Here is a 54,406-nt window from a genome sequence, read left to right as displayed (position 1 = left end):
GGCCCCGGTCCCCCTCCCAGGGGGGCCGGGGCCCGCGGCGTTCGGGGGCGTTCCCCGGGCTGGGGCAGGTGGCTACGGACCGGTAACCTCAGGCCATGAGCAAGCCGCCGCGCCTTACCCTGCCGTCCGACGCCCGTGCGTACCGCCTCCCGACCGCCCGCGGCGAGTTCGCCGTGCACGAGGCGGGCGAGCCGGTGCGCGGGACGGCCCTGCTGGTCCCCGGTTTCACCGGCAGCAAGGAGGACTTCATCGGCCTCCTGGAGCCGCTGGCCTCCCACGGCTACCGGGTCGTGGCGGTCGACGGGCGCGGCCAGCACGAGACCCCGGGGCCGCGCGAGGAGTCGGCGTACGCCCTGGACGAGCTGGCGCAGGACGTGCTGGCGCAGGCGGCCGCCCTCGACGGGGGTCCGGTCCACCTGGTCGGGCACTCGCTCGGCGGGCTGATCGCGCGCGCCGCCGTGCTGCGCGACGCGGCGCCCTTCGCCTCCCTCACCTTGATGAGCAGCGGGCCGGCCGCGATCGCCGAGGAGCAGCGGGAACGGACCGCGCTGCTGGTCTCCGCGCTGGAGGTGATGCGGGAGGACATGGCGGGCGTCTGGACGGCCATGCGTTCGTACGACCCGGTGGACGCGGTGCCGGACGCCCCGGAGCTGGCGGAGTTCCTGCGGGACCGGTGGCTGGCGACCGTACCGGAGCAGCTGATCGCCACGGGGCGGGTGCTGGTCTCCGAGCCGGACCGGGTGGCGGAGCTGAGGGCGGTCGCCCTGCCGAAGCTGGTCCTGTCCGGGGAAGTGGACTACGCCTGGCCGGTCCCGCTGATGGACGACATGACACAACGTCTGGGAGCCCGTCGCGTGGTGGTGCCGGGTGCGGAACACTCGCCGAACGCGGAGAACCCGCACGTCACGGCGGATGCACTGGCCGCGTTCTGGGATGCCGCCGACACCCAGTAGTTAGCTAAGGAAAAAATTTCCTTAGCGTAGGGAATTTTTGAGCATTACACTTCGTTGGTAACCGGTGCAAGGAGAACACTGACGAAGGGAGAAGCCGTGCGCTTCGAGATTCTGCGCCTGGACGACGTCGACGGGACCGCCGTGGACAGCACCGTCGTGGACGCGGCCTCCGTCAACCGGATCGTGCAGCAGGCGGCCGCCATCGGCCAGCGCATCCTGATCCGACCGGCCGAGAGTGCGTCCTCCTGACACTTCGGGGCACGACGCCGAACGCCCCCGCACCGTCCGGTGCGGGGGCGTTCGTCTGCGCGGCGCGGCGCCGGGTCGTGCCGGGCCCGCTCAGGCGCCCTGGACGACCTGCAGCACGCCGTTGATGATCTGCTGGACGGCGATGGCGGAGAGCATCATGCCCGCGAGGCGCGTCACGAGGACGACGCCGCCGTCCTTGATGACCCGGATGATCACCAGCGAGTAGCGCATGGTGAGCCACAGGACGACGTGCATGGCGACGATCGCGCACCAGACCGAGACCTGGGCGCCGACGCCGTCGGCCTTCTGGACGGCCAGGATGACGGACACGATCGCACCGGGCCCGGCGAGCAGCGGCATGCCCAGCGGCACGAGGGCGACGTTCACGTCCTTGGTCTGCTTGGGCTCGTCGGTCTTGCCGGTGAGCAGGTCGAGCGCGATGAGCAGCAGCAGGAGACCACCGGCGATCATCAGCGCCGGGACGGAGACGTGCAGGTAGTCCAGGATCTGCTGGCCGCAGATGCCGAAGACGGCGATGACGCCGAAGGCGACGCAGACGGCCTGCCAGGCCATCCGACGCTGCACCTTGACGGGCCGGCCGGAGGTCAGGGCCAGGAAGATCGGCGTGATCCCCGGCGGGTCCATAATCACGAAAAGCGTGAGAAATAGGGATCCGAAGACGGCGAAGTCGAACACAGTGATGCCTTGCAGAGAGTGGGGTGTTTCGAGGGGAAGACGAAGGGGGTGGGGCAGCACGGAGCACCATCCGGCAGCGGGCCGGGAAGGGGCTCACGCGCCGGCGGCTCCACCGGTGCCCGGCACGGGGAAGGCCCCGGTCGCACGGCGCGTGATCTCGCCGTAGACCTCGGGGTCGGTCGTGTACTCGCCGAGGCGGCAGGTCTTGCGGCTGCCGTGGTAGTCGCTGGAGCCGGTCACCAGGAGGTCCAGCTCGCCGGCCAGCGCGCGCAGCCTGGCGCGGGTGTCGGCGTCGTGGTCCATGTGGTCGACCTCGATCCCGTCCAGACCGGCGGCCGCGAGGTCGGCTATCGCGGTCTCGGGGACGCAGCGGCCGCGCTTGACGGCGGCCGGGTGCGCGAAGACGGTGACGCCGCCGGCGGCCTTGACCAGGCGGACGGCCTCGAAGGGGTCGAGCTCGTGCTTCTCCGCGTAGGCGCGGCCCCCGTCGGCGAGCCAGTCCCGGGTGAACGCGTCCGACACGGTCGGGACGACGCCCAGCTCGACCAGGGCGGTCGCGATGTGCGGGCGGCCCACGGAGCCGCTTCCGGCGATCCGCGAGACCTGCTCCCAGGTGACGTCCACGCCGAGCGCCCGAAGCTTGCCGATCATGGCCTGGGCGCGGGGGGTGCGGTCGTCGCGGACGAGCTCCCGCTCGCGCGCGAGCTCGGGCTCCTCGGGATCGAAGAGGTACGCGAGGAGGTGCATCCCGATGCCGTCGAGGCGGCAGGAGAGCTCCATCCCGGTGACGACGGTGAGCCCGCGCGGGGCCGCGGCGATGGCCTCGGCGTATCCCCCCACCGTGTCGTGGTCGGTCAGCGCGACCACGTCGAGCCCGGCGGCGGCCGCACCCAGGACCAGCTCGGCGGGGGTGTCGGTCCCGTCGGAGGCCGTGGAGTGGGCGTGCAGGTCGATGCGCACGGCCATGGCTCCAGGGGTCGCGGGTACGGGGGGACACCCCAGGATAACGTCCGGCCGCCCGGGCGGCGCCGCCGCCCCCTCCGGCAGTGCGCGCCCCGGGGTGCCCGCGCGCTACGGGTCCAGGATGCGCGGGCTCACGGCGCCGCAGGGCAGGAGTTCGAGCTCGGCTCCCGCGTCCCGCAGGTCGGTCAGCACCAGCTCGTCGTACATGAGCAGGCCCGACTGCTCCGGCCAGGCGATCGCCCACAGCCACAGCCCACGCGCCTCGCCCGCGAAGACGGCCCGGTCGTCCGGGGCGCCCTTCACGTGCCACAGCGGCGTGGGGCGGCCCGCCGCGACGACCTTGGCGTGCGGCGCGGCCGACACGTCGAGGCACGTCCCCGGGTCGGGGCCGTCGATCCCGGCGAACCGTGAGCCCAGTCCGACGCCCAGTTCCTCGGCGATGAGGAGCAACTCCCCCATTCCGCCCAGCGGTCCGGGACCCGAGCAGGCCACGGCGGTCGCCCTGCCGCCGCTGCGGTCGTCACCGGCCGAGGCCACCCCGGTGAACAGCCACCCCACCGGCAGCGGCCACGGCATCCACACCGGCACCCGCGCCCGGTGCACCACCACGCCGAGGCCCTCGACGCTGGGCGGGATGACGGGCTGGAGCGGATGCACCGCGCCGTGCACCGCGCACTGCCAGGAGTCGGAGAAGAGTCCGGGCGCCCTGACCCGGCCACCGCACTTCGGGCAACTCGGTTCGCCCCTCATAAGATGCAACGCTCCTCCCCGCCCGGCGCGCCGTCAAGACGCGATCACCCGTCCGGATGTCTCAGTCCAGCGGCACGCCGGAGCGCAGGGGGTCGCGCAGGTCCGTGCCCTGCGCGAGCCAGCGCTCCTGGAGGGCGGCCGCGCCGTGCACCCGCTTCCACGCGGCCTCGTTGGGCGTCATCGGCAGCAGGGGGAGGAACTGCACCGGGTCCATCGGCTCGTCCAGTTCGAGGTCCTCCACCAGCCCGCCCGGCTCCGCGACGAGGACGGAAGTGAACGGCGCCCCCTCCCACAGCGGCTCCCCCACGTCTAGGGAGGCGCCGGGTGCCACCACCAGCCCCTCGACCTGGGGGGAGGCGGCCAGCACCGCGAGGGGTCGCAACAGCCCGTCGGTGGCCGCGCGGCCCTCCCGCACGGTCATCACCAGCTCGGCGCGGGGGCCGCGCAGCGGGTCGGTGACCATCGCGGTGGGGTCGGTCATCGGGTTCGCGGACATGCCGAGGGTCGCGTACCGGACGAGTCCGCCTCCGGTGAAGCGGAGCACCTCGATCCGGTCGGTGCCAAGGAAGGTGACGGCGGCGCGGGCGTCGGGTTCGCCGAGGGCGCTGCGCAGCCGGGCCTCGACGAGAGCCAGAATTTCTGCCATGGAGCGAGCATAGAACTCGTATCAGGCGGGTAAAGGGCGGGTCTTGACCATCCGTCGGCTGATAGTGTTGTCCGCTGGCCGATGCCGCATGCATGGGGATACCCGAGCGATAGCCGGGAATGCATCCGGGCATCAGGCGACAGGAAGTCCTCCACGGAGGACCGGCCGGAGGAGGTGGGGACTGCGATGAAGCGAAGTCGATCGTGCAGTACCAACCGCTCTTCCGCGTCCCGTACGGGCTCCTTTCGCCCGTTTTGATCATCTGATCAGCAGAAGAGCGACGGCAGAACGTTGTCCTCCCGTCCTGTTTGTTCCTTCCGGCCGCTCCGGCATGCCCGCCCGCCTACGGTGCCGTGCCGCCCGGAAGGGGCCTCCACACCCCGTGCGGCCGCCGCCGTGCGTGCGAAGGAGCCTGCCATGTCGATGCTGCCCTACCTGCGTGCCGCCGTCCGTCCGGCCCTGCGCCGGTCCACCCCCGTCCAGCCCGGCTACGACGCCACCCGCGACCCCTCGGCGAGCAGCGCCGTGGTCGACTGCGCCGTGTACCGCGACGGCCGGCGCGTCGCCGGACCGGCCTGCCTGACGCCGCGTGAGGCGATCCGGCGGGTCCGTGAGGACGGCGGGTTCGCCTGGATCGGACTGCACGAGCCCACCGAACAGGAGTTCGCGGGGATCGCCGCCGTCTTCGGCCTCCACCCGCTCGCCGTGGAGGACGCGGTCCACGCCCACCAGCGGCCGAAGCTGGAACGCTACGACGACACCCTCTTCACCGTCTTCAAGACCATCCACTACGTCGAGCACGCCGAACTCACCGCGACCAGCGAGGTCGTGGAAACCGGCGAGGTGATGTGCTTCACCGGCACCGACTTCGTCATCACGGTCCGGCACGGCGGTCAGGGCTCCCTGCGGGGGCTGCGCCACCGCCTCCAGGACGACCCCGAGCTGCTCGCCAAGGGCCCCTCGGCCGTCCTGCACTCCATCGCCGACCACGTCGTCGACGGGTACATCGCGGTCGCGGCGGCCGTGCAGGACGACATCGACGAGGTGGAGAGCGCCGTGTTCGCGGCGCCCGCCAAGGGCAGTGCGCGCGGCGGCGACGCGGGCCGCATCTACCAGCTCAAGCGCGAGGTGCTGGAGTTCAAGCGGGCCGTCGCCCCGCTGCTGCGGCCCATGGAGCTGCTCAGCGAGCGGCCGATGCGGCTGGTCGACCCGGACATCCAGAAGTACTTCCGCGACGTCGCCGACCACCTGGCGCGGGTGCACGAGCAGGTCGTCGGCTTCGACGAGCTGCTGAACTCGATCCTCCAGGCGAACCTGGCGCAGGCGACCGTCGCCCAGAACGAGGACATGCGCAAGATCACCTCCTGGGCGGCGATCATCGCCGTGCCCACGATGATCTGCGGGGTCTACGGGATGAACTTCGACCACATGCCCGAACTCCGGTGGGAGTACGGCTACCCGATGGTGATGACGGCCATCGTCGGCACCTGCTTCACCATCCACCGCGCACTGCGCCGCAACGGCTGGCTGTAGGGGCCCTCGGGCCGGCCCCGGTTCCGCCCGGCCCGACCCCCTACGCTGTGCGCATGACTCTCAGCGCGCTCGACCTGGCCCTCGTCGAGGAGGCCACCAAGAAGTCCGGCCTGATCTGGGTCCGCGGCGACGGGGCCGACCGGGCCCTGTGGCACGCCTGGGTGGACGGCGCTGCCCACGTGCTGGGCGACGGGCCCGGGGAGCAGCCGCTGCCGGGCCTCGCGGACGGGGCGGCCGCCGAGGTGACCGTACGCAGCAAGGACAAGGGCGGCCGGCTGGTGGCCTGGACGGCTGCCGTACGGGAACTGGAGCCAGGCAGCGAGCCGTGGGATTCCGCCGTGGCCGAGCTCAAGGGCAAGCGGCTGAACGCCCCCGACTCGGAACGGATGACCGCGCGCTGGGCCCGCGAGTGCCGGCTGCTGCGCCTGGAGCCCGTCGCGGTGAGCACCGACCTGCCGGACGGGTCGCTGGCCGCGGTCCCGCAGGGCTCGCCGGCGGTCACGCGCCGGCCCGTTCCGGCCGGGCTGCCGAAGCTGCTGCTCAAGCGGCGCAAGTCCGCCCGCTGAAGCCGGCCCCGGCTACCCCGGGTTCGAGCCCTGGCCCGCGCCCGTGCCCTTGCTGGCGCCGGGGGCCGGGGAGGACGTCCCGCCCGGCGCCTTGTCCTTCGTCGTGGGCAGCTGGGAGCCGTAGTCGAGGGTCTGGTCCTGCGGGGGCGCCTCCAGCGGCACGGGCTTGCCCCAGTCGGTGAGGTCGACCGCCCCGGCGCCGCCGGCCCGCTCCATGCGCAGCGGGTACGGGGTGCCCTCCAGGGAGACCGACAGCTTGCCGCCCTTGCCCTTGTCGGCGGTCACCTGGACCGCGCGGGTGGTGCCGACCTTGGTGTAGTCCTCGACCTTGGCGAGCTTGCCGTCGAGGCCGAGCAGGCCGTCGAGCAGCACGTGCATGTCGGTGAAGCCGCGGAACTGCTTGTAGGTGGGGTCGCTCTCGGGCACCTTCACGTACTTGTCGCCGAGCTTCCCGGCCGCCTCGGACGTCCCCCAGAAGGCCGCGCTCGCCTTCAGGTAGAGCTGCTCGCCGACGCGCAGCAGCTGGAAGGTGTCCTCCTTGGACTTCACCTCGCCGGAGCCGCCGTCCTTGCCCAGGCGCACGTCCAGCGTGAAGGTTTTTCCGCCGCTGACCAGGGTGCCGGACAGGTGCACGGAGGTGGCGGCGCCGGCCGCGGCCTTCGCCTTGCCCTCGATCTGGCCCGCGGAGAGCTTGCCGACGCCGTTCGTGCCCTCGTCGGGGTCCGCGCCGCAGCCCGTGCCGGCGACGGCGAGGCCCGCGCACAGGACACCGGCCAACGCGGCCCGGCGCAGGCGCGCGGCGGGGAAGTAGGCGGTCACGGGCAGGTGCCTCTCGTCGTACGTCTTCGGGCAGCAGGCAGCGTACCCGCCCGTACGACGGGCGCCTCGCCCGCGGGGTCTCCCCGGGCGGGCGGCCCCACCAGGACGTCTGCGCGCCCCACGGGCTAGCCTGAGGGGCGGCAGGACTGACGGCGGACACGAGGCAACGGGAGGCGCCGGTATGGCTGGAGGCGCCCCGCGGATCTTCGTGTCGCATCTGTCGGGTGTGCCCGTCTTCGATCCCAACGGCGACCAGGTCGGCCGCGTCCGCGACCTCGTCGCGATGCTGCGGGTCGGCGGGCGACCGCCGCGCCTGTTGGGCCTGGTGGTCGAGGTGGTCAGCCGGCGGCGGATCTTCCTGCCGATGACCCGGGTGACGGGCGTGGAGTCCGGGCAGGTGATCACCACCGGGGTGGTGAACATGCGGCGCTTCGAGCAGCGGCCCACCGAGCGGCTGGTCCTCGGCGAACTGCTCGACCGCCGGGTGAAGCTCACCGCGACCGGCGAGGAGGCCACCGTCCTCGACGTGGCCATCCAGCAGCTGCCGGCCCGCCGCGACTGGGAGATCGACAAGATCTTCGTCCGCAAGGGCAAGGGCGGGGCGCTGCGCCGCCGGGGCGAGACCCTGACCGTGGAATGGTCGGCGGTGACCGGCTTCTCCCTGGAGGAGGAGGGGCAGGGCGCCGAGAACCTGGTCGCCACCTTCGAGCAGATGCGCCCGGCCGACGTGGCGAACGTCCTGCACCACCTGACCCCGAAGCGGCGCGCCGAGGTGGCCAGCGCCCTCGACGACGACCGTCTCGCGGACGTCCTGGAGGAGCTGCCCGAGGACGAGCAGGTGGAGATCCTCGGCAAGCTGAAGGAGGAGCGCGCCGCCGACGTCCTGGAGGCGATGGACCCGGACGACGCGGCCGACCTGCTGTCCGAGCTGCCCGAGGACGACAAGGAACGGCTGCTGACGCTGATGCAGCCGGACGACGCGGCCGACATGCGCCGCCTGCTGTCCTACGAGGAGAACACCGCGGGCGGTCTGATGACCACCGAGCCGATCGTGCTGCGGCCGGACGCGACGGTCGCGGACGCGCTGGCCCGGGTTCGGCAGGCGGACCTGTCGCCGGCGTTGGCCGCGCAGGTGTACGTGTGCCGGCCGCCCGACGAGACGCCGACCGGCAAGTACCTGGGCACGGTGCACTTCCAGCGGCTGCTGCGGGACCCGCCGTTCACCCTGGTCAGCTCGATCGTGGACACGGACCTGCCACCGCTGCGGCCGGACGCCCCGCTGGCGGCGGTGACCAGCTTCCTGGCCGCGTACAACATGGTGGCCGTGCCGGTCGTCGACGAGGGCGGCGCGCTGCTGGGCGCGGTGACCGTGGACGACGTGCTGGACCACCTGCTCCCGGACGACTGGCGGGAGACGGACTTCCATGCGGAGGAGGCCCTGGGTGGCCAATGACCGGGGGCGGGACGGCGAACAGTCCCGCGAGCGGCGCCGGGAGCAGATCCGCGAGCGGCGCGAGCAGGCGCGGGCCCACGCGCGCGAGAGCGGGCTGCTCGACGGGTCCGAGCGGGCGGAGCAGCGGGCCTCCGAGCGGGCCGAGCGCGCCCGGGCCGGGCAGTCGACGGGGTCGAGCGCGCTGACCCGCTCGCGGGTGCGCCTGGACCAGCCCCGGGCGCCGCGCCGCTCGCTGCTGCCGGAGTACGACCCGGAGGCCTTCGGGCGGCTGTCGGAGCGGGTGGCCCGGTTCCTCGGCACGGGCCGGTTCATCGTCTGGATGACGCTGGTCATCATCATGTGGGTGCTGTGGAACGTGTTCGCCCCCGACGGCCTGCGGTTCGACGAGTACCCGTTCATCTTCCTGACGCTGATGCTGTCGCTGCAGGCCTCGTACGCGGCCCCCCTGATCCTGCTCGCGCAGAACCGGCAGGACGACCGCGACCGCGTCAACCTGGAGCAGGACCGCAAGCAGAACGAGCGGTCCATCGCCGACACGGAATACCTGACCCGGGAGATCGCGGCGCTGCGGATGGGCCTGGGCGAGGTGGCGACGCGCGACTGGATCCGGTCGGAGTTCCAGGACCTGATCAAGGAGATGGACGAGCGTCGTCTATTCCCGGCGGAGAGTGACGAAGGCGACCGCTAGCGGCCTTACCGGTGGCAGGCTACCGAGCCGTACCATCGGGGGCATGGCTACCGACACAAGCTCCGCCGCCGTGCCCGAGCAGGATGCGATCCTCGACGCACTGGCGACGGTGAACGACCCCGAGATCCACCGGCCGATCACCGAGCTCGGCATGGTCAAATCGGTGGAGGTCGGCGACGGCGGTGCGGTGGCCGTCACGGTCTACCTGACGGTGTCGGGCTGCCCCATGCGCGAGACGATCACGCAGAACGTCTCCGAGGCCGTCGCGAAGGTCCCCGGGGTCACCTCGGTCGCCGTGTCGCTGGACGTGATGAGCGACGCGCAGCGCAAGGAGCTGGCGGCCACCCTGCGCGGCGGCACCGCCGAGCGCGAGGTCCCCTTCGCCAAGCCCGGCTCGCTGACCCGCGTCTACGCGGTCGCCTCCGGCAAGGGCGGCGTCGGCAAGTCCTCGGTGACGGTGAACCTGGCCGCGGCGATGGCGGCGGACGGCCTGAAGGTCGGCGTCGTGGACGCGGACATCTACGGCCACAGCGTGCCGCGCATGCTCGGTGTGGACGGCCGGCCCACCCAGGTCGAGAACATGATCATGCCGCCGTCGGCCAACGGCGTGAAGGTCATCTCCATCGGCATGTTCACCCCGGGCAACGCCCCCGTCGTGTGGCGCGGGCCGATGCTGCACCGCGCCCTCCAGCAGTTCCTCGCGGACGTGTTCTGGGGCGACCTGGACGTGCTGCTGCTCGACCTGCCGCCGGGCACCGGCGACATCGCCATCTCCGTGGCCCAGCTGGTGCCGAACGCGGAGATCCTCGTCGTCACCACCCCGCAGCAGGCCGCGGCCGAGGTCGCCGAGCGGGCCGGCGCGATCGCCGTCCAGACCCACCAGAAGATCGTCGGCGTGGTCGAGAACATGTCCGGCCTGCCCTGCCCGCACTGCGACGAGATGGTCGACGTGTTCGGCACGGGCGGCGGCCAGAAGGTCGCCGACGGCCTCACCAAGACGGTCGGCGCGACCGTCCCGGTGCTCGGCTCCATCCCGATCGACGTCCGGCTGCGCGAGGGCGGCGACGAGGGCAAGCCGGTCGTCCTGGCCGACCCGGACTCCCCGGCCGGCGCGGCACTGCGCGCCATCGCGGGCAAGCTCGGCGGCCGCTCCCGGGGCCTGGCCGGCATGTCGCTGGGCATCACCCCGCGCAACAAGTTCTGACGCGCGGCCCGGCCCAGCGGGCCGCGTCAGTGGAGGGCACCGCCGCCGGCGGTGCCCTTTCGCGTACGCGATGCGGGCTACTGCTGGTACGCGGCGAGGTCGGCGATGACGGAGAAGCCGAGGCCGTAGGCGCTCATGCCCCGCCCGTACGCGCCCAGGTGGACGCCGGCCGCGGTGGAACCGGCCAGCACCCAGCCGAACTCGGACTCCCGGTAGTGGAAGGGCATCGGCTCCCCGTCCACGGGCAGCGAGAGCACCGACCAGTCGGGCCCGTCCAGGTCGTCGGCGAGCTCCCAGGCGGCCTCGGTCTGCTGTTCCAGCCAGTCGTCGCGCAGGCTGTGGTCCATCTGGCCGGGCCAGCTGTACGCCAGCAGCCCGGAGCCGGCCAGCCAGGCCGCGGAGGAGACCGAGGTGGCCTCCAGGACGCCGGTGCCGTCGCCGCTGCGGCGCAGCGGGTTGCTCGCGACGGTGACGACCACCGCGAAGCGCTCCTTCTCGCCGGTGACGATCTCCCCGCGGACGGAGGGCTCGTCGCCGTGGCCCGTGGAGCCGTGCTCGACGGTGCCGTCGGCGCCGGTGCCGACCTGCATCAGCCAGCGCGGGCCGGTGAAGGCCTCGTCCAGTCCGTACCAGGGGAAGTCGGCCCGCAGGAAGCCCTCGAACGTGCGCCGGGCCGCGGGCCTGGCGGCCTCCTGCGACGGCGCGGGGGCCGCGGCGGGTCCTGCCGGCGCCGCGGGCACGGCCGGCGCTGCGGGTGCTGCGGCGGGTTCGGCGGGTGCTGCGGCGGCGGGTAGGTCGGGTAGCTCGGGTGCTTCTGCGGGCCGTGTGCCGACCCGGCTGCTGCTCGTCGTCTCCATCGATGCGGCCTCTCGTTCCGTTGGGTCCGGAACGGCCCTCCCCCACAGGTCGTTGGGGGGACCCCCACCTCGGGCACCCTGGTCCGGACTCATGGAGGATAGCCACCGGACCCCGGATCGCCGGGCAGGACGAGGCTCAGGTGGCGTCGGCGTCGGACCAGGTCCGCTGCTCCACGGCCGGGGCGGCGGGCTTCTTCAGCAGGTCCGGGGCGGCCTCGGGCTCGCGGCTGTTGACGGCGTCGGTTACCTCGTTCAGCTCCTTGCGCAGGTCGAAGCTGCTGCGGATGTCCCGCAGGTCCTCGTTCTCGGAGAGCTGCTTGCGGATGAACGTCTTCGGGTTCAGGTCCTCGAACTCGAAGTCCTTGAACTCCGGGCCCAGTTCGGAGCGGATGTCCTGCTTGGCGCTGTCGGAGAAGGCGCGGATCTTCCGCACGAAGCCCATGACGTCCTGGACCACCTTCGGCAGCTTGTCCGGGCCGAAGATGAGGATGCCGAGAACCACGATGGTGACCAGCTCGAGTGCGCCTATGTCGTTGAACACCTTGCCGCTCCTCGGCTCTCTTCACGTCGGGCCACGACAACGGTACCCGGCTCGGCCGGTGGGCCCCTACATCGGTGCTACATCAGCCGTGCTTTCCCCCGATCGTCATGATCCGTTCGCCGAGCCGAGGACCAGGGCCAAGGTGTGCTCGCGGCCGTCGCGGAGCACGGTGAGGCTGAGCGGGTCGCCCGGCCGGTGGGCGCGGACCTTGATGATCAGCTCGTCGCCGCCGTGCACGCGCCGGCCGTCCACCTTCGTGATCACGTCGCCCGGCTTGACCCCGGCGCGGGCCGCGGGCCCGTCGGGGGTGACGGCGGGCTTGCCGCCCTCGCCACGGCTGCCCACACGCGCGCCGTCGCCGGTGTACTCCATGTCGAGGGTGACGCCGATCACCGGGTGGGTGGCCCGGCCGGTGCGGATGAGCTCCTCGGCGACCCGTTTGCCCTGGTTGACGGGGATGGCGAAGCCGAGGCCGATGCTGCCGCTCTGCCGCTCGGCGCCGGCCTTCTCGGCTCCGCGGATGGCGCTGTTGATGCCGATCACGCGGGCCCTGGCGTCCAGGAGCGGGCCGCCGGAGTTGCCGGGGTTGATGGGGGCGTCGGTCTGGAGGGCGTCGACGTAGCTGATGTCGCTGCCGTCGCCCTTGTCGCCGCCCGCGGTGATGGGCCGGCCGGTGGCGCTGATGATGCCGGCGGTGACGGTGTTGGAGAGGTCGAAGGGGGCGCCGATGGCCACCACCGGATCACCGACCTGCACGTCCTCGGAGTTGCCGAGGGTCAGCGGCCGCAGGCCGCGCACCCCGTCGACCCGGACCACCGCCAGGTCGTAGCCGCTGTCCTGGCCCACCAGCTCGGCGCCGACGCTCTCGCCGGTGCTGAAGGTGACCGTGACGTCCTTGGCGCCCGCGACGACGTGGTGGTTGGTGAGGATGTGGCCCTGCGGGTCGAGTACGAAGCCGGTGCCGGTGCCGCCGCCCGAGGCGCCGCGGACGTGCAGGGTGACGACGCCGGGCAGTGCGGTGGCGGCGATCCCGGCCACGCTGTCGGGGGCGCGGCCCTTGCCGTTGACGGCGGCCTGCGGGAGTTCGAGGCGGGTGCTGCTGCGGCGCTCGGCGAGTACCCCGAGCCAGGCACCGGTGCCGCCGGCGAGAAGGGCGACGCCGAGGCCGAGGGCCAGCACGTGACGCAGCCGCACCACGGGCCCGCCGGCTGCCGGTCTCCCCCGGTCGGCGACCTGGAGCGGGGTGGCGCTCCACGGGTCGTACGCCGGCCCCGGCGCGGAAGCGGGGACGGGGGCCTCCGGGGCGTCCGGGCCGACCGGGGCGACCCCGGGCACGGGCACGGGTGGCGCGCCCGCTCCGTGGTCCGCTCCGTGCTCCGCGCCCTGCGCCGGCCCGGCCGCGGCCTCGGGGTCGGTGGCGGGCCCGGGGGGCGGCCCGGCGGGGCGGCTCCACCAGGACGGAGCCGGGTCGGACTGCTTCTGGTCGGCCATGGGCGCTCCCCCGATTTCCCGTGGCACCGCCGGGCGGCGCGCCTGCCGCAGATTCAACCAGGCGGGTGCCCGGCCCGGGGCGGCTACCGGCCACCCCGACCCCCGGCCAGACCCGGCCCCGCAGAGGTCAGCGGAGCAGCGAGACCGGGCGCGGGGTGGCGGACGCCGAGGGGTGGACCGGCGGCAGCGGGCCCGTGGGACGCGGGCTGGCGGGGATCCCGGACCGCGGCTCCCGGTCGCGGACCACCGCGTCGGCCACGGACACGGCGGGACCCGAGCCGGTGCCCGGCCCCGGACCGGCCCCGGACATCGGGGCCGCCGGCACGGCGGAGCGCCTGGACGCCGGGGCCTCGCCCCGCACGTTCGGCTCGACCAGCTCCAGCGGCAGCGCCCCGCCCAGCGCGAACGCCGCCAGGGACACCGCCCCGGCCGCCACGAACGCGAAGCGGCGCCGCGGCCGGCCCACCTCGTGTATCCGGAAGCCCTCCTGTGCCGGCACGGGGGCCGTGTACCCGAAGGCGCCGGGCGGCCCGGGCGGTCCCGACGGCCCGGACGGCCCGTCGGGACCCTCACCGGGCAGCCCCTGCAGCCGCGCCAGCAGCCCGGCCGACAGCGGCGGCGGGGCGCTCTCCACGAACAGGGTCTTCAGACGGCGCTGCGCGTCGGCTTCGGCCTTGCACTTGGCACACGTGGCCAGGTGCGCCAGGACACGCTCGCGCGCGTCATGGTCCAGCTCCCCGTCGACCAGGGCGGCAAGACGGTCCCCCAGGTGCTGCTCGGCGGGAGACGGGCTGACTCCGCTCACTCGGCCCCGCCCTCTCCCCCGGAACCCGGGACACCCACCGCGACCCCGGCCAGCGCACGCTGCTCCGCGCGCGCCTGGGGGGAGCGGTGCCGGAGCGCCTTGCGCAGGTGCGAACGGCCCCGGTGGATACGGCTGCGCACGGTGCCCAGCTTCACGCCGAGCGTGGCGGCGATCTCCTCGTACGACAGGCCCTCGATGTCACAGAGCACCACGGCCGCGCGGAACTCGGGCGCGAGGGTGTCCAGCGCCTGCTGCACATCGGCGTCGAAGTGGGTGTCGTGGAGCACCTGCTGCGGGGAGGGCTCGCGGCTCGGCAGCCGCTCGGCGGCGTCCTCGGCGAGCGCGTCGAAGCGGATCCGCTGCTTGCGGCGGACCATGTCGAGGAAGAGGTTGGTGGTGATCCGGTGCAGCCAGCCCTCGAACGTGCCCGGCGTGTACGTGGACAGCGAGCGGAAGACGCGGACGAAGACCTCCTGCGTCAGGTCCTCGGCATCGTGCTGATTGCCCGTCAGGCGGTAGGCGAGGCGGTAGACGCGCGCGCTGTGCGTGCTGACGATCTCCTCCCACGTGGGAGGGTTCCACGCCTGCGAGCCCGCATCGGCGGCAAAGGTCGCGGTGGTTGCGGTGTCGTCGGTGTGGATGCGGTCAGCAATGTCGGTCACGGATTTCGGCTCACCCGCCGACCAGAAGAGACGCCTGAATACGCCTCGCCGATCCACAGGCGCAGCCGCACCTCCCCTATCGGCTCTGGTGGTGTCCAGTGGAGCCCCTACCATAGCCACCCCTCCCGTCAGCTCCGGATAAGCTTTTTTGCCTTATCTTTGCCCGCGGTGCGGAGGGGCCCGGACGTCGGTCTGCCCGGTGCCGTCCGCATCCGTCCCGGTCCCGTCCCGCCCGTACGCCCCTTTTGCCTCGCTCGTCGGCGCCTCGCCGTCGACAGGTCCAACGCACGGTCCCATCTGCGGGTTCCCGACGTCAGCGGATACAGTCACCGTTGCGCCAACTACGGGGACAGGAGAGGGTCATTACCGGCAACCGGCAGACGAGCTGGGCGTTCGCCGACGCGTTTGTCGCCGAGGACGACGCTCTGCGGTGGGCCCGCGACCGGGCCAGGGAAGCGGGCCTGCGCTCCGTCTCCCCGGGCACCGGGGCCGCGCTGCGCCTGCTCGCCGCCAGCGCGGACGCCAAGGCGGTCGCCGAGATCGGCACCGGGACCGGTGTCTCCGGCATCCACCTCCTGCACGGCATGCGCCCGGACGGGGTACTGACCACCGTCGACCCCGAGGCGGACCGTCAGGCCTTCGCCCGCCAGGCCTTCCGCGCCGCCGGCTTCGCGGGCAACCGCGCCCGCTTCATCCCCGGCCGCGCGCTGGACGTGCTGCCCCGACTCGCCGACGGCGGGTACGACCTCGTGTTCTGCGACGGGGATCCCGCCGAGTCCCTCGACTACCTCGCCGAATCGTTGCGGCTGCTGCGCCCCGGCGGGCTGGTGTGCTTCGAAGGGGTCTTCTGCGACGGGCGTACGGTCGACTCCTCCGCCCAGGAGACCGAGGTGCTCCGGGTCCGGGAACTGCTGCGCAGCGTCCGGGAGAGCCCCGCACTGGAGGGGGCCCTCCTGCCGGTGGGCGACGGCCTGCTCTGCGCGGTCCGACGCTGACCCGGCTCCCCCGGGCCGGGACGGCGGGGCGTCGGGGCGTCCTCGAAGGCTCCGCCGGCGTCAGCGCAGCAGCGCGAAGGTGAGCGCGGTCGCGGTGCCGAGCACCGTGCCGGCCAGGACCTGGCCGAGCGTGTGCGCCTTGAGGACCAGCCGGGACCAACCCACGGCCACGGCGACGGGCGCCGCGAGGAGCAGCGGGGCCCCGAAGGCCAGTATCAGGATCATGACGGCCCCGCCCGCCACCGACATGTGGAGGGATATCTGCCAGCCGAGGGTCACCAGCAGGGACGAGACCAATCCGACGAGCATGGCGACGACCAGTGCGAACACCTCGCGCGGCGCCCCGAGGGCATGGCCCAGGGCCATCGCCGCGGCGACGGAGACCAGGCTCAGCGCCATCGGCACGACCCGCTGGCGGCGCACCCGGATGTGCTGGTCGGTCAGGGCGCCCCGCTTCACGCCGAGCCGGATGATCCCGATCGGCACCACCCCGCAGAACAGGGCGGCGAGCAGACCCCAGCCGAGCCCCGTCCACGAGCCGGTGCTGTGCCAGCCGACGGCCAGCAGCAGGGCGACCACGAGGTTGGCCGGGGCCAGGACGTCGGTGAGGACCCGGGCGGCCTTCTGGCGGGGGGTGCAGTCGGCGAAGGCGGGCGGGGCGGCGGCGGTGAAGGTCACGGCTCGGCTCTCGGCAGGCGCAGCCCGCACGGCGCTGCGGACGGCGGGAGCGCGGACGGAAAGAGGACGGGGAAGGACGCGCGGAAGAGGCGCAAGAGAAGGCAGGGCGGGGCGGGGCGGAAGGGCCGCTCACCCGGAGCGCCCGGCACAACACTGCCCCGGCCGCGGATCGCGGCGGCCGGGGCAGCGCAGAGCATGCAGAGTGTGCAGGTGGTGCCGACGGGTCAGCCGACGACCTTCTTCAGGGCGTCACCCAGGGCGTCCGCCTCGTCCGGCGTCAGCTCGACGACCAGCCGACCGCCGCCCTCGAGCGGTACGCGCATGACGATGCCCCGCCCCTCCTTGGTGACCTCGAGCGGGCCGTCGCCCGTTCGCGGCTTCATGGCCGCCATGCTCGTTCCCCTTCCTGAAACCAGCTCATCGTCAGCCGACGGCCCCATTCAGGCGCCTGGAAGCCGGCATCGAACACATTGCTTCCCGGCCATTATCCCGCATGTCAGGACCCGATGACCAACATCAGCCGGGAACGCTTGCGCAACGCGCTCTGCCAAAACCACTCATTTCGGGGATCCAACTGCGATACTTCGCCGCCGCTCCCGCGCGCGGCTCCGGGGGACGCCACGCGATTCTTTGACGCACATCACATGCCCCGATCCGACGATCTCCGCCATGCTGGCCCTGTACCGGCCAGTACCGATCGCTGGCCGGGTCCGCGACGGAGGGGACACCACCTGCCATGGCCGACACCGTGCTGTACGACGTGACCGACGGGCTCGCGACGATCACGCTGAACCGCCCGGACGCGATGAACTCGCTGAACACGGAGCTGAAGGTCGCCCTCCGGGACGCCCTGCAGGCGGCGGGCGCCGACCCGGCCGTGCGGGCGGTCCTGCTGACCGCCACCGGGCGGGCCTTCTGCGTGGGCCAGGACCTGAAGGAGCACGTCGGGAACCTGGAGGCCGCCCGGCAGTCCGGCTCGGGCAATGCGCTGAGCACCGTGAGCGAGCACTACAACCCGATCGTGCGGGCGATCGCGGAGATGCCGAAGCCGGTGGTCGCCGGGGTCAACGGCGTCGCTGCCGGGGCGGGCTTCGGTTTCGCGCTGGCCGCGGACTACCGGGTGGTGGCCGACACGGCGAGCTTCACCACCGCCTTCGCCGGGGTCGGGCTGTCCGCCGACTCCGGGCTGTCCTGGACCCTGCCGCGGTTGGTCGGCCCGAGCCGGGCGGCGGACCTGCTGCTGTTCCCGCGGTCGATCTCCGCGCAGGAGGCGGAGGAGCTCGGCCTCGTCAACCGGCTCGTGCCGGCGGCGGAGCTCGCGGACACCGCCGCCGGGGTCGCCCGGCGGCTGGCGGACGGTCCGACCGTCGCCTACGCCGGGCTGAAGGAGGCGCTGGCGTACGGGGCGGGGCGCTCGCTCGCCGAGGCGCTGGAGAAGGAGGACGAGCTGCAGACGCGGTCGGGTGCCTCCGAGGACCACGCGATCGCGGTCGCGGCCTTCCTCGCCAAGGAGAAGCCGAAGTACACGGGGCGCTAGCGGGCACGGGGCGCTAGCGGGCACGGGGCGGTCCGGCGCCCGGCCGCCCGGTCCGCCGGACGCCCCGCACCCACCCCGTCAGGCCGCGGGGGCCGCCGGGGTACGGGCCGCGCAGGCGGCCAGGTGGTCGTTGACCAGGCCGCAGGCCTGCATCAGGGCGTAGGCGGTGGTGGGGCCGACGAAGCGGACGCCGGCCTTCTTCAGGGCCTTGGCCAGGGCGGTGGACTCGGGCGTCACGGCCGGGACCTCGGAGACGTCCTGCGGGGCCGGCCGGCCCGGCTCCGGGGCGTGGGACCAGATGAGGTCGTCGAGTTCGCCGGGCTCCCACTCCGCGAGGACCTTGGCGTTGGCGAGGGTCGCCTCGATCTTGGCCCGGTTGCGGATGATCCGCTCGTCGGTGAGCAGCCGTGCCGCGTCGTGTTCGTCGAAGCGGGCGACGGCGGCGATCCGGAAGTCGGCGAAGGCCTTCCGGAAGCCCTCCCGCCGCCGCAGGATGGTCAACCAGGACAGCCCCGACTGGAAGGCCTCCAGGCACAGCCGCTCGTACAGGGCGTCGTCCCCGTGCACCGGGCGGCCCCATTCGGTGTCGTGGTAAGCGATGTAGTCCTCGGTGGACAGCGCCCACGGGCAGCGCAGGCCCCCGTCGGGTCCGGCGAGGGCGGTCACCGGGCGTCCTTGGACAGGTCGACCGCCGTCGGCTCCGACGGGCGGTCGGCCGTCCCGGCCGGGGCGGCGGCGGTGTCGGTGTCGGCCGCGACCGGGACGTCGCGGTGCGCGGCGGTCGCCGCCGTCAGCTCGGCGATCCGCGCGTCGCGCTCGGCCAGCTCGGCCGCGAGCCGCTCCAGCACGTCGTCCACCTCGGCCATCCGGTAGCCACGGGGCGCCACGGGCAGCCGCAGCGCGTCGATGTCGGCGGGCACCACCGGACGGCTCTCGGGCAGCGCGTCGGCGACGCGGTCCGGCTCCGCCTCGGGCAGTACGGGCTCCGAGCCGCCGCTCACCACCGCCAGGGTGACCGCGGCGACGACCCCGACCAGCGCGATCAGCAAGAACCAGAACACGATCGACTCCCTGAGAGACTCTGGGGGCACCTCCCAGCGGTAGCTGGGGACCACTCCGACCACCAGGTTAAGGTCACAGGCGCGGCGCACGGGCCGCCTGAGGAGGAAAGAACGGGATGCTGCGACTGGGCAGGCGCGAGTTCGACACCCACGAGCCGGTGATCATGGCGATCGTGAACCGCACGCCGGACTCCTTCTACGACCAGGGTGCGACGTTCCGCGACGAGCCCGCCCTGGAGCGGGTGGAGCAGGCGGTGGCCGAGGGCGCGGCGATCATCGACATCGGCGGGGTCAAGGCCGGTCCGGGCGAGCACGTGGACGCGGCCGAGGAGGCCCGGCGCACGGTCGGTTTCGTGGCCGAGGTCCGGCGTCGCCACCCGGACGTGGTGATCAGCGTGGACACCTGGCGGCACGAGGTCGGCGAGGCCGTCTGCGAGGCGGGCGCGGACCTGCTCAACGACGCCTGGGGCGGGGTGGATCCGCGGCTCGCGGAGGTCGCCGCCCGGTACGGCGCGGGTCTGGTCTGCACGCACGCCGGCGGTGTCGAGCCGCGGACCCGGCCGCACCGGACCGGATACGAGGACGTGATGGCGGACATCCTGCGGGTCACGGTGGGCCTGGCCGAGCGGGCCGCGGCCCTCGGCGTCCGGCGGGACGCGATCATGATCGATCCGGGCCACGACTTCGGGAAGAACACCCGGCACTCGCTGGAGGCCACCCGGCGCCTGGCGGAGATGACGGAGACGGGCTGGCCGGTGCTGGTCTCGCTGTCGAACAAGGACTTCGTCGGCGAGACCCTCGACCGGCCGGTCAAGGAGCGTCTGCTCGGCACGCTGGCCACGACGGCGGTCTCGGCCTGGCTGGGCGCGCAGGTCTACCGCGTCCACGAGGTCGCCGAGACCCGGCAGGTCCTGGAGATGGTCCGCTCGATCCAGGGCCTGCGGGAGCCCGCGGTGGCCCGCCGGGGACTGGCCTGAGCAGGCCCAGGCACCGGCCCCCGGCCGACGACCCTGCCCCGGCCGGGGCAGCGGCGGGTCCGGCTACTTGCCGACTTCCTTCGTCACGAGGGCGATCGCCTCTTCCACGTCGTCCGTGACGTGGAAGAGGTAGAGGTCGCGCTCGGAGGCCTTGCCCTGTGCGACCACCGTGTTGCGCAGCCAGTCGACCAGGCCGCTCCAGTACTCCGTGCCGAACAGCACGATCGGGAACCGGGTGATCTTCTGGGTCTGGACGAGGGTCAGGGCCTCGAACAGCTCGTCCAGCGTGCCGAGTCCGCCCGGCAGGACCACGAACCCCTGGCTGTACTTCACGAACATCGTCTTGCGGACGAAGAAGTACCGGAAGTTCAGGCCGAGATCGACGTGCGCGTTGAGCCCCTGCTCGAAGGGCAGCTCGATGCCCAGGCCCACCGAGATGCCGTTGGCCTCCCGGGCGCCCTTGTTCGCCGCCTCCATCGCACCCGGGCCGCCGCCCGTGATCACCGCGAAGCCGGCCTCGACGAGCGCGCTGCCGATCCGGACCCCGGCCTCGTACTCCGGCGAGCCGGCGGGCGTGCGCGCCGAACCGAACACGCTGATCGCGGGCGGCAGCTCGGCCAGTGTGCCGAAGCCCTCGATGAACTCCGACTGGATGCGCAGCACCCGCCAGGGATCGGTGTGCACCCACTCGGTGGGACCGGCCGAGTCCAGCAGCCGCTGGTCCGTCGTGCTGCCCGCCTGCACCTGGCCCCGCCTGCGCAGTACCGGCCCGAGCTGCTGCTCCTCGGGGCGCCGGCGGGCGATCCCGTCGGAATTGCGGTGGTTGCCCATGATGTGCTCCCTCCTGCTGATCGTTGGCCCAGCCTAGGCGCACGAAGGTGAAGGGAAGCGGAATTCAGGAGGTCAGCCAGGCGCGAAGTCGTTCCTCGCAGTGCAGGATCGCCTTGGTATCCACCCGCTCGTCGACCTTGTGCGCCAGCAGGGCGTCGCCCGGGCCGTAGTTGACGGCCGGGACGCCGAGCGCGCTGAAGCGGGAGACGTCCGTCCAACCGAACTTGGGCATCGCCCGCCCGCCGACCGCCTGCATGAAGGCGACCGCCGCCGGGTGGGACAGGCCGGGCAGGGCACCGCCGGAGGAGTCGTCGACGACGAACTCGGCGATGCCGCAGTCCGCGAAGACCTCCTTGACGTGGGCGATGGCCTCGTCCTCGCTGCGGTCGGGGGCGTAGCGGAAGTTGACCGTCACCGTGCACGCGTCGGGGATGACGTTGTTGGCCACGCCGCCGTCGATGCGGACCGCGTTGAGGCCCTCGTGGTACCGCAGGCCGTCGATGACGGGCCTCCGGGGCTCGTACGCGGCCAGCCGGGCCAGGATCGGGGCCGCCGCGTGGATGGCGTTGGAGCCCATCCAGCTGCGGGCGGAGTGGGCGCGCTCGCCGGCGGTGCGCAGCAGCACCCGAAGGGTGCCCTGGCAGCCGCCCTCGACTTCGGCGTTCGAGGGCTCCAGCAGGACGGCGAAGTCGCCGGCGAGCCAGTCCGGGTGGGCGGCGGCGACCTTGCCCAGGCCGTTGAGGTCGGAGGCGACCTCCTCCTGGTCGTAGAAGACGAAGGTGAGGTCGCGGTTGGGCTCGGGCACGGTGGCCGCGATGCGCAGCTGTACGGCGACCCCGGACTTCATGTCGGTGGTGCCGCAGCCCCACAGGACGCCGTTCTCGTCGAGGCGGGACGGGACGTTGCCGGCGATCGGCACGGTGTCGAGGTGGCCGGCGAGGACGACGCGCTCGGCCCGGTCGAGGTGCGTGCGGGCCACGACGTTGTTGCCGTACCGGTCGACCGTGAGGTGCGGGAGGCCGCGCAGGGCGTGCTCCACCAGGTCGGCGAGGACCTTCTCGTCGCCGCTCACGGACGGGATGTCGACCAGCCGGGCGGTCAGCTCGGCTGCGTCCAGGGTGAGGTCCAGCTCGGATTCGGACATGTCCCGACCCTAACCCGCACGGCTGCGGCGAACGTCTCACGTCCGCTCACTGGACGCGACACGTGGCTCAAGTACGGTGGGCCGCGTGTCCCAGAGCGATCTTCCCCGCCCCCGCCGCCGCCGTCGGCTCCGTACGGCCGCCGGCCTGTGCGTCCTGCTCGCCCTCGTCGGCTACCTCGTCGTGCGGTTCGAGTCGTTGGGGGGCGGCGGCGCGCCGCACTGCACGGCCTCCGATCTGGCCGGGGACGCTCCCGGCGGAGACTCCCGCCGCACCTACGACATGACCCCCGAACAGGCGGCGAACGCGGCGACGATAGCCGCCGTCGGCGTGGCCAAGGGCCTGCCGGACCGGGCCGTGACCATCGCCCTGGCGACCGCCATGCAGGAGTCGGCCCTGCGCAACCTCGACCACGGCGACCGGGACTCCCTGGGGCTGTTCCAGCAGCGGCCCTCGCAGGGCTGGGGCACGCCCGAGCAGATCAGGGACCCGGTCTACTCGGCGGGGATCTTCTACGACCGGCTGGTCAAGGTGAAGGGGTACTCGCGGCTGCCGCTGACGGAGGCCGCGCAGAAGGTGCAGCTGAGCGGCTACCCGCAGGCGTACGCGAAGCACGAGCCGGACGCGACCGTCCTGACGGCCGCCTTCGCCGGCGCCGGCGAGCTCACCTGCGGCGGGCCGGCGCCGACCGATCCGGGCGACCCGCAGAAGGTCCGGGCGGAGCTGAACCGGATCTTCGCTGGGGGCGGGCTGCACATCAGTCCCGCGGAGCCCTCCCGGACCGGGGAGGCCGCAGGTCCGGGGCCGCTCAAGGAGCCCGAAGTCACGGTGGTGGAGAAGCGGGACGGCGGCGAGCCCGCGGTGCGCGGCAGCCGGGCGATCGCGGGCTGGGCGGTGGCCAACGCCCGCGGGATGAACATCGTGCGTGTCTCCTACGACCAGCGGGGCTGGATCGCCGGGGAGAAGAAGGGCCGCTGGCAGGAGAAGGGCGGCCCCGGGAAGTCGGGCGACGGCGATCCGCGCAACGCGGCGCCGGGCGAGATCCGGATCTTCGTGAAGGGCTGACACGCCGCATCGGCGCCCCGTCCGTGCGTACGGGGCGTCACTCGTGCGGGGGTCACGCGAAGGGCCCCACCGGGGGCCCCGGCAGGCACGGAATGCCTGGTCGGCGCGCATCCAATGCGCTTTTCCCGGAAGCCGATTAAACGATGCGTTGCCGATCCTTTACCTAACGGGTCCGCAACCCGTCCCGCCCCGGGAGCGGTTGTAGGGGCGTACTCAGCCGCTACCGCTTAGGAGCAACATGTCCCTCCCCCTGACCCGCCGGATCGCCCGTTCCGCGCTGCTGCTCGCAGCCGGGGCCGCTCCCGTGGTCGGTGCGGCCGGCGCGGCCAGCGCCGCGGGCCTGGACTCGGCCGTGCCCCAGCTGGGCGCGCTCACCGCCCCGGAGACCGCGGACGCCACCGCCACCGCGAACGACGCGGTCGGCACCGGCGGGGCCGCCGCGACCTCGGTCGCGGACACCGCGGCCAAGGCCCTGCCCGGCGCTCCCGCCGAGGTGGCGGGCACCGCGGGCGGGCTGCTCGGTGGGCTCCCGGCCAAGGGCCTGCCGACCGACGCCGTGCCGGCCGGCCAGCTCACCGGCGCGGTGCCGGCCGACGCGGTGGGTTCCCTGCCGCTGCAGGGGCTGCCGCTGGGCGGCTGACCTCCGCCCGTTCCGAAGGACCGAGGGGGCCGGGAGTTCACACTCCCGGCCCCCTCGGTCCGTGCTGTCCGCGGAGCGGCCGCCCGCGCTACGGGCAGCCGCGTCAGGCGAGCCGCTTGACGGCCGCCTCGACGCGCTCGTCCGTGGCCGTGAACGCGACGCGCACGTGCTGTGCGCCCGCCTCGCCGTAGAAGTCGCCGGGCGCGACGAGGATGCCGAGCGCTGCGAGGTGGGCGACGGTGTCCCAGCAGGGCTCGTCGCGGGTCACCCACAGGTAGAGGCTGGCCTCGCTGTGGTCCACCCGGAAGCCGTGCGCCTGGAGTGCCGTGCGCAGCGCCTCGCGGCGCGCGGCGTAGCGGGCGCGCTGCTCCTCGACGTGGGCGTCGTCGCCGAGCGCCGCCACCGTGGCCGCCTGCACCGGGGCGGGTGTCATCATGCCGCCGTGCTTGCGGATCTCCAGCAGCTCGCCGAGGACGTCCGCGTCGCCGGCGATGAACGCGGCCCGGTAGCCGGCCAGGTTGGAGCGCTTGGACAGGGAGTGGACGGCGACGAGGCCCTCGTACGAGCCGCCGCACACGTCGTCGTGGAGGACCGAGACGGGCTCGGACTCCCAGCCGAGCTCCAGGTAGCACTCGTCGCTGAAGACCAGGATGCGGTGCTCGCGCGCCCAGGCGACGATCCGGACGAGCTCTTCCTTCGGGATGACCTTCCCGGTGGGGTTGGACGGGGAGTTCAGCCAGAGCAGCTTGATGCCGGCCGGGTCGAGCTCGGTCGGGTCGTCGTAGACGACGGCCTCGGCCCCGCACAGCCGCGCCCCCACCTCGTACGTGGGGTAGGCGAGCCGCGGGTAGGCGACCTTGTCGCCGGCGCCCAGGCCCAGCTGGGTCGGCAGCCACGCCACGAGCTCCTTGGAGCCGACGACCGGAAGGACGTTGCGGTGTCCGGCGGCGCTCGCGCCGAGCCGGCCGCGCAGCCAGCCGGTGATCGCGTCGCGCAGCGCGGGCGTGCCCCACACGGTGGGGTAGCCCGGGGAGTCGGCGGCCGCGACCAGGGCGCTCTGGATCAGCTGGGGCACCGGGTCCACGGGCGTGCCGACGGACAGGTCGACGATGCCGTCCGGGTGCGCCGCGGCCGTCGCCTTGTACGGCTCCAGCTTGTCCCAGGGAAAGACGGGAAGACGTGCGGATACTGCGGCCACGGTGCTCTCTGCTCTCTCGTGCGGACCGGAACTGCCTGCCGGAACTGCCTGCCGTAACTACCTGCCGGGGCTGCCGGCCGGGACCGGCGGGACGGCGTGCCGGGACTGGGGACAAACGGCTCGGTCCCGCCCGGCACGGGGGCCGTACGGGACCGAGAGTCGCGTTCTGCCGTGGGCGGCGGCCGTCAGTGGCCTTCGCCCATGGGCGGCAGCGCGGCGATGAAGGGGTGATCCCGCTCGATCAGGCCCAGCTTCGAGGCACCACCGGGCGAACCGAGCTCGTCGAAGAACTCGACGTTCGCCTTGTAGTACTCCTTCCACTCCTCCGGAGTGTCGTCCTCGTAGAAGATGGCCTCGACCGGGCAGACCGGCTCACAGGCACCACAGTCGACGCACTCGTCCGGGTGGATGTACAAGGACCGCTGGCCCTCGTAGATGCAGTCGACGGGGCACTCTTCGATGCATGCCTTGTCCTTGACGTCGACACAAGGCTCCGCGATGACGTAGGTCACGCTCTCGTTCCTCCTCGGTAGGGCTGTCCATATCGCGCGGGAGCGCGGCGTCGTCGATGCCCACGCCTAGTATCTCCGTTCCCGGGCACGATCCGAACAGGAGGGGCGGACAGAGCTGTGGAAATCACGGCCGGCGGGCTGCTGGAGATCCGTATCACCCCGGCTGACGTGGGTAAACGAGTCTCCGTACGACGGGTGGAAAGCGGGTCGAAGGCTGCGCCCGCGTTCACCGATACGGTAGGGGTTCTCACATCGTGGGACCAAGGTGTGCTGACGATCACACGAAAGAGCGGCGAGTCCGTCCGCATCGCGGAATCGTCGCTGGTGGCGGGCAAGGTGGTGCCCGCCGCGCCGGCCCGGCGGAGGGGGCCCGCGGCCTCGTTCGAGGAGCTGGCGCGGGTCGGGGCGCGGGCCTGGCAGCCGCTGGAGAGCGAGCCGCTGGGCGGGTGGACGCTGCGCGCGGCCGCCGGATTCACCCGGCGGGCCAATTCGGTGCTGCCGCTCGGCGATCCCGGGGTGCCGCTGGACGAAGCACTCGCGCGGGTGACGTCCTGGTACGCGGAACGAGGACTTCCGGCGTATGTGCAGGCCGCCACGGGGGCCGCCGGCACCCAGGAGGTGCTGTGCGCCGATCTGGAGCGGCGGGGCTGGGTCCGTGAGGTGTCGGCCGAGGTGCGCATCGCGGCGCTGGCACCGCTCGCGGACACGGCCGCGGACACCGCGCAGGTGCTGCTGTCCCGCACGCCCGACGAGGAGTGGCTCGGGCGGTACGGGCGGGTGGCCGACCCGGCGGTGGCCCGCCGGGTGCTGGTCGCCGGCCCGTCGGTCTGGTTCGCGACGGTGCCCGGGCGGGCGATCGGCCGGCTCGTCACCGACGGCCGGTGGGCCGGCTTCGCGGCCGTCGAGGTGGACCCGGCGCACCGGCGCGAGGGCCTGGCGACGGCGGTGATGGCGGCCCTGGCGGCACGGGCCCTCGACGAGGGCGCCTCGGCGGCCTGGCTCCAGGTGGAGACGGACAACGCGGCGGCCCGGGCCCTGTACGAGGGCATGGGCTTCGCGCCGCACCACGCCTACCACCACTACCGGGCGGCACGATGACGGCGTGGAACCGGGAGCTGTTCGCCGAGGAGGCCCGCTCGGAGCGGCCCGACCTGGCGGTGCTGTGCCTGCTGCTGGCGGCCGAGGCGGATCCGGAGCTCGACGAACGGGCCATGGACCGGTCGCAGATCGAGCTGGACCGGCTGGCGGGCATGCTGCCGTACGGGCTGCACGGCGCCCGGGCCTGGGCCGCGGCGGTGACGGAGTTGCTGGGCGGCCGAATGGGCTTCCACGGCACGCCCGCGGACTACGGGAGGCTGTCGTCCTCGTTGCTGCACGAGGTGCTGCGGCGCCGCCGGGGCCTGCCGATCCTGCTGTCGGTGGTCTGGATGGAGGTCGCGCGGCGGGCGGGTGCGCACGTGTACGGGCTCGGGCTGCCCGGGCACTTCGTGGTGGGCTTCGGGGATCCGGAGGAGGGCGTCGTGGTGGACCCCTTCGCCGGCGGCGCGTCGCCGGGCACGGGTCCGGCGGAGCTCGCGGCCGGGCCGCGCACCCCGGCCGGGACGCTGGAGATCGTCCTGCGGATCCTGAACAACATCCGGGTGTGGGCCTCGGCACGGCCCGAGCAGTCGGCGGTCGCGCTGTGGTCGCTGGACCTGTCGCTGCTGCTGCCCTCGCATCCGGCGTCGCTGCGCTACGAGCGGGCCCGGCTGCTCGTGGAGCGCGGGGAGTTCCGTACGGGCGCGGCGGAGCTGGAAGCGTACGCGGAGGTGGTCTCGGCGGTGGACGCCGAGGCCGCGGCGCGGATCAGGTCGGAGGCCCTCTCGGCCCGCGCCCTGCTCAACTGACGGCCCGCGCCGGCCCGGCGCCGGGAGGGGCCCACGACGCGCGCGGCCCCCGTCCCGGGTCCGGGAACGGGGGCCGCGCTGCCGCCGGCCGAGGGCTCCGGCCGGCCGGCCGTCAGCTGGGGTTGGTGTCGATCGTCGCGGTGCGCTCGGCGGCGGTCTTGCCGCGCAGGGCCTTGCCGAGGGCTCCGGCCACGTCCTGCGGGGTGACGGGGGTCTTCTCGCCGGTGCCGCGGGTGATCAGGACGCCGTCGAAGGTGTTGCCGTACGTCGTCTTGAGCGCTTCGAGGTCGTACTTCTCGACCAGGCGCCCCTCCACCACCTGCATGCTGAGGATCTTGGGCAGGGACTTGGGGCCGAAGGCGAGGGACTTGGGGCCCGCCTTCACGGTGGCGATGCCCGACATGGCGGGCTCGGCGAACTCCTTCATGGCCCGGTCCAGTTCGGCCTGGCCGACGGCCGGCTCCTTGTTGGCGGTGGGGAGTTCGACGGGGGTCGTCTTGCCGGTGGCGACCATCTCGCGGAAGGCCTTGGTGACCAGGTCGGCGGAGGCGCCCGCGTCGAGGGTGGTGCCGGCCTTGCCGGGCACGGCGACGGCCTTGCCCGTGTCGAACTTGATGGTGCCCTCGGTGACGGTGCCGGCGGTTCCCGCCAGCTCCTGCAGCGCGACCTGGAGCTTCTCCTCGTCGACGGGCAGCACCGGGTCGGCGACGCGCTCGTTGCCGAGGAGCGAGCCGATGACCGTGACGGGGTTGTAGTCGCTGCCGGCGGCGTTGCGGACGGTGGTCTGGGCGTCGAGGGACAGGCCCGCCTTCTCCGGCTTGAGCTCGGCCTGCTTGCCGGCGACGCTCACCTGGAGCGGGCTGGCGGCGCGGTTGCCGAAGGCCGTCTGGAGCTTGGCGACGGCCTCGTCGCGGCTGCCGCTGATGTCGACGCCGAGGACGGTGGTGCCCTTGGGGACGTCCGAGTGGTTCAGGAGCAGCCCGGCGCCGTAGGCGACGCCGAACAGGGCGAAGACGCCACCGCCGACCAGGACCAGCTTGGATCGGGCCTTGGCCACCTTGGTCGGCTTGGGGGCGGGCTTCGGCGCGGCCGGGCGCGCCGGGGCGGGCCGGGGGCCGCGCGGGGCGGAGGCGCCTGCCGTGGCGCCCGGGCCCGGCGGGGGAACCGGGGCGGCCATCGGGTCGTCCAGGTCCGGTCCGGGCCAGCGCGGGGCCTCGTCGGCGCGCGGGGCGCCCAGCGGGGCGCTGCCCAGGGCGGGGCCGCCCGTGGGTCCGGCCGGACCGGCGGGGCCGCCACGGCCCGCGGGGGCGTCGAAGGCGGGGAACGGCTCGGTGGCGGGTCCACCATCGCCGGGGAAGGCCGGGAAGCCCTGGGTGGCCTCGGCGCCGGGCCCGCCGGGCGCGCCGGGGCCGCCGAAGGCCGGGTCGTCGAAGCCCGGGCCGGCGAAGCCGGGGCCGGCCGGGGCGGTCGTCTGCGGGGCGCCGGGGAAGTCCTGGGCCGGGACGCCGGGGCCGCGGCCGGGGGCGGCAGGGGCGCCCGGGGTGAAGCCGGCCGCCGGGGCGCCGCCGTGCGCGGCCGCACCGGGCCGGGCCGGCGGGGGGGGCGTGCGGTCGGGGAGCGGGCTTTGGGCGGGTGCGGACGCGGCCGGGCCGCGGGTCGGCAGGGGCGCGGCCGGGGCGGGGGCGGCGGCCCTCGACTTGCGGGGGGCGAACCAGTTGTTCCCCGCGTCCTCCGGCTCGGCGGGCCCCGCGGGCCCGTCCGGAGCGGCGGACACGGGGGGCGCGGCGGGCGCGGCGTTGCCGGGGGCGTGCGCGGCCGGCCCGGCGGTCAGCGCGCGGGGCGACGCGGGCGCCGACGGGCGCGCGGGCACGGCCGGCGGCTCGGCCTGCGCGTCCCGGGCCTTCTCCGCCTCGGCGGCGACCGGTTTGCGTACGACCACCGGCGGGATCGGCCGCGAACCCGGGATGTTGATCCGGATCCGGGTCGTCAGGGTGGTCTCGGTCTTCGGCCCGTCGGTGTCGGGCGTGGACGGGTTCGAGGTCACAGAGTTCTCCTCCGAGGCAGTCGCCGCTGTGTCCGCGGACGGGTGCTGGCCGGTTCCGTACGGCTGGGTACCCGAGGGGTATGCGGTTCCTCCGCGCCCCTGGGGCCCGGAGGTCGGACTGTCGGTTTCACGACTCAAGGCAGGTTCTCCCGGTTGGCTCCGCCGCCCGTCATACCGTGCGCGCGGGCAGCTCGGCGGCCCGACCACCATACTGGCCGCGGCCCGAACGCAACTGACCTAGGGGAATCCGAGGTTCCCCTTCGCCCCCTCCAAGCCCCCGGCGCACACCGGTCCCCGCAGGTCCCAATCCCCCGCAGCGGGCACCCCGCCCGAGTTCAACGGCCTGTCACTTGGCGGGCGGCGCGGCCGAAACGGGCTGGTCGAACGGGTTGCGCAGGGTGGCACACATCACAGCCGCGACGGTTCCGCCCAAAAGGTAGACGTACATGCCGATTCCGGACGAACTCAACAGGAAGTCCCCCTCGGGGCGCGGGACGCCCAGGGCCACGTACGCCAGGAACCAGCCGGCCGCCGCGGCGCCGACCCCGATGCCCGTCCCGGTCACGATCCGGCCGCCGAGGAACAGCCCGAAGAGGGCCAGCAGCGCCAGCGCCACCCCGGCCGGGAACCACAGGTCGACGACGGCCCAGCCGGCCAGACCGGTCAGCACGCCGAGCACCAACAGCCCGAGGAGGGCGGCGATCCGCCCCGCGGTCCACGCCCGGGTCATGCGCCGACCCCCGCGAACAGGTCGCGCTCCCGCTCGCCCGCGGGGGCGCCGGGGCGGCCCTGGACCAGCTCGTAGTACTCGCGGGCGAACAGGGGCTGCGCCAGGTCGTTGGAGAGCGCGAAGAAGGGCCCGTCCACGGCGATCTGGGTGGCGTGCGCCCGCATCGCGGCCGCCTTGGCCGCCACGGCCGACTCGTCCGCGGCGATCTCCGCGGTGATGAGCTCGTCGGCGACGACGCCGGGCACGTCGTCCGGCGAAGCCACCCCCGGGAAGGGCTTCTTGGCGCCGGCCGCGTGCAGCCGGGCGAAGCCCTCCTCGACCACCGAGCGCGGCACCCGGTTCCAGTAGACCTTCTCGATCGCGTGCGGGTCACCGAGGTCGCGTCGGTAGGCGGGCTCGGCGGCCAGCTCCACGGCACGCATGGCGACCCGGTGGGCCTGGATGTGGTCGGGGTGGCCGTAACCGCCGTTGGGGTCGTAGGTCACGAGGACCTGCGGGCGCAGCTCGCGGACGACCTCGACCAGGTACGCGGCCGCCTCGTCGACCTCCGCCGACCAGAAGGAGCCGGGGCGGCGGTTCTGCTCGACGCCCATCATCCCGGAGTCGCGGAACCGCCCGGGCCCGCCGAGGAACCGGTGGTCGGCGACCCCGAGTTCCGTCATCGCCGCGGCGAGCTCGCCGATGCGGTGGCTGCCGAGGGTGTCGTCGCGGTCGGCCACCAGGTGGGCGAGCTCGGGCGGGATGACCTCACCCTCCTCGCCGAGGGTGCAGGTCACCAGCGCGACGTGGGCGCCCTCGGCCGCGTACTTGGCCATGGTGGCGCCGTTGTTGATCGACTCGTCGTCCGGGTGTGCGTGCACGAGGAGCAGACGACGGGCGGGAAGACCGTTCATGGGGCAAGACTAACGAGCAACGGCCTACAGCTTGAGGCCGCTGATCATGCTCGCCACGTTCGAGGTCAGCTGGGTGAGCGTCGGCGCAATGGTCGAGCTCGCGAGATAGAAACCGAGGAGCACACAGACAGCGGCGTGTCCCGCCTTCAGGCCCGACCGGCGGACCAGCAGGAAGACGACGATCGCCAGCAGCACCACGGCCGAGATCGAGAGTGCCACGGCGTTTCACCTCCACGACGAGCGGACATCGGTACGCGTACTCGTACTCAGTGCTCGGCGGAGTCATACCCACCGTGCGCTACGGATCATAACTTTCCGTACCAGCGCATCGATCGAATTCCGGCAGCACGAGGGGCGCACGCCGCGCATGCACAGGGTCACGGGGGTGGCCGGCCGGGGAGCACGAACGGGCCCCCCGGCCGGTTGTCGGCACCCGCACGGCCGCACGGAACCCAGGCTGCCTGCCCCATATCTCCGGACAGAAACGGTCAAGTTGCCTGTGTGTAAACCGGGTTGGGTGGACGGCGGGGCGACGGGCGGCGCCCCCGGTACGCGGGCGGCCGCCACGCGGTGGAATCATCGCCCTGGCCGGAAATAACCGGTGGCGCGCAGGCTCCGACGGTCGTGTCGCGCCGAATGCGTCAGAACGGGACGGGTTCGACGGGTCGGATTCCGGCCCGTCCAGCGGCAGCGCGATCCGCTCGCCCGCGCGCCCCCCGCTGCGCACCTGCGCCGCCCGGTGCGCTCCTCCATTCGATCTTGGCCCTGTTCTACTGCCGTACATGAGTGCACAACTGCGCTGCACGGTCGTGCGGACCGGCAGCTACGACGGAGTCCAGGGCGGTCGCTTCGGGGCCGGAATCAGCGCCCAGTCGGCCGGGGCCAAGGGGCTGTGCCTGCACCGGCTGGTGATGCCCGCGGGCAGCCGCGGCCGGCCTCACCTGCACGCCGGGCACGAGTCCGCGATCTTCGTCCAGTCCGGCCAGGTCGAGGTCTGGCACGGCGAAGGCCTCACCGAGCACGTCCTGCTCCGGGCCGGCGACTACATCCACATCCCGCCGGACACCCCGCACCTGCCGGTGAACACCGGCGAGGAGGACATGGTCTGCGTGGTGGCCCGCACCGACCCCGACGAGCAGGAGGGCGTACGGCTGCTGGCCCTGCCCGACTGGCTGGAGGCCCGGGTCGGCACGCACCCGGTCGGGGCCGGCTGAGCCGTTGCTGCCGCACCTTCGACTACTCCCCCTTCGCCCCGGGCGCGGCGCCCGGCGGCGCGGGCGGCGGGGGCAGGTCCCCCGGCGGCGGCACCACCTGCTTCTCGGCCGCGAAGTGACAGGCCGAGGGGTGGGCGGCCGGCCCCGGGGGGAAGACCGCGGGGACCGCCAGCAGCGGGACCTCGTCGGTGCAGCGGCTCTGGGCCTTCCAGCAGCGGGTGCGGAACGGGCAGCCCGACGGCGGATCGGCGGGCGAGGGGACGTCCCCGGTCAGGATGATCCGCTCCCGGTGGGCCCGCGCCCGCGGGTCCGGGACGGGGACGGCCGACAGCAGCGCCTGGGTGTACGGGTGGGTGGGGTGGTCGTAGATCTCGGTGTCGGTGCCGATCTCCACCACCCGGCCCAGGTACATCACGCCCACGCGGTCGGAGATGTGCCGGACGATGGACAGGTCGTGCGCGATGAACACGTACGACAGGTCGAACTCGCTCTGCAACCGCTCCAGCAGGTTGATGACCTGCGCCTGCACCGACACGTCGAGCGCCGAGACCGGCTCGTCCGCCACGATGACCTCCGGCCGCAGGGCGAGCCCGCGGGCGATGCCGATGCGCTGGCGCTGGCCGCCGGAGAACTGGTGCGGGTAGCGGTTGATGTACTCGGGGTTCAGGCCCACCACGTCCAGGAGCTCCTGGACCCGCCGGCGACGGTCGCCCTTCGGGGCGGCCTCCGGGTGGATCTCGTACGGCTCGCCGATGATGTCACCGACCGTCATGCGCGGGTTCAGCGAGGTGTACGGGTCCTGGAACACCATCTGGATGTTGCGGCGGACGGCCTTCAGGGCCCGGCCGGACAGCTTCGTGATGTCCTCGCCCTTGTACGTGATGGAGCCCGCCGTGGGCCGTTCCAGGTTGACCAGCATCCTGGCCACCGTGGACTTGCCGCAGCCCGACTCCCCGACGATGCCCAGGGTCTCGCCGCGCCCCAGCCCGAAGGAGACGCCGTCGACCGCCTTGACCGCGCCGACCTGCTTCTTGAACAGGATCCCCCGGGTCAGCGGGTAGTGCTTGACCAGGCCGCGGACCTGGAGGACGGGCTCAGCCACCGAGGCACTCCTTCCAGAAGTGGCAGGCGCTGGCGCGCGGCTCGGGCACACCGGTGACCGGGTACAGCGGCGGCACGTCGCTGCGGCACACCGGCCGCGCCATGGGGCAGCGGGGGTTGAAGGCGCAACCGGGCGGGATGGCGAGCAGGTTGGGCGGCAGGCCCTTGATCGCGTACAGCTCCTGCCCCTTCTGGTCCAGGCGGGGAATGGAGTCCAGCAGGCCGCGGGTGTAGGGGTGGGCGGGCGCCTCGTAGATGTCGTGGACCGGGGCCGCCTCGACGATCCGGCCCGCGTACATGACGGCGATCTTGTCGGCGACGTCGGCGACCACGCCCAGGTCGTGGGTGATCAGGATGAGCCCCATGTTCAACTCGCGCTGCAGCTCCGCGAGCAGGTCCATGACCTGGGCCTGCACCGTGACGTCGAGGGCCGTCGTCGGCTCGTCGGCAATGATCAGCGAGGGTTCCAGGGCCAACGCCATCGCGATCATGATGCGCTGGCGCATGCCGCCGGAGAACTGGTGCGGGTAGTCCCCCACCCGCTGCTTCGCCGCGGGGATCTTCACCCGGTCCATCAGCTCGACGGCCCTGGCCCGCGCCTCCTTGCGGGACGTCCCGCGGTGGATCTCGTACATCTCGCCGAGCTGCGCGCCCACGCTCAGCACCGGGTTCAGGGCGGACAACGCGTCCTGGAAGATCATCGCCATCTCGGCGCCGCGGATCCTGCGCCGCTCGTCCTCCTTCATCCTCAGCAGGTCCTTGCCCTTGAAGAGGATCTCGCCGCCGGCGATCCGGCCCGGAGGCACGTCCAGGATGCCCATCACCGCTTGGGCGGTCACCGACTTGCCGGAGCCGGACTCGCCGAGCACGGCGAGCGTCTCGCCGGCGTCCACCGAGTAGGTCACGCCGTTGACGGCCTTGGCGAGCCCGTCACGGGTGCGGAACTCCACGTGGAGGTCCCGGACTTCGAGCAGCATGGGCCCGCTCCTCAGCGCAGCTTGGGGTCGAGGGCGTCGCGCACCGCGTCGCCGAGCATGATGAACGCGAGCACCGTCAGGCTCAGCGCGCCCGCCGGCCAGAGCAGCATGTGCGGGGCGTTGCGGATCTGGGGGGCCGCGTTGGAGATGTCGATGCCCCAGGAGACCGTGGGCGGACGCAGTCCCACGCCGAGGAAGGACAAGGTGGCCTCCAGGGCGATGTACGTGCCGAGCGCGATCGTGGCGACGACGATGACGGGTGCCACGGCGTTGGGCCCGACGTGCCGCAGCAGCAGCCGGGAGTGGCCGGCGCCCAGCGCCCGGGCGGCCTGGACGTAGTCGTTCTCCTTGGCGGTGATGACGGATCCGCGGGCGATGCGGGCCACCTGCGGCCAGCCCAACAGCACGATGAAGCCGACCACCGGCCAGACGGTGTCGCCGGTGACGACGGACAGGAAGACCAGGCCGCCCAGGACGACGGGGATGCCGAAGAAGATGTCGGCGACACGGGAGAGGAGCGAGTCGCTCCAGCCTCCGAAGAACCCGGCGAGCCCGCCGAGCAGCGAGCCGAGCAGTGCGGCGCCGAGGGTGGCGCACACGCCGACGGTGATGGAGGCGCGGGCCCCGTACACGGTGCGGGTGTACACGTCGCAGCCCTGGGTGTCGTAGCCGAAGGGGTGGCCGGGCTCGGAGCCCTCCTGCGATTTGGACAGGTCGCACTGGAGCGGGTCACCGCTCGCGATGAGCTGCGGCCAGATCGCGATGAGGACGAGGAAGAGGATCAGCAGGGCCGAGATGATGAAGACGGGGTTGCGGCGGAGCTGGTGCCAGGCGTCGGACCACAACGAGCGGGCCTTCTCGGCCGGCCCTTTCCGTCCCGGGTCGGGTTCCAGGTTCTTCTCCAGGCTTTCCGCCTCGTCGAGTGCCAGGTCCATCTGTCCGCCCTGTCCTGTGGGTGCGATGGCCTCGTTGTCACCGGGCTCCAGCGGGTCGTACGCCGGCTCAGGCATAGCGGATCCTCGGGTCGAGGACCGCGTAGAGCAGGTCGACGAGCAGGTTCGCCAGCAGGAAGACGATGACGAGGATGGTCACGAACCCGACCACGGTCGGGGAGTTGTTGCGCAGGATGCCCTGGTAGAGCTGGTAGCCGACGCCGTGGATGTTGAAGATCCGCTCGGTGACGATGGCGCCGCCCATGAGGGCGCCGATGTCGGTGCCGATGAAGGTGACGACGGGGATCAGGGAGTTCCGCAGCAGGTGCCGGGTGGTGACCCGGCGGCGCGGCAGGCCCTTGGCGACGGCGGTGCGGACGTAGTCGGCCCGGGCGTTCTCGGCGATGGAGGTGCGCGAGAGGCGGGTGACGTACGCGAGGGAGACCAGGGCGAGGACGACGCCGGGCAGGATCAGCTCGTCCAGGGGGGCGCTCGGGGACACGGTGGGCCGGACCCAGCCCCATTTGACGCCGAAGAGGTACTGGAGCACGTAGCCGGTGACGAACGTCGGGATGGAGATCACGATCAGGGTGAGGACCAGCACCCCGGAGTCGACGGCCCGGCCGCGGCGCAGTCCGCTGATGACACCGAGGGTGATGCCGACGACGATCTCGATGACGATCGCCACGCAGGTCAGGCGCAGGGTGACGGGGAAGGCCGAGGCCATCAGCTCGGTGACGGGCTGGCCGTTGAAGGCCGTGCCGAAGTCCCCCTGGAAGATCTGGCCCATGTAGTGCAGGTACTGCTCCCACAGCGGGCGGTCGAGGTAGAGCTCCTTGCGGATGCGGGCGGCGGTGGCGGGGTCGGGGGCCTTGTCGCCGAAGAGGGCGGCGACGGGGTCCCCGAGCGCGTACACCATGAAGAAGATCAGGAACGTGCTGCCGATGAACACCGGGATCATCTGGAGCAGCCGCCGGATCACATAACGTCCCATGGAGGGCTCCGGGGTGTCGGCGGGCCTTGCGGCTGCGGGTCAGCTGACCTTGATCTGGTCGTAGACGGGCACGCTGAACTGGTTGAGCGCCACGTCGGAGAGGCGTTCTGCGTATCCGGCGCTGCCGTTCTGGTACCAGAGCGGGATGGCCGGCATCTGGGCGGCGAGGATCCGCTCGGCGTCCTGGAACTTCGCGATGGCCGCGGCCGGGTCGCCCTCCTGGTTGGCCTCGTCGACGAGCTTGTCGAACTGCGGGTCGCTGAACTTGCCGTAGTTGGAGGAGGCGCCGGTGTAGTACAGCGGCTGGAGGAAGTTCTGGATCAGCGGGTAGTCGGCCTGCCAGCCGGAGCGGAACGGCCCGGTCAGCTTGTAGGAGCTCTGCTGGTTGCGGAAGTCGGCGAAGGTTCCGACCGGGTTGACCGTGCAGACGGGGCCCTGGCCGAGGGCGTTGTTGATGCTGTTGCAGACGGCGTCCATCCAGGCCCGGTGGGAACCGGTGTCCACGTTGGAGGTGAGGGTCATCCTGCCGCCGGGCAGTCCGCCGCCCTCCGTGATGAGCTGCTTGGCGGCCGCCGGGTCGTACGTGCAGGCGTCCCCGCACAGCGTGGGGTTGAAGCCGCCCTTCTCGCCGAGGGCCGGGGAGGTCCAGTCCTTGCCGGGGGTGCGGGTGTCGCGGAAGATCTGCTTGGTGATCTCGTCGCGGTTGATCGCCATCGAGATGCCGCGGCGGACCTTCTCCATGCCCGGCTTGCCCCACTGGGGGTCGTAGAAGGGGAAGGTGAGGGTCTGGATGATGAGGGCCGGCTGGTTGATGTACCGGTCGCCGAGGTCGTTCTTGACGTTCTTCAGCTGCGACGCGGGCACGTCGTCGACCAGGTCGAGGTTGCCGGAGATCAGGTCCGTGTAGGCGGTGTTGTTGTCGGTGTAGACCTTCAGGTCCACGCCGCCGTTGAGGGCCTTGTCCGCGCCGGGGTAGCCGTCCCACCTGCGCAGCTTCATCCCGGTGCCCTTGGTGTACGAGTCCACGGTGTACGGACCGTTGCCGATCGGCTTGTCCAGCCAGGCGGTGTGGTCGGTGAAGAAGGCCTTGGGCAGGGGCGAGAAGGCCTGGTAGCCGAGGGTCTCGGGCCAGGTGGAGAACTTCTTGTCGAGGGCCACGGTGAAGGTCCGCGCGTCCTTCACGACCAGCCCGGACATCGTCTTGGCCTTGGGCTCGCCGGAGGCCGGGTGGACCTCGTCGTAGCCGACGATGTCGCCGAAGAACGGGGCGTTGTTCTGCTTGTTGGTGACGTTCGCGGCGTAGTTCCAGGCGTCCACGAAGGACTGGGCGGTGACCGGCTCGCCGTTGCTGAACGTCCAGCCGTCCTTCACGGTGATGGTGAAGTTCTGGTTGTCGGTGGTCTCGATGCTTTCGGCGAGCATGTCGGTGGCCTCGCCGGTCTTGGGGTCGTAGCGCTTGAGCCCGCGGAAGATCATGTCGAGGACCTTGCCGCCCTGCACCTCGTTGGTGTTGGCCGGCTCCAAGGGGTTCTGCGGGTCGCCCCAGGAGGAACTGACGATCCCGGACTCGCCGCCTCCGCCGCTTTCACCCCCGCCTCCGCAGGCCGACGCCGCCAGGGCGACGGCCACCGCCCCTGCGGCCCACTTGGCGTGGGTGGCTGCGCGCATCGAGTGCCTCCTCCGGCTACCGGGACTCACTTGGGAGCCAATGTCACCCCTTGCGGGGTCCGGTGCACTGCCGGTTGGACCGATTGCACCCCTGCGCCGTGCGCCTGTCACCCATGTGAGTGCAAGGACAGCTCCCAGGTGTCAACGGCGTAGTGGAGCTTCATCCCGTGCGACTCGTACAACCCGAGTGCGCCGGTCTCGTTCCTGATGTCCACGCCCAGACCGACGAGGTCCCGTCCGCGGGCCGCGTACGCGGCGAAGCCGTGGCGCAGCAGGAAGCCGCCGATGCCGCGGCCACGCACCCCGGACCGTACGCCGAGGTGGCTGACCCAGCCCATGCTGGTGCGGTCGTCGCGGGTGAGCAGCACGCCCACGTCGCCGTGGCCGGGCAGGCTCGCGATCCACACCAGGGACCAGTCGAGCGCGCGGCCGTCGACATGGTCCAGCCAGGCCTCGTACGGGCGGTCGACGTGCCCGAAGTGGGCGGCGAAGGTCTCCTCCACCAGGGCGTGGGCGCGGCGCCGGTCGGCCTCGTCGGCTCCGCAGTGGCGCAGGGTGATCCCCTCGGGAGGGGCGGGCGGCAGGTCGGCGGCCGCCGAGACGGGACGGGTCATCACCTGGTAGCGGCGCACGGTGCGGTAGCCGCGCCCGGACAGCAGGGAGAGGTCGAGGGTGGGTTCGATGTTGAGCTGGAGCCGCAACCGGCCCTCCCCCGCCCCTGCGACCATCTCGCGGGCCCGGGCCTCCAGCCGCTCCAGCAGGGCGAGCGCGGCCTCGTCGTGGTCGGGCAGGACGTAGTGGTCGCAGTCGACCCGGCCCGGCCCGGAGTCCGCCCACACCAGGGCGTACGCCACGAGCCGGCCGTCCTGGAAGGCGAGCCAGGAGTCGGTGGCGAGGTCGACGTCGGGGTGGGACAGATCGGCCTCGACGGAGGCGAGGTCGGTCTCGGGCCGGCCTATCTCGATCAGGTCGACGGCGTTGAGGAGGGCGCAGATGTCGGCTGCGTCCCCGGGCCCGGCGGGCCGGACGGTGATCACGTCGGTCATCCGGACACTGTCCGACGCGTCCGGGTACGGCCGCAACCGGCTTTTCCGCAGGCGGGTTCGGGGCGCGCGGCGCCGCCGCCGGTCCTGCCGTGCACGGCCTGCACGGCCTGCACGGCCTGCGCGGCCGGCCCGTACGGAACGCGCCAGGGCGCCCGCCGCCGGAGGATCCGGCACCGGGCGCCCTGGAGGACGTACGCGGGGGTCAGACGGCCAGGACGGCCCGCTCCTCCGCGAAGTGGCACGCCGACTCGTGCGCCGCGAGGGTGTTCTGGCCCTTGTAGCGCTCCGGGACGGCGAGCAGCGGCTGCTCGGTGGTGCAGATGTCCTGCGCCTTCCAGCAGCGGGTGCGGAAGCGGCAGCCCGACGGCGGGTTGGCGGGCGAGGGGACGTCACCCGTGAGGATGATCCGCTCGCGGGCCTCGCGCGCCTGCGGGTCCGGGACCGGGACGGCCGACAGCAGCGCCTGGGTGTAGGGGTGCGTCGGGTGGTCGTAGATCTCGGAGTCGGTGCCGATCTCGGCCATCTTGCCGAGGTACATCACGCCCACGCGGTCGGAGATGTGCCGGACGATCGACAGGTCGTGCGCGATGAACACGTACGACAGGTCGAACTCGTCCTGGAGCTTCTCCATCAGGTTGACGACCTGCGCCTGCACCGACACGTCGAGCGCGGAGACCGGCTCGTCGCAGATGATGATCTCCGGGTTGAGCGCGAGGCCGCGGGCGATGCCGATGCGCTGGCGCTGGCCGCCGGAGAACTGGTGCGGGTAGCGGTTGATGTACTCGGGGTTCAGGCCGACGACGTCCAGGAGCTCCTGGACCTTGCGGCGCCGGTCGCCCTTCGGGGCCACCTCGGGGTGGATCTCGAAGGGCTCGCCGATGATGTCGCCGACCGTCATGCGCGGGTTCAGCGAGGTGTACGGGTCCTGGAACACCATCTGGATGTTGCGGCGGACGGCCTTGAGGGCCTTGCCGGACAGCTTGGTGATGTCCTGGCCCTTGTAGAACACCTCGCCGGAGGTGGCCCGCTCCAGGCTCATCAGGAGCTTGGCGACGGTGGACTTGCCACAGCCGGACTCGCCGACGATGCCGAGGGTCTCGCCCCGGTACAGGTCGAAGGAGACGCCGTCGACGGCCTTGACCGCGCCGACCTGCTTCTTGAACAGGATGCCCTGGGTCAGCGGGAAGTGCTTGACCAGGTTGCGCACCTGGAGGATCGGCTCGCGCTCGCCCTTGGTGAGGTCAGCCATGGATCTGCTCCTTCCAGAAGTGGCACGCGCTGCCGCGGCCGGGCAGCTCGGTGCCGTCCTGCTCGGTCACCCGGTGCAGGACCGGCACGTCGGTGCGGCAGACGTCCTGCGCCTTGGGGCAGCGCGGGTTGAAGGCGCAGCCCGGCGGGATGTTCAGCAGGTTGGGCGGCAGGCCCTTGATCGCGTAGAGCTCCTGGCCCTTCTGGTCCAGGCGCGGGATCGAGTCGAGCAGGCCGCGGGTGTACGGGTGCGCGGGGCGCTGGTAGATCTCGTGGACCGGGGCGGTCTCGACGATCCGACCGCCGTACATGACGGCGATCTTGTCCGCGACGTCGGCGACGACGCCGAGGTCGTGGGTGATCAGGATCAGACCCATGTTCATCTCGCGCTGGAGTTCCGCGAGCAGGTCCATGACCTGGGCCTGGACCGTCACGTCGAGAGCCGTGGTGGGCTCGTCGGCGATGATCAGGTCGGGCTCCAGGGCCATCGCCATGGCGATCATGATGCGCTGGCGCATACCGCCCGAGAACTGGTGCGGGTAGTCGCCCACGCGCGCCTTGGCGGCGGGGATCTTCACCCGGTCCATCAGCTCGACGGCCTTGACCAGCGAGTCCTTCTTGGACATCCCGCGGTGGACGCGGAACATCTCGCCGAGCTGGGCGCCCACGGTGTGCACCGGGTTCAGCGAGGAGAGCGCGTCCTGGAAGATCATGGCGATCTTCGAGCCGCGGATCTTGCGGTACTCGTCCGCCGGGAGCTTCAGCAGGTCCGTGCCCTGGAAGAGGATCTCACCGGACGGGATCTTGCCGGGCGGCATGTCGAGGATGCCCATGATGGCCTGCGCCGTCACGGACTTGCCCGAGCCGGACTCGCCGAGGACGGCGAGGGTCTCGCCGGCGTCCACCGAGTACGAGACACCGTTGACGGCCTTGGCCACGCCGTCGCGGGTGTGGAACTCGACGTGCAGGTCGCGCACTTCGAGCAGGGGGGTGCCCTCCGGCGCCGATCGGGGCGCGGGGACGTTCGAGGTCTTGTCGATGATGGTCAACGTACGCCCTTCCTCAGCGCAGCTTCGGGTCGAGGGCGTCGCGCACCGCGTCGCCGACCATGATGAACGCGAGCACCGTGATGCTCAGCGCGCCGGCCGGGAACAGGAGCACGTGCGGAGCCTGCAGCCAGCGGACGGAGGCGTCGCTGACCATGAGGCCCCAGGAGATCTCCGGGGGCTGGACGCCGATGCCGAGGTACGACAGGGCCGCCTCGGCGGAGATGTACACGCCCAGGCTGATCGCGCCGACCACGATGACCGGGGCGATGGCGTTCGGCAGGATGTGCCGCAGCGTGATGCGCAGGGTGCCGGCGCCGAGGGCGCGGGCGGCGACCACGTAGTCGTTGTTCTTGTTCTGCAGCACCGAGGACCGCATGATGCGGAAGATCTGCGGCCAGCCGAGGATCGCGAGCACCAGCGAGACCGACCACGCGTTGCCCGGCAGCGCGGACATGATCAGCATGCCGCCGAGCAGCAGCGGGATCGCGAAGAAGATCTCGGTGAAGCGGGACAGGAAGCTGTCGAGGAAACCGCCGGTCCAGCCGGCCAGCAGGCCGAGCCCACCGCCGACGATGATCACCAGCGAGGTGGTGACGATGCCGACGATGACCGAGTTGCGGGCGGCCCAGACCGTGCGGGTGTAGACGTCACAGCCCTGGATGTCGAAGCCGAACCAGTGCTCCGCGCTCGGGGTCTTGAGCGAGTCCTGCAGCTTGCACGCGTCGGACGCGAACGGGCTGCCGTCCGTGAACCACTGCGGGAACGCGGAGACGATGAGCATGCAGACGACGAGGAACCCACCGATCAGGAAGACCGGGTTGCGCCGCAGGTCGGCCAGCGCGTCCGACCAGAGGCTCGCCTCGCGGTCCTTCTTCTTCTTTCCGCCGTCCTTCTTGGCCGCGGCGCCGGCGGAGGGGGTGCCGGCGATCTGGGTGTCGGTCGTCATCGAGTCCTCCACCGTAGTTGTGTCACGCATAGCGGATCCTCGGGTCGAGCACGGCGTACAGCAGGTCCACGAGCAGGTTGCCGACCAGGTAGACGAGGACCAGGATGGTCACACCGCCCACGACGACCGCGCCCTGCTTGAGGTAGACGGACTGGGCGAGCAGACCGCCGACACCGTGGATGTTGAAGATGCGCTCCGTGATGACCGCACCGCCCATGAGGGAGCCGAGGTCGGCGCCGAGGAAGGTGACGATCGGGATCATGGCGTTGCGCAGCGCGTGGTTCATGACGACGCGGCGGCGCGGCAGACCCTTCGCGGTCGCGGTGCGGACGTAGTCGGCGCGCATCGTCTCCATCAGGCTGGTGCGCGTCAGGCGCGCGACGTACGCCAGCGAGGTGGAGGCGAGGACGAAGGCCGGCAGCAGGTAGGCGCGGAAGCCGTCCGCCTCGTTGAACGAGACGGGGAAGAAGTCGATGCCCCAGTTGTTCTTCAGCTGCACGCCGAGCGTCAGCTGCAGGACGAAGCCGGTGACGAAGACGGGGATCGAGATGACCATCAGCGTGGAGATGAGCACGAGCTGGTCGAGGAACTTGCCGCGGCGCAGGGCGGCGAGGACACCGGCGAGGACACCGACGACGGCCTCGATGGCGAAGGCGACGAGGGCGAGGTTCACGGTGTACGGGAACGCCTCGGCGAACAGGTCGGCGACCTTGCGGCCGGTGAGGGTCTCACCGAGGTCGCCCTGGAAGACGCCGCTGATGTAGTTCCAGTACTGGAGCAGGAACGGGTCGTCGAGGTGGTACTTCTCGCGCAGCATCGCCGTGACGATGGGGTCGGCCTTCTTCTCGCCCGCGAGCAGCTGGATCGGGTCAGCGCCCGGCATGGCGAAGGTCAGCGCGTAGATCAGGAACGTGGCACCGAGCAGGACAGGGATCGCCTGTATGAGTCGGCGGATGAGGTAGCGGCCCATCAGACCTCCAACAAGAACAGGGGGAAAGGGCGGGCAGACGGAAACCTGATTCCGTCTGCCCGCCCCCTGGAATTCCCCTAAGTGAAGAGGGGTGTTAGTTGAGCTCGACGTTGGCCAGGTCCATGCGGCCCTGGGCGTCGACCTGAACGTTCTTCACGGACTTGGAGTAGGCCGAAGAAGACATGTAGGTGAAGATCGGGATGTACGGCAGGTCCTTGATGATGACGTCATCGGCCTGCTGGTACAGCTTCAGGCCCTCGGCCGGGTCCGTCGCCTTGTCGGCCTTGTCCATCAGGGCCTCGAACTCGTCGTTCTTGTAGTGGCCGTAGTTGGAGCCGTTCTCGATCGCGACCTTCGAGAAGATCGGACGGAGGTAGTTCTCGGCAGCCGGGTAGTCCATGGACCACGCCATGCGGAACGCGCCCTTGTACTTGGCGGCGCCCAGGTCGTCCAGCATGTCACCGAACTTGGCGTACGGCTTGGCGGTGACCTCGAGGCCGAGGTTCGCCTTCAGCTGGTTGGCGACGGCCTCGATCCACTCCTTGTGGCCGCCGTCGGCGTTGTAGCCGAGCTCCAGCTTGTTGCCGGGGATGCCGCCGGCCTGGGCGTAGAGCTCCTTGGCCTTGGTCGGGTTGTAGGTGCCCGCCTCGCCGAGGGCGCCCTTGCGGTAGCCGGGGATGATCGGGCTGATGAAGTCGTCGGCCGGCTTGCGGGTGCCGTTGAAGATGGTCTTCGTGATGGCGTCCCGGTCGATGGCCATGGAGATGGCCTTGCGGATCTCCAGCTTGCCGAAGGCCTCCGGGTTGGTCTCCAGCGGCAGGCCGAGGTAACCGACGCCCGACTCCGGCTTGTAGATGTAGCGGTCGCCGAACTCCTGGGAGACGGAGGCCATCGCGGAGATCGGGAGCTTGTCGACGATCTGGATGGTGTCGGCGCGCAGGTCGTTGTACGCCGTGTCCAGGTTGTCGTAGATCTTGAAGGTGACGCCTTCGAGCTTCGCGCGGCCCTCGGCCGGGAACTTGTCGTAGCGCTTGATCTTGATCTGCTTGTTGTGCTCCCAGGCGCCGTCCATCTGGAACGGGCCGTTGCCGATCGGGGCCTCGCCGAACTTCTTCGGGTCGGCCTCGAACGCCTTGGGCAGCGGGTAGAAGGCGTTGTAGCCCAGCATGGTCTTGAACTGGGAGAACGGGTCCTTCAGCGTGACGGTGAAGGTCTTCTCGTCGACGACCTTCAGACCCTTGAGCTCGGTGGCGGTGGGCTTCTTGTCCTTGCCCGGCGCCAGCTCCTCGGAGCCCTCGATCTTCGCGAAGAACGGCATGCCCTCGGCGGCGTTGTCCTGGTTGGCGCCCCAGTTCCAGGCGCGGACGAACGACTGGGCGTCGACCTTCTCGCCGTTGTGGAAGGTGTAGCCGTCCTTGAGCTTGATCGTCCAGGTCTTCGAGTCGGTGGTCTCGATGGACTCGGCGACCGCGAGCTTCGGCTCGTTGGTCTTGTTGTCGTAGTCGACGAGGCCGACGAACAGGGCGTTGAGAACCTCAGCGCCCTCGGACTCGGCGGTGTTCTGACCGATCAGGCCGTGCTGCGGCTCGCCGAGCACCACGGTGATGTTGCCGCCGGACTTACCGGCGTTCGAGTCCTTGCTGGTGCTGCATGCCGTAGCGGCCATCGCCACGACGACGGCTCCGGCGACCCACTTGGCGCTCGTTGCTCCGCGCATGGGTTATTGCCTCCTCAGGAGTCACGGTGGATACGTGAAGGACCCGGCTCCACTGACACCCCTGACAGCGAAATCCGGCCCCATCGTGTGCTCGTGAGTCGACGCTCCCCACAGCGTGTGACCCATTGACCCGAGCTCAATGGAGCCATCCTCAGGGACACCCCTGGGCGTAAACCACACTTGCGTGGTCTCGTTTTCACAACATCGATCCGCAGCAGAAACCCGAAATCCGGACAAAGGGATCAGAGACAGACACGTGCGAAACGGACGGTTAGCTCACCTTCCGGAGTGTCACGGTCGGTATGCGGACACAAGAACGCAACAATCCGCTTGACAAGCGTGAAAAAGCGAACAGCCCCTCCCGCACGGAGATCCGTGGCGGGAGGGGCTGCACGTCAGGAGCCCCGAACGGCCGGGGCCCTGAACCAGCCGATTACTTGGCGGCCTTGGCGCGCGACGCGGTGCGCGAGCGCTCCTTCTGGTCCAGGACGACCTTGCGGATGCGGACGGCCTCCGGGGTCACCTCGACGCACTCGTCGTCGCGGCAGAACTCCAGGGACTGCTCCAGGGACAGCTTGCGCGGCGGGACGATCGCCTCGAAGGAGTCGGCCGACGAGGACCGCATGTTCGTGAGCTTCTTCTCCTTGGTGATGTTCACGTCCATGTCGTCGGAGCGCGAGTTCTCGCCGACGATCATGCCCTCGTACACCTCGGTGCCGGGGTCGGTGAACAGGACACCGCGCTCCTGGAGGTTGGTCATCGCGAAGGCGGTGACCGCACCCGCGCGGTCCGCGACGAGCGAACCGTTGTTGCGCGTCTGCAGCGGACCGAACCACGGCTCGTGGCCCTCGTGGATGGAGTGGGCGATGCCGGTGCCGCGCGTCTGCGTCAGGAACTCCGTGCGGAAGCCGATCAGGCCGCGGGACGGGACGACGAACTCCATGCGGACCCAGCCGGAGCCGTGGTTCGACATGTTGTCCATGCGGCCCTTGCGGACACCCATGAGCTGGGTGACGGCGCCCATGTGCTCCTCGGGCACGTCGATCGTCATGCGCTCGACCGGCTCGTGCACCTTGCCGTCGACGTCCTTGGTGACGACCTGCGGCTTGCCGATGGTCAGCTCGAAGCCCTCGCGGCGCATCTGCTCGACCAGGATCGCCAGCGCGAGCTCACCGCGGCCCTGGACCTCCCAGGCGTCCGGGCGGTCGGTGTCGAGGACGCGGAGCGACACGTTGCCGACGAGCTCGCGGTCCAGGCGGTCCTTGACCTGGCGGGCGGTGACCTTGCGGTCCTTGACCGCGGCCTTGGCGTCGGCGCCCTTGCCGGAGCCGCCGCGGCCGACCAGCGGAGAGGTGTTGGTGCCGATCACCATGGAGATGGCCGGCTCGTCGACCGTGATCAGCGGGAGGGCGACCGGGTTCTCCGGGTCGGCCAGGGTCTCGCCGATCATGATGTCGGGGATGCCGGCGACCGCGCAGATGTCACCGGGGCCGGCGACCTCGGCCGGCTTGCGGGTGAGCGCCTCGGTCATCATCAGCTCGGTGATGCGGACGTTGGAGATCGAACCGTCGCGCTTGATCCACGCGACCGTCTGGCCCTTGCGCAGCTCGCCCTGCTCGACGCGGAGCAGCGCGATGCGGCCGAGGAAGTTGTCGGCGTCGAGGTTGGTGACGTGGGCCTGGAGCGGCGCGTCCTCCTCGTACGTCGGGGCCGGGACGTGCTCCAGGATGGTGGAGAAGAACGGCTCCAGGTTGTCGCTGTCGGCGGGGACGGTGCCGTCCTCCGGCTTGGTCAGCGAGGCGATGCCGTCACGGCCGCAGGCGTAGACGATCGGGAACTCGATCTGGTCCTCGTCCGCGTCCAGGTCCAGGAACAGGTCGTAGGTCTCGTTGACGACCTCGTCGATCCGGGAGTCCGGGCGGTCCGTCTTGTTGATGCAGAGGATGACGGGCATCCGGGCCTGCAGCGCCTTGCGGAGCACGAAGCGGGTCTGCGGCAGCGGACCCTCGGAGGCGTCCACCAGCAGGACGACGGCGTCGACCATCGACAGACCGCGCTCGACCTCGCCACCGAAGTCGGCGTGGCCGGGGGTGTCGATGATGTTGATCGTGATCGGGGCCCCGCCGTCCTTGGGGTGATACTTCACCGCCGTGTTCTTGGCGAGGATCGTGATGCCCTTCTCACGCTCCAGGTCGTTCGAGTCCATCATGCGGTCGTCGAGCTGCTGGTGGGCGGCGAAGGCGCCGGCCTGCTTCAGCATGGCGTCGACGATGGTCGTCTTGCCGTGGTCGACGTGGGCGACGATGGCGACGTTGCGGATGTCGTGGCGCGTGGGCACTGCGGCGCTTCTCCCGGGATCGTGGATGGCGTCACGTACGGCCTGGTACGCGAGCCTGTGCCGGGCGGAAAACCTGCCACGGCCTTACCCCATCCTACGTCGCGTGAGGGGAAGCGCCCGCCGGGGGTCTGTCAAGGGGCCGTACGACTGACCGCGACCGGGATGTGGGTGGGGGGCCCGGCCGTCGGTTCCGCGGGGATCCCGCGCGGGTGCCGCGGTGCTGCTGATGTGCTGTTTCGGTGCTGCTGGGAGTGCTCGGGCGCCTGCTTCCGCGGGGGCCCGGGCGGGTGGTGCTCCGGGTCAATGGGTATGCACGACCTTGCCCGCCGGGGGTCCGGCGGGCAAGCGACTTGAGTCACTTCTGAGCTTGTGACCCGCGGGTCAACCTGACTGGCCCCGCTTTGTCACTTGTTCTTCTCCTTTCCTTCCTTGGAACCCGTTTCCCGGCCCTGCGGGGCCTTCCTCCAGCCGATGTCCTGGAAGCGCGGAGTGCCCAGGCCGAAGGCTCCCGCGTTCACCACGCCCGACTTCGCCGCCACCAGCTCGGGGCGCTGGTACAGCGGGATGGAACCCGCCGCGGCCCAGATGCGGGCGTCGGCCTTGCGCATCAGCTCCCGGGATGATTCCTCGTCCAGCTCCGCCACGGCCTGGTCGAAGAGCTGGTCGATGTGGTCGGTCCCGACCCGGGTGTAGTTCTGCTCGACCAGCAGCGAGCCGTCGGCGGCCGGCTCCGGCTTGGCGAAGATCGGGCGGGCGTCGGTGGCCGGGTAGGCGGTGGCCGGCCAGGAGTACAGCGCCAGGTCGTACTGGCCCGAGGCGATGTGGTCCTTGAAGAAGCTCTCGTCCGCCACCTTCGTCAGCTCGGTGGCCACGCCCACCTTCCGGAGCATCTTCGAAATCCGCTCCCCGACGGTGCGCAGGTGCTCCGAGCCGGGCCCGGACGGCAGGACGAAGCGCAGGCTGAGCGCCTTGCCGTCCTTGGCCAGCATGTTCCCGGAGGTGCGGGCGGGCTGCGCCGGGGCCGGCGCCGGGCTCGCGCTGCTGCCCGGGGTGGCCGCGGGGACCCCCTGGTCGGGGCCCGGGGCCTTGGCGTCGTCCGCGGGGGCGGCGGTGTCCGTGCCCGGGCCCGTGGCGGTCGTCGCGGTCGTGCGGCCGGCGAGGGCCGCGGCCTGGGCCAGGAGGGCCGCCTTCTGCTCCACCGCGTACGCGGCGGCGGCCCGCGTCAGCGAGGTCCGGCCAGCCGGGGCCAGGGCCGGGGCCGGACCGATCCCGGGCAGCTCCCGTTCCAGGGCGGCGGCGCGGACGTCGCCGTTGCGCTCGTCCTCCTCGCCCACGACGTAGAGGCCGTCGTCGCCGGTGCCCGGGCCGCCCGGGGGCGTGCCCCCCTGCTGCCCGGCCGACTGCTCCGCCTCGGTCTCCGCCTGCTTCTCCGTCTCCTGCTGTGCCTGCTCCTCCTGCCGGGCCCGCTCCTCCTGCTGTGCCTGCTCCTCCTTCTGGGCCTGCTCCTCCTTCTGGGCCTGCTCCTCCGCCTCCGGGCCGGCCTTCGCGGCCGGAGGCTGCGTGAGCACCCCGCCCCGGCGCCAGCCGGCGTCCGCGAGCAGCGCCTGCGCCGCCTTGGTGTCCTGGCCGCCGAGCGCGTCGCTGTTGTCCGCGTACGCCCGCTGCCCGGCCAGCGCCAGATGGCTGCCGACCGGCTTCGCCGGCAGCCCGAGCGGCCTCAGCACGATCTCGGCCAGTTCCCGGCGGTCGATGGCCCGGGCCACGGCCCGCCGGACCCGCTCGTCGGCCAGCGGGCCGGAGGCCCCGTTCAGGGCGAGCTGGGTGTACGCCGGTTCCAGGGACCTGCGGACGGTGAAGGCGCGCAGGGCCTCGGTCTCCGCGGGGGCGGCCCCCGTGGCCGGGGCCCCGGCCCCGCCCGGAGAGCGGGTGGCGTCCCGGCGGGCCTTGGTGATCCGGTCCGCGGCCGCCGGGTCGATCTCCGCCAGGTCGACCTTGTCCGCGGCCAGGGCCTTCGCCCGCTCGGCCCGGGGCACGGCGGTGAGGACCAAGGAGTCCAACTTGGTCGGCCGGCCCCACCAGCGGGCGTTGCGGGTCAGGGCGGCGGTGCCCGCCTTCGTGTCGATGGACCCGAGGTTGAACGGGCCGGCGGTGACCTTCAGGGTGCCGCGGGCACCCTCGTTGAAGGAGTCGGGGCTGCCGGTGACCTGCTTGGGGTAGAGCGGGGAGAACAGGGAGCGCCAGTCGGTGTACGGCTTGGCGAAGGTGACCCTGACCTCCAGGTCGTTCCGGCCGCGCTCGATCTTCTCGATCCGCTCGTAGCCGGCGTTGCGGGCGGTCCAGTACGCCGAGTCCTTGCCGTTGAGGGCACGCCACTGGGAGACGAAGTCGGCGGCGCCGATCTCCCGCCCGTCGCTCCACACGGCCTGCTGGTTCAGTTTGTACAGGACGACCTGCTTGGGCTCCCGTGCGACGATCTGCGCCTTCTCCAGGAAGTCCGGGTTGGCCCTCGGCCGCCCCTTGTCGTCCATCGTGAACAGCTGGGGCAGCACCGCCCCGGCGATCCGGGTGGTGGTGGCGTCGGCATCGGCCTGGAAGACGTTGAGGGTCTCGGGGAGGTCGTCCACGGCCCAGCGCAGGACGCCACCGTCGGCGACCAGGTCGCGGGCGGTCGCCGCGATGTCCGGTCCGGCGGCTGCAGGGCCTCCCTCGTCTCCCGCGCCGCAGCCCGCGAGCAGCGGCAGGGCGAGGACTCCCGAGGTCAGGAGCGCCAAGGATCTGCGCCTTCTCTGGGACATGGGTGCTACCTCCGGGGCGGGGCGTGAAGGGCGTAAAGGTCGTGCGAAGGGGCTCACGGGTGCGCGGCTTGATCACGTCCGGCGGTATTGGCGGCTGATCACACCGGGTGCAGAACACACTGAAATCCACCACCCGCCGTGCCCCCCGCAGCCGCCCCCCGCCACGCCGCGAAGCCCACCCGTGCGGACCAATCCCCCTCGCGGCCGGGACGCGCGTTCCCTCGGCCGAGGGATGAGAATGGACGCAGGGAGGGGCGCACAGATCGCGCCTGCGCGCCCGCATTCGCTGCACGTCCCTTCACAACCGGGGACGGGAGGCGCGACACTCGCAGGCGCACATGAGCGTTGCCACCGCAACCTGCGGAAGTGAGGGCAAGTCATGTCCCTGCAGGACGATTTGAACGCCGTACGGCGCAACCTGGACGAGCTCACCCGCAAGGTCGAGCAGCTGGAGAAGCAGGCCTCGCGGCAGAAATCCGAGGGCGGCCGGACGGCGGCCCAGGACTCGTCCCGGATGGTGACCATCCCGGACGCCCCGTACGACAACGCACTGTGGACGGACAGCGACGACGAGGGACTCGGCGCCCGCGACCGCCGGGCACCCTGACCCCCAGCAGTCGTACCCCCGTCATCCACCCCATCGGACCCAGCCCCGCACCCGCGCGGCGGCTGGGTCTCCTGGGCCACCCCAGACCACTCCTCCCGGAGTCACCTTTGGCCACAGGCACCGAACCACCCCGGCAGCTCACCGGCGTCCACGACGCCTCCCGGGCCGCGATCCCCGCCCGCCACCTGCGCACCGACCGGTGGTGGCTGGCCCCCGCCGGCACCGCGGCCGGGCTGCTCGCCTTCATCGTCTACTCGACCTGGCGGGCCTTCGCGAACGCCGACTACTACGCGGCCCCGTACGTCTCCCCGTTCTACTCCCCCTGCCTGGCGGAGAACTGCGTCGAGATGCGCGACGGCCCCAACCTGGACCTCTTCGGCAGCTGGTGGGGCCTGTCCCCCGCCCTGCTGGTCCTCGTCTTCCCGCTCGGCTTCCGGCTGACCTGCTACTACTACCGCAAGGCGTACTACCGCAGCTTCTGGGCCTCGCCGCCCGCCTGTGCCGTCGCCGAGCCGCACACCGCGTACACGGGCGAGAGCCGCCTCCCCCTGGTCCTGCAGAACGCCCACCGGTACTTCTTCTACACGGCCCTGCCGGTCGCGGCCGTCCTCACGTACGACACCGTGCTGACCTTCCGCAACGACCGGTACGAATGGGGCCACATGGGCCTCGGGACCCTGCTGTTCGTCGTCAACATCGTGCTGATCTGGGGCTACACCCTGTCCTGCCACTCCTGCCGGCACATCATGGGCGGCCGGCTCAAGCACTTCTCCCGGCACCCCGTCCGCTACCGGCTGTGGGGCTGGGTCAGCCGCCTCAACGGCCGCCACATGCAGCTGGCATGGGCCTCCCTGATCAGCGTCGCCGCATGCGACCTGTACGTGTACCTGCTCGCCACCGGCGCGTTCACCGACCCGAGGATCTTCTGACATGGCTGAAGTCGACCGGCAGCAGTGGGACGTGGTCGTGGTCGGTGCGGGCGGTGCCGGGCTGCGGGCCGCCATCGAGGCCCGCGAGCGCGGCGCCCGTACGGCCGTGATCTGCAAATCCCTGTTCGGCAAGGCCCACACGGTGATGGCGGAGGGCGGGATCGCCGCCTCCATGGGCAACGTCAACGAGAACGACGACTGGCAGGTGCACTTCCGTGACACCATGCGCGGCGGCAAGTTCCTCAACCAGTGGCGCATGGCGGAACTGCACGCGCGGGAAGCACCCGACCGCGTCTGGGAACTGGAGACCTGGGGCGCCCTCTTCGACCGCACGCCCGACGGCAAGATCTCCCAGCGCAACTTCGGCGGCCACGAGTACCCGCGCCTCGCCCACGTCGGCGACCGCACCGGCCTGGAACTGATCCGCACCCTCCAACAGAAGATCGTCCAACTCCAGCAGCAGGACTTCGAGGAGACCGGCGACTACGAGGCCCGTCTGAAGGTCTTCCAGGAATGCACGGTCACCCGCGTCCTCAAGGACGGCGACCGCGTCTGCGGCACCTTCTGCTACGAACGCGAGTCCGGCCGCTTCTTCGTCCTGGAAGCCCCCGCCGTGGTCCTCGCCACCGGCGGCATCGGCAAGTCCTTCAAGACCACCTCCAACTCCTGGGAGTACACCGGCGACGGCCACGCCCTGGCCCTCCTCGCCGGCGCCCCCCTGCTGAACATGGAGTTCGTCCAGTTCCACCCCACCGGCATGGTCTGGCCGCCCTCCGTCAAGGGCATCCTCGTCACCGAGTCGGTCCGCGGCGACGGCGGCGTGCTGCGCAACAGCGACGGCAAGCGGTTCATGTTCGACTACGTCCCCGACGTCTTCAAGGACAAGTACGCCGAAACGGAGGACGAGGGCGACCGCTGGTACGAGGACCCGGACAACAACCGGCGCCCGCCCGAGCTGCTCCCCCGCGACGAGGTGGCCCGGGCCATCAACGCCGAGGTCAAGGCGGGCCGCGGCTCCCCGCACGGCGGCGTCTTCCTGGACGTCTCCACCCGGATGCCGGCCGAGAAGATCAAGCGCCGCCTGCCGTCGATGTACCACCAGTTCAAGGAACTGGCGGACGTGGACATCACCGCCGAGCCGATGGAGGTCGGCCCCACCTGCCACTACGTGATGGGCGGCATCGCGGTCGACTCCGACACCGCCGCCGCACAGGGCGTCCCCGGCCTCTTCGCTGCGGGCGAGGTAGCGGGCGGCATGCACGGCTCGAACCGGCTCGGCGGGAACTCCCTCTCCGACCTGCTCGTCTTCGGGCGACGGGCAGGCCTCCACGCAGCCGCATACGCAACAGCACACGCCGGCCGCCCCGAGGTGGCCCCCGACCAGATCGACGCCGCCGCAGCGGAGGCCCTGGCCCCCTTCCACGCCGCCGACGGCGCGGAGAACCCGTACACCCTCCACCAAGAGCTCCAGACGACCATGAACGACCTCGTCGGCATCATCCGCCGCGAGGCCGAGATGGCCGAGGCACTCCGGAAACTGGCATCCCTCCGCCAACGGGCCGCCCGCGCCGGCGTCGAGGGACACCGGCAGTTCAACCCCGGCTGGCACCTCGCCCTGGACCTGCGGAACATGCTGCTGGTCAGCGAATGCGTGGCCCGCGCCGCCTTGGAGCGCACCGAGAGCCGCGGCGGCCACACCCGCGAGGACCGCCCCTCCATGGAGCGGGCCTGGCGCCCGGTGAACCTCCTGTGCCGCCCGGTGGAACCCGCCCCCGCGGACCCGGCCGCCGACCGCATCCTCCTGCAGCGGGTCCGTACCGAGCCCATCCGCCCCGACCTGCTGGCGCTCTTCGAAAAGGAAGAGCTGGTCAAGTACCTCGCCGAAGAGGAGCTCTACGAGTGAGCACATACGACGCCCGGTTCCGGATCTGGCGGGGCGACTCCGACGGCGGCGACCTGCGCGACTTCACCGTCGAGGTGCACGACGGCGAGGTCGTCCTGGACATCGTCCACCGCCTCCAGGCGACCCAGGCCCCGGACCTCGCGGTCCGCTGGAACTGCAAGGCCGGCAAATGCGGTTCCTGCAGCGCGGAGATCAACGGCCGACCCCGGCTGATGTGCATGACGCGGATGTCGGTCTTCGAAAGGTCCGAGACGGTCACCATCACCCCCCTGCGCGCCTTCCCGGTGGTCCGCGACCTCGTCACCGACGTGTCCTTCAACTACACCAAGGCGCGGGAGGTCCCGTCCTTCGTTCCCCCGGCCGGCGTGGCGGCGGGCGCGTACCGCATGCACCAGGTGGACGTGGACCGCTCGCAGGAATTCCGCAAGTGCATCGAGTGCTTCCTGTGCCAGGACACCTGCCACGTGGTCCGCGACCACGAGGAGAACAAACCGGCCTTCGCCGGACCGCGCTTCCTCATGCGCGTCGCGGAACTGGACATGCACCCGCTCGACGCCGCCCAGGAGGCCGGCCTGGACCGCAAGCGCACCGCCCAGGAAGAACACGGCCTCGGCTACTGCAACATCACCAAGTGCTGCACGGAGGTCTGCCCGGAGGGCATCCGCATCACCGACAACGCGCTGATCCCCCTGAAGGAGCGAGTGGTGGACCGCAAGTACGACCCACTGGTCTGGCTCGGCTCGAAGATCACCCGCCGCCCCAAAAGCCCCTGACCCACCCGCCGGGGCCAGGCCCGCCCCGGGCAAACCGCCGGCGGCGCCCGCCACCGCCCCGGACACCGCCCCCGTCAGGGCGGTACCCCCTCCAGCACGCGAGAATGACGCGCAACGCATGGCACCGGCTAGTC

At 71.9% G+C, this 54,406-nt stretch carries 54 protein-coding genes; 19 read left to right on the top strand and 35 right to left on the bottom strand.

What is annotated here, in order from left to right:
* The first annotated feature begins 95 nt into the window (after positions 1-95).
* Both ACFV7Q_RS03400 and ACFV7Q_RS03395 read left to right on the top strand, forming a co-directional pair.
* Positions 96-953, top strand: a complete 858-nt coding sequence (locus ACFV7Q_RS03400; protein ID WP_385423061.1) for an alpha/beta fold hydrolase — start codon at positions 96-98, stop codon at positions 951-953.
* A gap of 96 nt (positions 954-1,049) precedes the next feature.
* Positions 1,050-1,202: a hypothetical protein gene (locus ACFV7Q_RS03395; protein WP_007266367.1), complete on the top strand. Its 153-nt coding sequence runs from the start codon at positions 1,050-1,052 to the stop codon at positions 1,200-1,202.
* Positions 1,203-1,292: 90 nt separating this feature from the next.
* On the opposite strand, the gene ACFV7Q_RS03390 is transcribed toward ACFV7Q_RS03395, so the two are convergent.
* From ACFV7Q_RS03390 to ACFV7Q_RS03375, 4 genes are all read right to left on the bottom strand, one after another.
* Positions 1,293-1,898 (bottom strand): MarC family protein, encoded by a 606-nt coding sequence (locus tag ACFV7Q_RS03390; RefSeq protein WP_385423058.1) that lies wholly within the window; start codon positions 1,896-1,898, stop codon positions 1,293-1,295.
* A gap of 93 nt (positions 1,899-1,991) precedes the next feature.
* On the bottom strand, positions 1,992-2,858 hold the full coding sequence (locus ACFV7Q_RS03385; RefSeq protein ID WP_385423077.1) for a PHP domain-containing protein: 867 nt from the start codon (positions 2,856-2,858) through the stop codon (positions 1,992-1,994).
* 111 nt (positions 2,859-2,969) lie between these two features.
* Positions 2,970-3,611, bottom strand: coding sequence for a DUF6758 family protein (locus tag ACFV7Q_RS03380; RefSeq protein ID WP_385423056.1), 642 nt, complete (start codon positions 3,609-3,611; stop codon positions 2,970-2,972).
* Between the two features lie 61 nt (positions 3,612-3,672).
* On the bottom strand, positions 3,673-4,257 hold the full coding sequence (locus ACFV7Q_RS03375) for a suppressor of fused domain protein (protein WP_385423054.1): 585 nt from the start codon (positions 4,255-4,257) through the stop codon (positions 3,673-3,675).
* 417 nt (positions 4,258-4,674) lie between these two features.
* Here ACFV7Q_RS03375 and ACFV7Q_RS03370 point away from each other — a divergent pair, with 417 nt between their 5' ends.
* Positions 4,675-5,790, top strand: coding sequence for a magnesium and cobalt transport protein CorA (locus ACFV7Q_RS03370; RefSeq protein ID WP_385423052.1), 1,116 nt, complete (start codon positions 4,675-4,677; stop codon positions 5,788-5,790).
* A gap of 53 nt (positions 5,791-5,843) precedes the next feature.
* Positions 5,844-6,356 carry a hypothetical protein gene (locus ACFV7Q_RS03365; protein ID WP_385423051.1) on the top strand — a complete coding sequence of 171 codons (513 nt, stop codon included), beginning with the start codon at positions 5,844-5,846 and terminating at the stop codon, positions 6,354-6,356.
* Between the two features lie 12 nt (positions 6,357-6,368).
* Here ACFV7Q_RS03365 and ACFV7Q_RS03360 read toward each other — a convergent pair whose 3' ends face one another.
* Positions 6,369-7,175, bottom strand: a complete 807-nt coding sequence (locus tag ACFV7Q_RS03360; protein WP_385423049.1) for a hypothetical protein — start codon at positions 7,173-7,175, stop codon at positions 6,369-6,371.
* 181 nt (positions 7,176-7,356) lie between these two features.
* Here ACFV7Q_RS03360 and ACFV7Q_RS03355 point away from each other — a divergent pair, with 181 nt between their 5' ends.
* The 3 genes from ACFV7Q_RS03355 (at position 7,357) to ACFV7Q_RS03345 (ending at position 10,520) form a co-directional block, all read left to right on the top strand.
* Positions 7,357-8,628: a magnesium transporter MgtE N-terminal domain-containing protein gene (locus ACFV7Q_RS03355; protein ID WP_385423047.1), complete on the top strand. Its 1,272-nt coding sequence runs from the start codon at positions 7,357-7,359 to the stop codon at positions 8,626-8,628.
* 94 nt (positions 8,629-8,722) lie between these two features.
* On the top strand, positions 8,723-9,316 hold the full coding sequence (locus ACFV7Q_RS03350; RefSeq protein ID WP_385423075.1) for a DUF1003 domain-containing protein: 594 nt from the start codon (positions 8,723-8,725) through the stop codon (positions 9,314-9,316).
* Between the two features lie 43 nt (positions 9,317-9,359).
* Positions 9,360-10,520 carry an Mrp/NBP35 family ATP-binding protein gene (locus ACFV7Q_RS03345; protein WP_385423045.1) on the top strand — a complete coding sequence of 387 codons (1,161 nt, stop codon included), beginning with the start codon at positions 9,360-9,362 and terminating at the stop codon, positions 10,518-10,520.
* A gap of 77 nt (positions 10,521-10,597) precedes the next feature.
* Here the strand turns inward: ACFV7Q_RS03345 and ACFV7Q_RS03340 are convergent, their stop codons facing one another.
* The 5 genes from ACFV7Q_RS03340 to sigE all read right to left on the bottom strand — a co-directional run bounded on the left by ACFV7Q_RS03340 (position 10,598) and on the right by sigE (position 14,990).
* Positions 10,598-11,377 (bottom strand): hypothetical protein, encoded by a 780-nt coding sequence (locus ACFV7Q_RS03340; RefSeq protein WP_385423043.1) that lies wholly within the window; start codon positions 11,375-11,377, stop codon positions 10,598-10,600.
* Positions 11,378-11,513: 136 nt separating this feature from the next.
* Positions 11,514-11,918 (bottom strand): sec-independent translocase, encoded by a 405-nt coding sequence (locus ACFV7Q_RS03335; protein WP_385423041.1) that lies wholly within the window; start codon positions 11,916-11,918, stop codon positions 11,514-11,516.
* 105 nt (positions 11,919-12,023) lie between these two features.
* On the bottom strand, positions 12,024-13,409 hold the full coding sequence (locus ACFV7Q_RS03330) for a S1C family serine protease (RefSeq protein ID WP_385423039.1): 1,386 nt from the start codon (positions 13,407-13,409) through the stop codon (positions 12,024-12,026).
* A gap of 127 nt (positions 13,410-13,536) precedes the next feature.
* Positions 13,537-14,214 (bottom strand): zf-HC2 domain-containing protein, encoded by a 678-nt coding sequence (locus ACFV7Q_RS03325; protein WP_385423037.1) that lies wholly within the window; start codon positions 14,212-14,214, stop codon positions 13,537-13,539.
* A complete protein-coding gene (sigE, locus tag ACFV7Q_RS03320) occupies positions 14,211-14,990 on the bottom strand; it encodes an RNA polymerase sigma factor SigE (protein WP_385423073.1) in 780 nt (259 codons plus the stop codon). Before sigE ends, ACFV7Q_RS03325 begins: the two co-directional genes overlap by 4 nt.
* Positions 14,991-15,208: 218 nt before the next feature.
* Here sigE and ACFV7Q_RS03315 point away from each other — a divergent pair, with 218 nt between their 5' ends.
* Entirely contained in the window at positions 15,209-15,871 is a 663-nt protein-coding gene (locus ACFV7Q_RS03315) for an O-methyltransferase (RefSeq protein ID WP_385423035.1), read from the top strand.
* A gap of 60 nt (positions 15,872-15,931) precedes the next feature.
* Here ACFV7Q_RS03315 and ACFV7Q_RS03310 read toward each other — a convergent pair whose 3' ends face one another.
* Together ACFV7Q_RS03310 and ACFV7Q_RS03305 are read right to left on the bottom strand one after the other, a co-directional pair.
* Positions 15,932-16,549, bottom strand: coding sequence for a hypothetical protein (locus tag ACFV7Q_RS03310; protein ID WP_385423033.1), 618 nt, complete (start codon positions 16,547-16,549; stop codon positions 15,932-15,934).
* 224 nt (positions 16,550-16,773) lie between these two features.
* Complete coding sequence (locus tag ACFV7Q_RS03305; protein ID WP_003966491.1) at positions 16,774-16,941, bottom strand: DUF3117 domain-containing protein; 168 nt, start codon at positions 16,939-16,941, stop codon at positions 16,774-16,776.
* Between the two features lie 344 nt (positions 16,942-17,285).
* Here ACFV7Q_RS03305 and ACFV7Q_RS03300 point away from each other — a divergent pair, with 344 nt between their 5' ends.
* The gene (locus ACFV7Q_RS03300) at positions 17,286-18,086 is read left to right on the top strand and encodes an enoyl-CoA hydratase/isomerase family protein (protein ID WP_385423031.1); all 801 of its coding nucleotides are present in this window, start codon (positions 17,286-17,288) and stop codon (positions 18,084-18,086) included.
* Positions 18,087-18,164: 78 nt separating this feature from the next.
* Here ACFV7Q_RS03300 and ACFV7Q_RS03295 read toward each other — a convergent pair whose 3' ends face one another.
* Complete coding sequence (locus ACFV7Q_RS03295; protein WP_385423029.1) at positions 18,165-18,752, bottom strand: DNA-3-methyladenine glycosylase I; 588 nt, start codon at positions 18,750-18,752, stop codon at positions 18,165-18,167.
* On the bottom strand, positions 18,749-19,147 hold the full coding sequence (locus tag ACFV7Q_RS03290) for a DivIVA domain-containing protein (protein ID WP_385423028.1): 399 nt from the start codon (positions 19,145-19,147) through the stop codon (positions 18,749-18,751). The genes ACFV7Q_RS03295 and ACFV7Q_RS03290 overlap by 4 nt, the downstream gene beginning before the upstream one ends.
* Positions 19,148-19,263: 116 nt before the next feature.
* Here ACFV7Q_RS03290 and folP point away from each other — a divergent pair, with 116 nt between their 5' ends.
* Positions 19,264-20,124 (top strand): dihydropteroate synthase, encoded by an 861-nt coding sequence (folP, locus tag ACFV7Q_RS03285; RefSeq protein WP_385423026.1) that lies wholly within the window; start codon positions 19,264-19,266, stop codon positions 20,122-20,124.
* Positions 20,125-20,187: 63 nt separating this feature from the next.
* On the opposite strand, the gene ACFV7Q_RS03280 is transcribed toward folP, so the two are convergent.
* Positions 20,188-20,955 carry a TIGR00730 family Rossman fold protein gene (locus ACFV7Q_RS03280; RefSeq protein WP_385423024.1) on the bottom strand — a complete coding sequence of 256 codons (768 nt, stop codon included), beginning with the start codon at positions 20,953-20,955 and terminating at the stop codon, positions 20,188-20,190.
* A 64-nt stretch (positions 20,956-21,019) separates the two neighbouring features.
* Entirely contained in the window at positions 21,020-22,099 is a 1,080-nt protein-coding gene (dapE, locus tag ACFV7Q_RS03275; protein WP_385423022.1) for a succinyl-diaminopimelate desuccinylase, read from the bottom strand.
* Between the two features lie 85 nt (positions 22,100-22,184).
* Between dapE and ACFV7Q_RS03270 the strand changes: the two genes are divergently transcribed.
* Positions 22,185-23,162: a hypothetical protein gene (locus ACFV7Q_RS03270; RefSeq protein ID WP_385423020.1), complete on the top strand. Its 978-nt coding sequence runs from the start codon at positions 22,185-22,187 to the stop codon at positions 23,160-23,162.
* A gap of 238 nt (positions 23,163-23,400) precedes the next feature.
* Positions 23,401-23,802 (top strand): ATP-binding protein, encoded by a 402-nt coding sequence (locus ACFV7Q_RS03265; RefSeq protein WP_385423018.1) that lies wholly within the window; start codon positions 23,401-23,403, stop codon positions 23,800-23,802.
* Positions 23,803-23,905: 103 nt separating this feature from the next.
* Here the strand turns inward: ACFV7Q_RS03265 and dapC are convergent, their stop codons facing one another.
* Positions 23,906-25,000, bottom strand: a complete 1,095-nt coding sequence (dapC, locus tag ACFV7Q_RS03260) for a succinyldiaminopimelate transaminase (protein ID WP_385423016.1) — start codon at positions 24,998-25,000, stop codon at positions 23,906-23,908.
* 185 nt (positions 25,001-25,185) lie between these two features.
* Entirely contained in the window at positions 25,186-25,512 is a 327-nt protein-coding gene (gene fdxA / locus ACFV7Q_RS03255) for a ferredoxin (RefSeq protein WP_114054017.1), read from the bottom strand.
* 117 nt (positions 25,513-25,629) lie between these two features.
* Here fdxA and ACFV7Q_RS03250 point away from each other — a divergent pair, with 117 nt between their 5' ends.
* Together ACFV7Q_RS03250 and ACFV7Q_RS03245 are read left to right on the top strand one after the other, a co-directional pair.
* Positions 25,630-26,610, top strand: coding sequence for a GNAT family N-acetyltransferase (locus ACFV7Q_RS03250; RefSeq protein WP_385423013.1), 981 nt, complete (start codon positions 25,630-25,632; stop codon positions 26,608-26,610).
* On the top strand, positions 26,607-27,398 hold the full coding sequence (locus tag ACFV7Q_RS03245) for a transglutaminase-like domain-containing protein (RefSeq protein WP_385423011.1): 792 nt from the start codon (positions 26,607-26,609) through the stop codon (positions 27,396-27,398). The genes ACFV7Q_RS03250 and ACFV7Q_RS03245 overlap by 4 nt, the downstream gene beginning before the upstream one ends.
* 112 nt (positions 27,399-27,510) lie before the next feature.
* On the opposite strand, the gene ACFV7Q_RS03240 is transcribed toward ACFV7Q_RS03245, so the two are convergent.
* The 4 genes from ACFV7Q_RS03240 to ACFV7Q_RS03225 all read right to left on the bottom strand — a co-directional run bounded on the left by ACFV7Q_RS03240 (position 27,511) and on the right by ACFV7Q_RS03225 (position 31,284).
* A complete protein-coding gene (locus ACFV7Q_RS03240; RefSeq protein WP_385423009.1) occupies positions 27,511-29,442 on the bottom strand; it encodes a hypothetical protein in 1,932 nt (643 codons plus the stop codon).
* A gap of 346 nt (positions 29,443-29,788) precedes the next feature.
* Positions 29,789-30,172, bottom strand: a complete 384-nt coding sequence (locus ACFV7Q_RS03235) for a DUF6113 family protein (RefSeq protein ID WP_385423007.1) — start codon at positions 30,170-30,172, stop codon at positions 29,789-29,791.
* Complete coding sequence (gene mshB / locus ACFV7Q_RS03230; protein WP_385423005.1) at positions 30,169-31,065, bottom strand: N-acetyl-1-D-myo-inositol-2-amino-2-deoxy-alpha-D-glucopyranoside deacetylase; 897 nt, start codon at positions 31,063-31,065, stop codon at positions 30,169-30,171. Before mshB ends, ACFV7Q_RS03235 begins: the two co-directional genes overlap by 4 nt.
* A 24-nt stretch (positions 31,066-31,089) precedes the next feature.
* A complete protein-coding gene (locus tag ACFV7Q_RS03225) occupies positions 31,090-31,284 on the bottom strand; it encodes a hypothetical protein (protein ID WP_114054011.1) in 195 nt (64 codons plus the stop codon).
* Between the two features lie 563 nt (positions 31,285-31,847).
* On the opposite strand from ACFV7Q_RS03225, the gene ACFV7Q_RS03220 reads away from it, so the two are divergent.
* On the top strand, positions 31,848-32,279 hold the full coding sequence (locus tag ACFV7Q_RS03220; protein ID WP_385423003.1) for a cupin domain-containing protein: 432 nt from the start codon (positions 31,848-31,850) through the stop codon (positions 32,277-32,279).
* 22 nt (positions 32,280-32,301) lie between these two features.
* On the opposite strand, the gene ACFV7Q_RS03215 is transcribed toward ACFV7Q_RS03220, so the two are convergent.
* From ACFV7Q_RS03215 to ACFV7Q_RS03155, 13 genes are all read right to left on the bottom strand, one after another.
* Positions 32,302-33,381: an ABC transporter ATP-binding protein gene (locus ACFV7Q_RS03215; protein WP_385423001.1), complete on the bottom strand. Its 1,080-nt coding sequence runs from the start codon at positions 33,379-33,381 to the stop codon at positions 32,302-32,304.
* The gene (locus ACFV7Q_RS03210) at positions 33,374-34,357 is read right to left on the bottom strand and encodes an ABC transporter ATP-binding protein (protein WP_385422999.1); all 984 of its coding nucleotides are present in this window, start codon (positions 34,355-34,357) and stop codon (positions 33,374-33,376) included. The genes ACFV7Q_RS03215 and ACFV7Q_RS03210 overlap by 8 nt, the downstream gene beginning before the upstream one ends.
* 11 nt (positions 34,358-34,368) lie before the next feature.
* Positions 34,369-35,367, bottom strand: coding sequence for an ABC transporter permease (locus tag ACFV7Q_RS03205; RefSeq protein ID WP_385422997.1), 999 nt, complete (start codon positions 35,365-35,367; stop codon positions 34,369-34,371).
* A complete protein-coding gene (locus ACFV7Q_RS03200; protein WP_385422995.1) occupies positions 35,360-36,283 on the bottom strand; it encodes an ABC transporter permease in 924 nt (307 codons plus the stop codon). The genes ACFV7Q_RS03205 and ACFV7Q_RS03200 overlap by 8 nt, the downstream gene beginning before the upstream one ends.
* Positions 36,284-36,322: 39 nt before the next feature.
* Positions 36,323-37,951, bottom strand: a complete 1,629-nt coding sequence (locus tag ACFV7Q_RS03195) for an ABC transporter substrate-binding protein (RefSeq protein WP_385422993.1) — start codon at positions 37,949-37,951, stop codon at positions 36,323-36,325.
* A gap of 107 nt (positions 37,952-38,058) precedes the next feature.
* Positions 38,059-38,997: a GNAT family N-acetyltransferase gene (locus ACFV7Q_RS03190; protein ID WP_385422991.1), complete on the bottom strand. Its 939-nt coding sequence runs from the start codon at positions 38,995-38,997 to the stop codon at positions 38,059-38,061.
* Positions 38,998-39,199: 202 nt separating this feature from the next.
* Positions 39,200-40,246 carry an ABC transporter ATP-binding protein gene (locus ACFV7Q_RS03185; protein WP_385422989.1) on the bottom strand — a complete coding sequence of 349 codons (1,047 nt, stop codon included), beginning with the start codon at positions 40,244-40,246 and terminating at the stop codon, positions 39,200-39,202.
* Positions 40,239-41,294, bottom strand: a complete 1,056-nt coding sequence (locus ACFV7Q_RS03180; RefSeq protein ID WP_385422987.1) for an ABC transporter ATP-binding protein — start codon at positions 41,292-41,294, stop codon at positions 40,239-40,241. Before ACFV7Q_RS03180 ends, ACFV7Q_RS03185 begins: the two co-directional genes overlap by 8 nt.
* Positions 41,295-41,307: 13 nt before the next feature.
* A complete protein-coding gene (locus tag ACFV7Q_RS03175; protein WP_385422985.1) occupies positions 41,308-42,270 on the bottom strand; it encodes an ABC transporter permease in 963 nt (320 codons plus the stop codon).
* A complete protein-coding gene (locus tag ACFV7Q_RS03170; protein ID WP_385422983.1) occupies positions 42,263-43,210 on the bottom strand; it encodes an ABC transporter permease in 948 nt (315 codons plus the stop codon). The genes ACFV7Q_RS03175 and ACFV7Q_RS03170 overlap by 8 nt, the downstream gene beginning before the upstream one ends.
* A 94-nt stretch (positions 43,211-43,304) precedes the next feature.
* Positions 43,305-44,927: an ABC transporter substrate-binding protein gene (locus ACFV7Q_RS03165; RefSeq protein WP_385422981.1), complete on the bottom strand. Its 1,623-nt coding sequence runs from the start codon at positions 44,925-44,927 to the stop codon at positions 43,305-43,307.
* A 433-nt stretch (positions 44,928-45,360) separates the two neighbouring features.
* Positions 45,361-47,265 (bottom strand): translational GTPase TypA, encoded by a 1,905-nt coding sequence (typA, locus tag ACFV7Q_RS03160; protein ID WP_179174520.1) that lies wholly within the window; start codon positions 47,263-47,265, stop codon positions 45,361-45,363.
* Positions 47,266-47,669: 404 nt separating this feature from the next.
* Complete coding sequence (locus ACFV7Q_RS03155) at positions 47,670-50,060, bottom strand: ABC transporter family substrate-binding protein (protein WP_385422979.1); 2,391 nt, start codon at positions 50,058-50,060, stop codon at positions 47,670-47,672.
* A gap of 379 nt (positions 50,061-50,439) precedes the next feature.
* Here ACFV7Q_RS03155 and ACFV7Q_RS03150 point away from each other — a divergent pair, with 379 nt between their 5' ends.
* The 4 genes from ACFV7Q_RS03150 to ACFV7Q_RS03135 all read left to right on the top strand — a co-directional run bounded on the left by ACFV7Q_RS03150 (position 50,440) and on the right by ACFV7Q_RS03135 (position 54,272).
* Positions 50,440-50,667 (top strand): hypothetical protein, encoded by a 228-nt coding sequence (locus ACFV7Q_RS03150; protein ID WP_385422977.1) that lies wholly within the window; start codon positions 50,440-50,442, stop codon positions 50,665-50,667.
* A gap of 107 nt (positions 50,668-50,774) precedes the next feature.
* Entirely contained in the window at positions 50,775-51,596 is an 822-nt protein-coding gene (locus ACFV7Q_RS03145) for a hypothetical protein (protein ID WP_385422975.1), read from the top strand.
* A gap of 1 nt (position 51,597) precedes the next feature.
* A complete protein-coding gene (locus ACFV7Q_RS03140; RefSeq protein WP_385422973.1) occupies positions 51,598-53,499 on the top strand; it encodes a fumarate reductase/succinate dehydrogenase flavoprotein subunit in 1,902 nt (633 codons plus the stop codon).
* Positions 53,496-54,272 (top strand): succinate dehydrogenase/fumarate reductase iron-sulfur subunit, encoded by a 777-nt coding sequence (locus ACFV7Q_RS03135; protein WP_385422971.1) that lies wholly within the window; start codon positions 53,496-53,498, stop codon positions 54,270-54,272. Before ACFV7Q_RS03140 ends, ACFV7Q_RS03135 begins: the two co-directional genes overlap by 4 nt.
* The last annotated feature ends 134 nt before the right edge of the window (positions 54,273-54,406 follow it).

Source organism: Streptomyces sp. NPDC059851, assembly GCF_042732005.1.
In the GTDB taxonomy this organism is placed as follows: Bacteria; Actinomycetota; Actinomycetes; order Streptomycetales; family Streptomycetaceae; genus Streptomyces.
This window is presented reverse-complemented; position numbering and strand designations above follow the sequence as displayed.

Bases quoted from the DNA above. Each gene is read 5' to 3' on its own strand.
- ACFV7Q_RS03185 (WP_385422989.1), bottom strand. From the start codon at position 40,246: ATGGCTGACCTCACCAAGGGCGAGCGCGAGCCGATCCTCCAGGTGCGC.
- ACFV7Q_RS03375 (WP_385423054.1), bottom strand. From the start codon at position 4,257: ATGGCAGAAATTCTGGCTCTCGTCGAGGCCCGGCTGCGCAGCGCCCTC.
- ACFV7Q_RS03190 (WP_385422991.1), bottom strand. From the start codon at position 38,997: ATGACCGACGTGATCACCGTCCGGCCCGCCGGGCCCGGGGACGCAGCC.
- ACFV7Q_RS03170 (WP_385422983.1), bottom strand. From the start codon at position 43,210: ATGGGCCGCTACCTCATCCGCCGACTCATACAGGCGATCCCTGTCCTG.
- ACFV7Q_RS03155 (WP_385422979.1), bottom strand. From the start codon at position 50,060: ATGTCCCAGAGAAGGCGCAGATCCTTGGCGCTCCTGACCTCGGGAGTC.
- ACFV7Q_RS03245 (WP_385423011.1), top strand. From the start codon at position 26,607: ATGACGGCGTGGAACCGGGAGCTGTTCGCCGAGGAGGCCCGCTCGGAG.
- ACFV7Q_RS03340 (WP_385423043.1), bottom strand. From the start codon at position 11,377: ATGGAGACGACGAGCAGCAGCCGGGTCGGCACACGGCCCGCAGAAGCA.
- ACFV7Q_RS03380 (WP_385423056.1), bottom strand. From the start codon at position 3,611: ATGAGGGGCGAACCGAGTTGCCCGAAGTGCGGTGGCCGGGTCAGGGCG.
- ACFV7Q_RS03200 (WP_385422995.1), bottom strand. From the start codon at position 36,283: ATGGGACGTTATGTGATCCGGCGGCTGCTCCAGATGATCCCGGTGTTC.
- ACFV7Q_RS03195 (WP_385422993.1), bottom strand. From the start codon at position 37,951: ATGCGCGCAGCCACCCACGCCAAGTGGGCCGCAGGGGCGGTGGCCGTC.
- ACFV7Q_RS03355 (WP_385423047.1), top strand. From the start codon at position 7,357: ATGGCTGGAGGCGCCCCGCGGATCTTCGTGTCGCATCTGTCGGGTGTG.
- ACFV7Q_RS03300 (WP_385423031.1), top strand. From the start codon at position 17,286: ATGGCCGACACCGTGCTGTACGACGTGACCGACGGGCTCGCGACGATC.
- ACFV7Q_RS03165 (WP_385422981.1), bottom strand. From the start codon at position 44,927: ATGCGCGGAGCAACGAGCGCCAAGTGGGTCGCCGGAGCCGTCGTCGTG.
- mshB (WP_385423005.1), bottom strand. From the start codon at position 31,065: ATGAACGGTCTTCCCGCCCGTCGTCTGCTCCTCGTGCACGCACACCCG.
- folP (WP_385423026.1), top strand. From the start codon at position 19,264: ATGCTGCGACTGGGCAGGCGCGAGTTCGACACCCACGAGCCGGTGATC.
- ACFV7Q_RS03205 (WP_385422997.1), bottom strand. From the start codon at position 35,367: ATGCCTGAGCCGGCGTACGACCCGCTGGAGCCCGGTGACAACGAGGCC.
- ACFV7Q_RS03305 (WP_003966491.1), bottom strand. From the start codon at position 16,941: ATGGCGGCCATGAAGCCGCGAACGGGCGACGGCCCGCTCGAGGTCACC.
- ACFV7Q_RS03365 (WP_385423051.1), top strand. From the start codon at position 5,844: ATGACTCTCAGCGCGCTCGACCTGGCCCTCGTCGAGGAGGCCACCAAG.
- ACFV7Q_RS03400 (WP_385423061.1), top strand. From the start codon at position 96: ATGAGCAAGCCGCCGCGCCTTACCCTGCCGTCCGACGCCCGTGCGTAC.
- ACFV7Q_RS03280 (WP_385423024.1), bottom strand. From the start codon at position 20,955: ATGGGCAACCACCGCAATTCCGACGGGATCGCCCGCCGGCGCCCCGAG.
- ACFV7Q_RS03220 (WP_385423003.1), top strand. From the start codon at position 31,848: ATGAGTGCACAACTGCGCTGCACGGTCGTGCGGACCGGCAGCTACGAC.
- ACFV7Q_RS03265 (WP_385423018.1), top strand. From the start codon at position 23,401: ATGTCCCTCCCCCTGACCCGCCGGATCGCCCGTTCCGCGCTGCTGCTC.
- dapE (WP_385423022.1), bottom strand. From the start codon at position 22,099: ATGTCCGAATCCGAGCTGGACCTCACCCTGGACGCAGCCGAGCTGACC.
- ACFV7Q_RS03175 (WP_385422985.1), bottom strand. From the start codon at position 42,270: ATGCGTGACACAACTACGGTGGAGGACTCGATGACGACCGACACCCAG.
- sigE (WP_385423073.1), bottom strand. From the start codon at position 14,990: ATGGTAGGGGCTCCACTGGACACCACCAGAGCCGATAGGGGAGGTGCG.
- ACFV7Q_RS03330 (WP_385423039.1), bottom strand. From the start codon at position 13,409: ATGGCCGACCAGAAGCAGTCCGACCCGGCTCCGTCCTGGTGGAGCCGC.
- ACFV7Q_RS03235 (WP_385423007.1), bottom strand. From the start codon at position 30,172: ATGACCCGGGCGTGGACCGCGGGGCGGATCGCCGCCCTCCTCGGGCTG.
- ACFV7Q_RS03210 (WP_385422999.1), bottom strand. From the start codon at position 34,357: ATGCTGCTCGAAGTCCGGGACCTCCACGTGGAGTTCCGCACCCGTGAC.
- ACFV7Q_RS03345 (WP_385423045.1), top strand. From the start codon at position 9,360: ATGGCTACCGACACAAGCTCCGCCGCCGTGCCCGAGCAGGATGCGATC.
- ACFV7Q_RS03370 (WP_385423052.1), top strand. From the start codon at position 4,675: ATGTCGATGCTGCCCTACCTGCGTGCCGCCGTCCGTCCGGCCCTGCGC.
- ACFV7Q_RS03150 (WP_385422977.1), top strand. From the start codon at position 50,440: ATGTCCCTGCAGGACGATTTGAACGCCGTACGGCGCAACCTGGACGAG.
- ACFV7Q_RS03140 (WP_385422973.1), top strand. From the start codon at position 51,598: ATGGCTGAAGTCGACCGGCAGCAGTGGGACGTGGTCGTGGTCGGTGCG.